Consider the following 50,666-nt stretch of genomic DNA (forward strand, 5'->3'; position numbering starts at 1 on the left):
CGAGTACAGTCACTCGATTTCCTTGACGCTCTGCTTTTAAAACATTTAAATCATTTTCAGAACTTGTTAAATAAGTTGCATCGTCCGAAGGTGAAATTGCTGGATTATCTTTATCAATTTTAGAGTAAAATCCACTTTTTCCTTCCTGAATCAAATTATAAATTGGTTTTTCTATTGCAGGTAGATTTTGGAATTCTCCCTTAAATCCCATAAATGGTAAACCAATAATAGAACCATCATCTGCAGGATTGACAAATCTAACAAATCCTTCTAGAAAATAACCATTTGGCATTATTTTACTAAGTTCTTCAGTAAACTTACTTGTATCTACTCTAACTGTTACCGTCTTCGTACTATGAGCTTTCACAGTTACTTCAGGCCAGACTGTTTCAGTTAGTTTTCGTGGACGGAGAGTGAATTTCCCTTCGTTAACTTCATCCGTATTTGTATTTACAACCATCTTCAAAGTTTGGTCTTTGTCCGAAATATTATGAATTGTAACTTCAAAGGTAAATTTATCACCAACATTGCCAAGAGTAACACTTGGATAGTTATTTGTACCTGTTACAAATAGATCTGTGCTGGTTGCCGCCATCGTGTCAACTACACCGGCACCTTGCTGACGTGGAGAAGTATATGCTCCAGTTTGTTTATTAAAATGTGGTTTTGCAGTAGACATAATTAAAGCTTTTACAATCTCTGAAATTTGACTAGCTGATAATTCAGGATGTTTCTTTGCTAAATATTCTTTGACTAATGCTGCGACACCAGCTATATGAGGAGCCGCCATACTTGTTCCACTGATACTTCCATAACTATTGTCATTAAATGATGAATAGATATTTCCACCAGGTGCAGTAACATCTGGTTTCAATTGTCCATCTGTTGTAACTCCCCAACTTGAAAAATCTGATAATTGGTCTGCAACATCTGATTTACGATTATCCATCTTATGATTAAAGACAATTTTATACTGACCAGATTTAAGAATTTCACCATAATGTTTTGAAATAAAGACAGATGGGATTTTCTTAGCATCACCTGTAACAGACATACTAACATTTGCACCTTCAACGTTGTTATAAATTAAAACTCCAGCTGCACCGTGTTGAAGAGCATTTTTAATCTTATCAGAGAAATGGATTTTACCACGTTGAATCAGTGCTAACTTGCCTCTTACATCAATATTAGCAAAATCTTCTTCACGACCAATACCCGCTGCTACATATTCGTATTCTTTCCCTTTTTCAAAATCTTTTTCTGCTTCAGGTCTATTAAAATCAAACTTACCATAATCAAGTTTAGTATCATTTTCTAAACCTTTTACTTCAAAGACTTCAGTAGTTAGAATTTTATTATTAATCGAAGCAACAGAAATTGAATCTTCTACTGTAGAGGGATTTCCAACCAGTCCGTAATCAGGATTTTCTGCTAATGGTTGTGAAAAACCTCTACCGAAAGTATTGCTATTACCAGCAGCAATAACAACAGATACTCCTTTAGCGCGTGCTCTTTTTACTGCTTCAATAATATCTGAACCTGCATCTACCGTTGAACCCGCACCTGCACCCAAACTCATATTGATCACATCTGCACCTAACGCAACTGCGTCATCAATGGCTTTTACATAAAAGGCAGATGCTGTAGTTTTATCTCTGTCTGAAAAAACTCTCATAAACATTATTTGAGCTTCTGGTGCAACTCCATATACCTTCTCAGAATTCGGAGCTTTATTAACTGGATTTCCAGCTACAATACCAGTAACGTGCATTCCATGAGACTCTTTTTCAGCCTCTTTTATATTATCTGTTCCATCAAAGTAATCATAAGCATATACTACCTTGTCACTGTACCATTTCCCATAGTCAATACCAGCAGCCTTTTTAGCTTTTTCGATATCATTCTGATTTTTAAATTTCGCCTTTGACGGATCAGAAATACGCAGAACTTCATGATTCAAATCAAGGCCTGAATCTATAACAGCGACTACAGTTCCTTGCCCTTTGTGTCCTGCTTCCCATGTTTTAGGGACAGTAATCATTTCATTACTGGAGATACTATTTGGCTTTTCTTTATGCCCACTTTGAGATAAGGACTGTGATTGTGAACTTTCGGAAGAAGAACTGCTTTTTACTGCTGATTCTTCCTTCTTCTCTTCACTTTTTATAGCAGTCTTTTCTTTCTGTGTGATTACATTCTTGTCTGACTTATTATCTCTATATTCTATAGAATCATCTTGTTTTAATGACTCTGTCACTTCTGTTTTTTCCTTTGAAGGAGAATCTAGAGCATTCTTGTCAGCCGTGACTGGCGGTGCGAGCTTATTTGAATCATCTAATTTATTAATTGTTACTGCATGTGTAACTTGATTGGATGTTTCAATTTTTCCCTCATCGGCACTAACCTGTGCGAAAGTAAATCCGAATACAAAGACCGATAGCAGAAAAATCGTTGCTATTTGGTACTTTTGATGACAAAAATCTTTGCAATCTCCCATAAAATCACTCCTTTTTATTTAAATTAAAAGTATTATATACTAAATTATCAGAAAATTCTATCAAAAAAATATTTTGTAACAAAATTGTAATATTAATCATATCATACGATTTAAACATAAAAAATTAGCCTTGAGTGATACAAGACTAAATTTCTTTATTGAAAAATTACTTGCTATTTAATTGGTCATTCAGCAAAAATCTTACTGATCACGATTATAGAATAGTTCATGTGATTTTAATCGTGAATTAAGCATTTCTGGAACTGTGACAAAGTCATAACCTTGCCCTTTCAAGTAGTCAATAACCTTCGGTAGAGCATTTACAGTCTCAGCATGGATATCATGCATGAGAATAATAGAACCATTCTTGACTTCACGCTGAATTTCTGTCAAAATAGATGCTTCATTTTTACTCTTCCAGTCCAGACTATCCACATTCCACATAATAAAGCTCAAATCTAAGCTATTGCGAATATCGTCTGTAATGGCTCCATAAGGAGGACGCATGAGCTTAGAACTAGAACCCAACACTTTAGTTAGTGCAGCCTCAGTATCAGTTATTTGTTTTTTGGCTTCATCAAGCGAAAGTTTTGAAAGAACTGGATGGCTCCAACTATGGTTTCCAATGACATGACCATCCGATTTCATGCGTTTCAAAATCTCTTCATTACCAGCAACATTCTTACCTAAAACAAAGAAAGTAGCCTTAATTCCATACTTAGAAAGAGTATCTAATGCTTGAGTTGTCGTTGTAGGATTTGGTCCATCATCAAAAGTCAAGGCTACTACTTTACGATTTTTCTTCTCCAAATAAGCTTTATAAAGTTCCGCATCCTTATCTAGCAAATATGAGGACTGAATAAGCTCAAAGAAACTAGATACTGGCAAGGCAATCTCATCTAGATTTTCAACTTCCTGACTTGGATAAAGAATAATTTGGCTATCCTTATAATCAAAGTTCCATGCAGACAAGTCTTGATCAGAGAAGTCTTTAACAAGCTGATCGACCTTTTCTTGCTCCAATTTCTTATACTGTAAGAAAGAAGTCAGTTCTTTTGTCAGCTTTTCTTTGGCTTTACTAGCATCTGAAAATAATTGATCAAGTGTAAAAAGTTTGCCATCTTCTGTCAAATGGACTTTTGCCAGACTAGTTTTTTCAGTCTCTTCAACTTTTGACCAAGTTAAATCATAGACTTGTTTCATCACACTTCGGTTAACAATCCCTTTTAAAGTCGAATCCTGTTTCTCTGTATAATAAAAAACCAGATTTTCCTTATCTTCTAAATTTTCCTTAATATCCTGCACTATGATTCCTTTTACAGACGAAATCACTTGCTCCCCTTGGAGAGGATAATAGGTAATCACTTCAGCTTGTCCCTTACGAAAATGATCTTTCTGATTTTCCTCACTCAATTGATCATCTTTCTCTTTTTTGAGCGATTCAATCTTTTGTTCAAAGCTTTGTTTTGAAAATACCTTGTAGCCAATCATCGATCCAAGAACACAAATACTTACTGAAAAGATAGCTACTAGGGCTATTAAACCGATTCTCTTTTTATCGTATTCAACACGATTTGCTCTACTTTTATCCATAAGACCATCATATCAAATTCAGGCTATAATTTCAATGATTTTAGAGAAAACAGTATATTAAAAAGAGAGGAAGTTCCCCTCTTAAAATTTTATTTGACTGCTTCTTTCAAAGCATCTACCTTGTCCAAACGTTCCCATGGAAGATCAATATCTGTACGCCCCATGTGTCCATAAGCCGCTGTTTGACGGTAAATTGGACGCTTGAGATCCAGCATTTGGATAATTCCTGCAGGGCGAAGGTCAAAGATTTGACGAGCCGCTTTTTCAAGTTTGCTTTCAGCTACTGTTCCTGTACCAAAGGTATCGATACGGACAGAAACAGGCTGGGCAACACCAATAGCGTAAGCCAATTGTACTTCCGCCTTCTTAGAAAGACCCGCTGCAACAATATTCTTGGCAATATAACGAGCTGCATATGAGGCAGAACGGTCCACCTTAGTCGCATCTTTACCAGAGAAGGCACCACCACCGTGACGAGAGTAGCCACCATAGGTATCCACGATAATCTTACGACCAGTCAAGCCTGAGTCTCCTTGAGGCCCACCGATTACAAAGCGACCAGTTGGATTGATGAAGAATTTTGTTTGCTCATCCAAGTAAGAGGCTGGAATAACCTCTTTGATAACCTTGTTAATGATATCATTGTGAATTTGTTCGTTGCTGGCTTCTGGATCGTGCTGAGTAGAAATCACGACGGTGTCCACACGTACTGGGCGGTCATTTTCATCATACTCAACTGTAACTTGTGATTTAGCATCTGGGCGAAGATAGCTGATTTCCCCAGACTTACGAAGCTCTGCCAGACGACGAACCAATTTATGACTGAGTGAGATTGGCAATGGCATGAGCTCTTCTGTTTCATCTACTGCAAATCCAAACATGAGCCCTTGGTCTCCAGCTCCAATTAAGTCCAATGGATCTTGATCTGCATTTCCACGAACCTCCAAGGCTTCGTTAACACCTTGGGCGATATCCGGTGACTGCTCAACAAGTGACGGATGGACTCCCACCGTCTCAGCAGAAAAACCATATTCTGTATTGGTGTAGCCAATCTCTGCAATGGTATCACGAACCACACGGTTAATATCCACATAGGCATTTGTAGATATTTCACCAAAAACATGGACGGAACCAGTATATACAGCTGTCTCAGCAGCAACGTGCGCATCTGGATCCTTAGCTAAAATAGCATCCAAAATCGCATCTGAAATTTGGTCTGCAATCTTATCTGGATGCCCCTCAGATACAGATTCAGACGTGAATAATTTACGTTCTGACATAAAAATGTCCCCCCTTAAAAATAGTGTTATAGAGTTACAAAGTACTAGTAGGTATTTCCATTATCTTAGAGTTACAACACGAAAGAAATAAAAACGATACTTTTTTATTTCTGAAGCTAGTCAGGTGCATAGGGTAACCGCATTATTGCGACAACCGTAGAATGACGAACGACTTTGGAGCCGTCAGTATTTGCGAATTGAGACTCAAAAGAAAAAATAGAAATTTCTACCATCTTATCGGGACTATATAACGTTACCATTATATCATTTTTAAGCGCAATTTGCAGTCTTTAATGTAGTGTTTCTGTTTAGATAGTTCGTTCTCATAAATAAAAAGGTTGGAGCTCATCACTCCAACAATTACCTTAAAATGTTTGGCGTTTTGCTTTACGCTCTGCACGACCACGAGCGCGATTTTCAGCACGCTTGGTTTTACGACGTTTTTCATCAACCGCCCATTGAATTTTTTTCTTATAACCTGGTTTAACTTTTTTCTTTTTCTTTTTAACCAAACCAATCATTTCGATATCAAGCTTATCTTGCTTTTTCTCACGGTTGGCACGACGATCACGGTCATAAGTATCTTGAAATTCCCCGTCTTTGATCATCTTAGGAGTAAACTTGATTCCCAATTTCTCCAATTCACGGATATCCGAGTCATCACTTGGCTGATAAAGGGTAATAGCTGTACCTGGTAAGCCATTTCGTCCAGTACGACCAACACGGTGAACAAAGAAGGACAAATCTTGCGGAATGGCATCATTGATAACATGACTGACACCTTCAATGTCAATTCCACGCGCTGCCAAATCTGTTGCGACAATATACTCAAAATCCAGATTTTTTACCTGATTCATGATTCGCTTGCGTTCACGAGGGGCAATATCCCCATGGATTTTTGCCACCTTCAAGCCTTGAGCAGTCAGATATGAATGCAATTCATCAGCACGCGTTTTAGTGTTAACAAAAATCATTGCTAAATAAGGTTGCATCAACTGAGTCAACTGGTAAATTTGAGCATTCTTATCTCGGCCCTTGGTCGAAATCAACCAATTATCAATGGTATCAGAAATGACCGTTTTGGTCTTGATTTTCTCCATAACAGGATTTGACAAGTATTTTTTCAAAAATGGCTGCAACTTTTGTGGAATAGTTGCTGAGAAGACCATGAATTGCAGGTCTTTTGGAAGGCTGCCAGCAATCTTATCAACGGTTTCCAAGAATCCCATATCCAAGGTCATATCTGCCTCATCGACCACAAAGGTCTTGGCCTTGTGAATAGCTAGATCACCAGATTTAACCAAGTCGTAGATACGGCCTGGTGTTCCGATAACAATATGAGGCTGATTACTTGCCAATTTCTCAATTTGGCGAGCCTTATCCGTACCACCCACATAATTAACCACACGAACTTCGACATCTGAGTGGGCAGCAATCTGACGGGCCGCTTGGTAAATTTGAGTAGCCAACTCACGGCTTGGTGCAGTAATGACTGCTTGCACACTATCACTAGCTTCATCTAACTGCTGGAAAATCGGTAACAAGAAAGTATGAGTCTTACCTGAACCTGTTTTTGATTCACCGACTAGATCACGACCTGCCAAAACAATAGGAATCAACTTGTCTTGCACCTCTGTTGGAGTTGTAAATTTCAACTCCTCCAAGGCTTCACTAATATATTTTTTAAATTGAAATTTCGTAAATGACATAATATCCTCGATTCTATCTATCTTATCAATTATACCATATTTTATTCCATTACAGTAGTCTCACTTATTTAGGCTATTTCCAGTAGCTTTTCTAGTCAGAAAAAGGCTGGAATTTTATAATCCCAACCTCTTTTCATGCTCAATGAAAATCAAAGAGCAAACTAGGAAACTAGCCGCAGCTTGCTCAAAACACTGTTTTGAGGTTGCAGATAGAACTGACGAAGTCAGTAACATCTATACGGCAAAGCGACGTTGACGTAGTTTGAAGAGATTTTCGAAGAGTATCAGTCATTATTTCCAGTTTAAAATAGCATTCAAGCCATAGTGATCACTAACTTGTGGACTCTTGTTACCATCAAATACGACATGTAATTTTTCCACCTCTAACTCTTTGGTAGTAAAAACATAGTCGATTCGAAGGGGTTCTGTGTTCCCTTTCCATCCATCAATTTCAGGTGGAACAGTATAGCTACCACTTTTCTCTTGAGCAACTTCAAATGCGTCTTGTAACCCTAATGAACTAGCTAAAATAGCTTGGTAACCTTCCTGACCAGCCGGGTTGTTGAAATCTCCAGCTAGCAAAAGTGGCTTGTCCAATTCTTTCAAGACAGCCTCAAATCGTGCCCATTCTTCTTGGAAACCTTTATCCCACCAAGAAAGGTGGACACTTGCAACTGCTAGCTCCTTACCATCGACTACAGTTTCAGCCAGGGCAACACGGCGAGTATGATAGTCTGTTGGATCATCCACATCTGAAACCAAAATTTCTCTGGCTTCAATAGGTGTTTTAGACAAGATAGCCACACCTTCATGGTAGCGGTCATAACCGATATGATTATAAGCCCAAGTCCAATAGTAATTTTTTCCTTGCTCTGACAACTTTTCAACCAAGAGTCTAACATAGTGGTCTTGATGAATCGGCTCAGCAGCTGGCAAAGCTTGATAAAGGTCATTAACCTCCACCTCTGGCGAAGTAATCTCCTGATTGATTTCTTGGAAACAAATCAAATCATAGTCTTTATCAAGAATATCTTCAAGCAAGAGCTGGAATTTTTCCTCAGCTTCTTTTTCCATCCAGCTATGAGTATTGAGTGTTAAAAATTTCATGCTTTTCTCCTAAAACAAGAGGTTGGAAAACAGCTTCCAACCTCAAGTGTATCACAATTCTACTTTAGCAACTGCTGTTTTAGCTGCAAGAGAACCTGTTTGTTCTAATTTAACTGATTTAATAGCTTCAGCATTTGTGAAGACAACCACTGTAGAAGTTTCACGACCTGCTGCACGGATAGCATCCAAGTCAGCTGTGACAAGAAGATCACCTGCTGCAACTTTTTGTCCTTCAGCTACATGAACTGTAAATGGTTTTCCTTCAAGACTTACTGTGTCCAAACCAATGTGAACAAGTACTTCAAGACCTGCTTCAGTCACAAGACCAAGAGCATGTTTTGTAGGGAAGATGCTTGATACAGTACCTGAAACTGGAGATACAATGTTTCCATTTGCAGGTTCTACAGCAAATCCATCACCCATCATTTTTTGAGCAAATACTGGATCTTTTACTTGTTCCAAAGCAATAACTTGACCATCAGCTACTGAGTATACTTCCTCAGTAAGACCTTTAAAGTGAACAGTGTTTTGTTGCGCTTCTGTCATTTGACTTGGAAGAGTTTCAGGAATGACTTCACCTGAATCAAGGATATCTTGGATATCAGATTTCAATACGTCTGCTTTTGGACCGTAGATAGCTTGAACTCCTTGTCCTTTCATGACAAGACCCATAGCTCCTTCTGCTTTCCATTGTTCTGCATCACCGACTTTGTCAGCGTCTTTAACAGTTACACGAAGACGAGTCATACATGCATCAACATCAACGATGTTTGCACGTCCACCAAGAAGGTTGATAATGTTTACAGCTTGAGAACCTGCTGCAACTTTCACTTCACTGCTAGCTTCTTCTGAACCTTCAGCAGTCTCGTAGTTTCCGTTACGTCCTGGAGTTGCGTAGTTAAATTTTTGAATCATGAAGTTTGCGATAAAGTACATGATTACAGCAAAGAGAACAGTTACCCAAACGAAGTTAACGATATCCATACCGATACCAGCACTAATCGCAATAGGTGTACGAGTCAAGAACTCGATTGAACCGAATGAGTGCATACGTAGGTTCACAACGTCAGCCATAGCGAAGGCAGCACCTTGAACAAGTGAGTAAACAAGATACATAGGTGTTGCGATGAACATGAACATGTATTCGATTGGTTCAGTAACCCCTGTCAAGAATGTTGCAAGAGCTGTAGCGATCATCATACCTTTGTATTTATGTTTCTTATCAGCATCAACATTACGGTAGATAGCCACAATCACACCCATCAAGATACCGAATGAACCGATCATTTGTCCAACTTTGAAACGAGCTGGGTGAACAGTATCTAACAAGTGTTGATATTGAGTAGCATCAGTACCTTTAAGGTTTACAAGGTCTGTTACCCATGCAAGCCAAAGTGGGTCTTGACCAAATACTTGGCTACCTTTTGCTGCACCAGTTAAGACCTCATAAGTACCACCAAGAGCTGTGTAGTTCATTGGGATAGTCAACATGTGGTGAAGACCAAATGGCAAGAGCAAACGTTCCAATGTACCATACAAGAATGGTGCAAGGATTGGAGCAGTTTCTTGTGAGTTAGCAATCCAGATACCAAAGCTATTGATACCTGTTTGCACTACTGGCCAGAAAGCTGAAAGTACAATTGCAGCAATTACTGAACGAAGAATAACTACAAACGGTACAAAACGTTTTCCGTTAAAGAATGAAAGTGCATCAGGAAGCTTACGGAAGTTATAGTATTTATTGTAAGCAGTTGCTCCAATAAAACCTGAGATAATCCCTACGAAGACACCCATGTTAAGTGCTGGTGCTTCCATAACGCTAATAAAGTAATCAGCAACCTTGATTGAGCCACCAAAGAGAGTTGTTACCATAGCTTCAGGATTTTTCAACATATCGCCTGATACGCCAAAGATTGTACCAGTGATACGGTTGATTAGGATAAAGGCAAGACCTGCCGCAAACGCACCACCAGCACGTTCCTTAGCCCAGCTTCCTCCAATAGCGAGGGCGAACAAGATATGAAGGTTAACGATAACTCCCCAACCGATTTGCTCTAGTACACCACCAGTAATAACGAGTGGAGCAAAGTTAGGGTTAATCATCACAAGCGACTTACCGATTGAAATCATCAAACCAGCAGCCGGCATAACAGCGATAACCACCATCAAAGCCTTACCGAATTTTTGCCAAAACTCGAAAGACAAGACATTTTTGAATGTATCTTTCATCATTCAAATCTCCTTTATTTTTATTTAGGCAAACGTTTTACGAAAACGTTTGCACTTAACTATGTATTCATTATACCACTTTAAATTTTTTTGTAAAGGCTTTTATTAAAAAAATTAAGAAAAAAGAAAGTTTTTATACTTCCTTTTTTATATTTGTACTATTATAACACCCTAAAATGTGCTATCAAACCTTTAAGAAACGTCGCATTGAAATTCCTGATCCAATTGAACCAATAAAAATTCCAATAACAAACAATAAGGCAATCATCAGTGGACTGAATACTTCTGGTGAAATCATAGAAAGGTTTTGACCTACTAATGACTTATTAACCGATTGGTAAACCATTTGATAAACAACTAGTACTAAAACTGATGGAAGGGTTGCGCCAAATAATCCGATGAAAGCACCCTCAAGTAGGAATGGTCCTCGGATATAGCTATTCTTAGCACCAACCAAGCGCATAATTTGAATTTCTCGACTGCGGGAAATAATGGTAATACGAATGGTATTAGAAATCAAGAAAACTGCTATGAAAATCAAGAGGCCAGCAATCACTAGTCCCCAGACACGAATAAATGAGGCTAACTTAAACAAGCGTTCTGTATTGGCACCACCATCTTGAACTTCTGATACACCTTCAATTTTCTTAGCCTCTTCCGCTACTGTCTTTACATCACTTGGTGTGTTAGTATCTACTATATATGCATCATAGAGAGGATTAGCATCACCTTCAAAGATTTTCCAGTTGTCCCCCATTGTCTCAGTTAATTTTTCATATTGTTCTTCTTTACTTGAAAAGGTAACACTCTTAACTGTAGACATACCCTTCAAGGAATTATATACCTTGTGGTAGTCATTATTTGTAACAGTTTGACCTTCTTTTTCAATAGTTTCACTATTATCGGCTACGTCCTTACGAATGTATACCATTACTCGGACATTATTTTCAATATCTGTAGCTAGTTTCGCTGTATTGAAAATAACAGAAGCAAATATTGCCACCAAGGTCAAAGTAATCATGACTGAGCTGACAGCAGCTACTGTCATCCAGCCATTTCGTTTCAAACTTTTTAGCGATTCAAATAAATGGCGAAAAAATCTACTAATCATCGTATCCGTACTCTCCTTTTGATTCATCACGAACAACACGGCCATTTTCAATGGCAATGACACGGTGGCGCAAGGTATTTACAATCTGGCTATTATGAGTCGCCATCAAAATAGTTGTCCCTTGTAGGTTAATCCGTTCCAAGAGATTCATGATTTCCCATGAGTTATCAGGATCCAGGTTTCCTGTTGGTTCATCGGCTATCAATACTTTTGGATTATTTACAATAGCACGCGCAATCGCAATACGCTGTTGTTCTCCACCTGAGAGCTCATTTGGGAAAGAACGAACCTTATGCTTCAATCCAACCAAGTCCAAAACTTCCATCACACGTTTTTTGATATTACGGCGATTTTCCCCGATTACTTCCATAGCGTAAGCAATATTTTCATAGACCGTTTTCTTTGGCAAGAGTTTATAATCCTGAAAAACAACCCCAACACTACGACGTAGAAGAGGGACATCTTTCTTCTTAATCTTAACCAGATTAAAACCAGCAACTGATAGACTTCCTTTATCGATTTTTACTTCACGATATAGAGAACGAATAAAGGTTGACTTCCCTGCTCCCGAAGGTCCTACGATGTAAGCAAATTCTCCTGGTTGAACACTGACCGAAACACCGCGTAGGGCAGTCGTTCCGTTGTCGTATTTTTTTACGACATCTCTCATTTCAATGATTGACATGTGACTTCCTTTCTATCTTAGCTAATTCGCCACTTGAGATAGGCATCGATAAAACCATCTAGGTCCCCATCCATGACCTTATCTACCTGAGCAACTTCAAAGCTAGTTCGGTGATCTTTTACCATAGTATATGGCGTGAAAACATAAGAACGAATTTGACTTCCCCATGTGATTTCCTTTTTCTCACCCTTGAGGGAATCAACTTCCGCAGCTTTCTTTTCTTGCTCCATTTGATAGAGCTTAGCCTGCAACATCTTCATGGCACGATCTCTATTTCCATATTGGGTACGATCGACCGTTGATTGTACGACAGTTCCCGTAGGAATGTGTGTCAAACGCACTCCTGTTGAAACCTTATTGACGTTTTGCCCACCAGCACCACCTGAACGGAAGGTATCCATCTTAATATCATCTTCACGGATTTCCACTTCAATGGTATCATCCAGCTCAGGCATCACTTCTACAGATGTGAAAGAGGTGTGGCGACGTTTGGCAGAGTCAAATGGTGAAATACGAACCAAACGGTGAACACCCATTTCTGACTTGAGAAGACCATAGGCATTAGGGCCTTCAAATGATAAGGTTACCGACTTAATACCAGCTTCATCTCCTGCTTGGTAATCCAAGACTTCTACTTTAAATCCTTTAGCATTTCCATAGCGAGTGTACATACGAAGTAGCATATCACCCCAGTCTTGAGCTTCTGTACCACCAGATCCTGGATGGATTTCCAAAATGGCATTATTATGGTCATAAGGTTCTGACAAGAGAAGTGTCATCTCATAGCTGGTCATCATCTTATCCAGTTCGGCTAACTGTGTTACCAGTTCTTCTTGAACCGACTCGTCTTCTGCTAAGAAGTCCAATAAAATTTCGACTTCATCCTGCAACTCTTCCATCTTATGGAAGGTATTGTAGGTGTTTTTTAATTCATTCAATTCTTGCGACGTTTTTTGGGCCGCGATATTATCGTTCCAAAAATCAGGTTCTGTCATCTTGTTTTCCAAGATGGCAATCTCTTCCTCTAGACTCTCGAGGTCAAAGAGACCCCCTGAAAGAAGCTAATTTTTCACGATTTGCGTCAATTTTTTGACGGATTACTGAAATGTCCATAAATACTCCTTTTTTGTATCGTTTTATTATACCATATTCTCTCATTTCTTTCCATCTTTTGCTCTACTCCCCTTTTCATGGAAAAAGAAGCTGGGCAAAAACCCACTTCTAACTATCAAAAAAACGAGCATTTTCGTAGTTAAAGATGCTCGTTTTATTATGTCAGTGTTTATAATTAAAATAACAACAAAACAATTAGAAAGCCATGACAATGTATAAAGATTGTAACACAAATCAGTTAATACTCAATTATATTCAAAAAGCAACCTTGTTCATTGTCTGCTGACAGTGGACTTTAAAACATTTTTTTCCAATCCTTGAATAACTTCTTGAAGCTTATCAATGACAGCTTCCAATGTTGGGAAAGCCTTATTTTTAAAACCTCGTTTTCGAATTTCTTTCCAGACTTATTCAATAGGGTTCATTTCTGGTGTATAAGGTGGGATAAAAGCCAAGTCAATATTACTTGGAATCTCCAAGGTACTTGATTTATGCCATATAGCATTATCCATGACAAGTAAAATATAGTTATCTGGATAAGCTTGTGAGACTTGCCGTAGAAATTCATTCGTCCACTCAGTATTGCATCCTCCGGCAATGAGGAAAAAGGAATCTCCTGTCTGAGCATTTATCGCTCCATAACAATAGCGATATTCTCGCATATAATGACTAGGAATGCTAGGTCGGATTCCTTGAGGAGCCCAACAAGAACTCATCTTACTGATTCTCCCGAAACCAGCTTCATCTTGGTAGATCAAACGTACTTTGTTATAAGTCCCCTTCTCTTTAAAGCGCTTACTTAAGGTCTCGAATGTAGATTTTATTTTTAGACGTCTCAATTGTCTGAGCGTCTGCCTTCTTAGGATGTTCAGGTCGAGGGGTGACTGTTCGCCAACCATGGCGTTTCAAGAGATAATAAAAACCATCACGTGTAGAAGTGCGACCAATTTCTTTTTGATAAGCTTCGAATAACTGATTGACAGTTACAAATTCCCCAGCCTGAGCAGCTTCTATATGACGTTTTAGAAATGCTTGTTCTTCTTCGTAAGTCATATATTCTCGATGACGTCCACCACGAGTCTCTTGAAGAAGAGCTTCTAAACCAAACTCCTTGTATTTTTTCAAATTCCTCCAAACAGTTGTTTTATTGCAATCTAGCAGATTCATGATTTCCTTATAACTCTTTCCTTTTGAGCGAAAATAAATAATCTGTAGACGTTTATGATATTTGGCATACGATGAATCTCTCAGGAGTTTTTCAATTTTCTGTATTTCTTCGTTTGTAAGTTTCATAACTACTATTATAAGATGGTTTTTGATTTTAGTATAGTATGAAATGATACTCACTGAAAATCAAAGAGCAAACTAGGAAGCTAGCCGCAGGCTGTACTTGAGTACGGTAAGACGACGCTGACGTGGTTTGAAGAGATTTTCGAAGAGTATGACAATATAGCGTGATGATTGTAATTCTTTTGTCATTTTCCCTCCAGAAAATAAAAAAAGGAGAACAATATTTAACTGTTCTCCAAAATAAATTTATTAAAAAGAAAAACCCTGCCAAATTAATTTTTGGTAGGGTTTTTGGTAGGAAACTAAATTAATTTATCAGTTTCTAAAATGTGTTCACGATTCTAAAAGGCTGATACTATAGTATTCCGAATTCTAATTGGTATATGCCTCTTATTTAAGAGTAACTGAAGCTCCAGCTTCTTCCAATTTAGCTTTGATTTCTTCAGCTTCTGCAGTTGCAACGCCTTCTTTAACAAGTGCTGGTGCACCGTCAACAAGTTCTTTAGCTTCTTTAAGTCCAAGACCAGTGATTTCACGTACAACTTTGATAACGCCAACTTTTTTGTCGCCTGCAGATGTCAATTCAACGTCGAATGAATCTTTAGCAGCACCAGCGTCAGCAGCACCAGCTGCAGCAACAGCTACAGGAGCAGCTGCAGTTACACCAAATTCTTCTTCGATAGCTTTTACAAGGTCGTTCAATTCAAGGATTGAAGCTTCTTTAATTTCAGCAATAATGTTTTCAATGTTCAATGCCATTGTTATTTCCTCCAAATAAGTTTTAAATTTTATAATAGTTTTTTCGTAGCTAGGCTACGCTGCGTAGCTTAAGATTAAGCTGCGTCTTCTTTGCTTTCTGCAACCGCTTTGACTGCAAGAGCAACGTTGCGCACTGGCGCTTGAAGTACAGAAAGGAGCATAGAAAGAAGTCCTTCGCGGTTTGGAAGAGTTGCAAGTGCAAGAATCTCTTCTTTAGATGCGACAGCGCCTTCGATTGCACCACCTTTGATTTCAAGTGCTTCAGCGTTTTTAGAAAAGTCGTTCAAGATTTTCGCTGGTGCGATAACATCTTCATTAGAAAATGCAATTGCAGATGGTCCAACAAATACAGATGCAAGATCTTCAAGACCAGCTTTTTCAGCTGCACGACGTAAGATTGAGTTTTTAATGACTTTATACTCAACTTCGCTTCCACGAAGCTCACGACGAAGAACTGTATCTTGCTCAACTGTCAAACCACGAGCGTCTACAACGACGATAGCTGCAGCAGCTTTCATTTTCTCAGCTACTACGTCAACTAGTTCCGCTTTTTTAGCAATAATTGCTTCACTCATTAGTGTGTTCACCTCCGTTATTATTTTGCTTGGGGAATTTTTCCAAAAGAAAAACGCGCCCAAACCTAGACACGAAAGTACAATACGCTTCTTTTTACATGATACGTTTTGTCCTCGGTAGGATACTTATGAGTCAAGCTCCCCTACTGTCTTAGGCAGTTTTTTCAAACCGTATATAAGTATAGCATAGTCAAAAAAAGAATGCAAGATTTTTGCAAACTTTTTTTAAACTTTTTTCGTGATTTTTCTTTTAAAGTTCTACTGTCAGTACTTGGCCTTGCTTAACAACCTGTTCTCCGGCGATATAAACATCATCTACATCACTGGATTTGACAGCATAAACTAGGTGGGAAAGCATATTTTCTTGGGGTTGGAGATGGATTTTCCCTTGTGGTTGAATAACGAGAAAATCTGCCTGCTTGCCAACTTCCAGACTTCCTATCTGATTTTCCATTCCTAGAACCTTAGCCCCTTCGATTGTCAGTGCCTTGAGAGCCATTTCGATAGGAAATTGGCTGGCATCTCCACTTTTCATCTTCTGAAGAAGGGCTGCTGTCCGTCCTTCCTCAAACATATCCAGATTGTTATTGGAAGCAACCGAGTCAGTCGCAATTCCCACTGCTACTCCCGCTTTTTGGAGCTGGATAATTGGAGCAATTCCTGATGCCAATTTGAGATTACTGATAGGATTATGCGCAATTGCCACTTGAGAAGTTGACAAGCGTTTAATTTCTCGCTCGTTTAATTCTACTCCATGAGCAAAGACAGACGGATGATCTAAGTAACCCAGTTCTTCTAGAAAAGCGAGGGGGCGTTTGCCGTATCGTTTCAGGATAATGCCTGATTCCTCCTTGGTCTCCGCCACATGGATATGGATGGGAATGTCTAGCTCTTTTGCCATTCCCAAGCTCTCTTCCAGCAAATCTTTACTACAGCTGTAGGGAGAATGTGGGGCTACCATTACCATGAAATTTGGATTTTCATATCCTAAGATTTCCTCGATGATGGCCCGTGTTCTGCTTATAGTCTCAGCAGTCGTTTCTGCCTCTGAAGAAAAGAGAGTCGGTGAGAAATAGCAACGCATCTTAGAGACTTTCACTGCCTGATAAATTTGCTCAATATTCACTCCATTGGGATTATACATATCATTGAATGTTGTTGTTCCTGACTGAAGCATCTCTGTCAGCGCTGCTTTGACCGCCTTGGTAGTCATGTCTGAAGTAAACTCAGCTTCTGCAGGCCAGATATAGTCATTGAGCCATTCATGGAGGTTGCTGTCGTCCCGAATTCCTCGCAAACCTGTCATAGCAGAATGGGTGTGGCAATTGACCAAGCCAGGCATAATCCAGGCTCCCTGATAGTCTATAATCTGCTCAGCTTGCTCTAAAATCTCTGGATTCTCTTGACCAACATAGATGATTTGAGAATCCTTAACGGCTAAGATTCCATTCAGATAAACATGGAAATCTTGGTCACAAGTCACGATATTTACATGCTGATAGACTTTCATTCTAGGCTCCTTTTCTAAAAGACAATTTACAGTGAATAATTTTTCTAGCTATTGTAACAAAAAAGTCACCCGAAGGCAACTTTTTTTGGCCATAAGATTTTAAAATAGAAAGGATTATTCAGAGCTAAAAGCTGCAGCTTGCTGCATTTGGTAATACTTGCCCTTCCTATCCATAAGGTCCTGATGGTTCCCATACTCAACAATATCACCATCCACTAAGACTAGAATCATATCCGCATCCTGAATGGTTGACAAGCGGTGGGCAATGATAAAGCTTGTGCGCCCCTTCATGAGTTTAGCAAAGGCATCCTGTACCAGCACTTCTGTCCGCGTATCGATGGATGAAGTTGCTTCGTCTAAGATAAGAATCTTTGGAATAGCCAGAAAGACTCGGGCGATGGTCAAGAGCTGGGCTTGCCCAACAGAGAGAGAGTCTCCTGCATTTTCCAACTTGGTATCATAGCCCTGTGGCAACTGTTGGATAAAAAAGTCTGCATTGGCTGCTTTGGCAGCAGCAATCACTTGCTCCCGACTGGCATCAGGATTGCCAAAGGCAATATTGTCATGAATGGTTCCTTGCTTGAGCCAGGTTTCTTGGAGCACCATCCCAAACTGCTGTCTCAATGATGCTCGGGTATAGTCATAAATGGATTGGTTGTCTAGCAAGATATCTCCCGAGTTAATAGGATAAAAACGCATGAGGAGATTGATAAGAGTTGATTTTCCAGCTCCTGTCGGACCAACGATGGCCACCTTGCTACCAGCCGGAATATCAATAGACAAATCCTTAATCAAAATCTTTTCAGGATGGTAGCCAAAAGAAACCTGTTTAAAGGAAATGGCTCCCTTAACCTGGTCACTGGTCAAGACTTCCTTACCTGTTTCAGCTACCTCAGGACTTTCTAAGACAGCATAGACACGCTCTGCACAAGCCAGAGCACTTTGCAACTCAGCTAGCACTGAAGAAATATCGTTAAAGGGCTTGGTATACTGCTGAACATAGTTCAAAAAAGTCACTAAGCGTCCAATGGTCAAGGTAGAGCCTATCATGATACGATAAGCTCCCACTCCAGCTAGAAGGGCATAAATGAGCGCATTTACAAAGCGAGTCGAAGGATTAACCGTTGATGAATAAAAGATGGCTGACTGAGAATAACCTGCATAGTTATCATTAGCCTCACGCAGCCTTTGGATAAACTCTTCCTGAGCATTGAAAGATTGAATAATAGTCTGCTGGCTCAACGATTCTTCAATCAACTGAGTCTGAATTCCCCTAGTCTCTGTTTGCTTTTGGAAGAGATGATAAGATCTCTTGGCAATAAAGCGTGAGATTACCATAGACAGTGGCGTCAACAATAAGACTAAGAGAGTCATGAGGAGATGGATTTGGAGCATGGCTAGAATACTAACCAAAATCATCAAGACGCCAATGAAAAATTGGTTAAAAATCATGGCCAAGCCAGCTACCAACTGTTCTATGTCCGTTGTTACACGACTGACCATCTCCCCACTGCCTTGCCGATCCACCAAAGCAATCGGTAACCGATGGAGCTTATGGATGATTCGCTCTCGTAAATCTTTGGTATAAGAGAAGATTAGGCGATTATAGAGGAGAGGATTGATCCATTGAACTAGGGTATTTCCTATGACTACCAAGATCATCTGAATGAAAATCTGCCAAAAAACTAGCGAAGACTCAGCCACTAGAACCTGGTCGATGACCTGCCCAATCAGAATAGGTAGGTAGATTGATAAGCCAACCTGAGCAATAGTTCCTAGAAAGGCTAGAAAAAGGAGGAAGGGATGGCTTGCTAAATCTACGGCTAAACGTTTGAGCGTCTGGTTTGCGGTTTGTCGTCTCATGCTAGTCCTCCTTTCCATGTTGGGATGCATTGATTTCCCGATAGACTTGGCTAGTCTTCATCAAGTCATCGTGCTTGCCAATAGCTAGTAGCTCACCTTTTTCCAAAAGGAGAATCTGGTCAGCCATCTGTAAAGTTGAGGGTCGTTGAGAAATCAAGATTAAGCTCGTGTCTGGCAAATTTTCTCGGATAGCTTTCAAGAACTTGGACTCTGTGATGGTGTCGAGGGCTGAGGTCGCATCATCTAGGATGAGGAACGGAGCTTGGTGCAAGACTGCTCGTGCGATAGACAGCCTTTGTTTTTGTCCGCCTGAGAAATTTCGCCCTCCTGCCTCAACTAGGGCATCCAAAAGTCCTTCCTTTTCACTGACAAAATCCTTGGCTTGCGCAATCTCCAAGGCCTGCCAGAGTTCTCGGTCAGTCACTTCTTGATTTAAGCCTAGAGTTAAGTTGGAACGAATAGTTCCCTTAAAGAGTTCGACCTTTTGTGGCACATAAGAAATCCAAGACCGCCATTGCTCAAGATTACGAGGACTACGTCCATCTCGATAAAGGTCAATGCTTCCCTTGTCTGCTAGATAAAGTCCAAGTAAGACTTGCACCAAGCTTGATTTACCAGAACCCGTCCCTCCGATGATACCGAGGATTTGCCCTTGACTCATATCAAAGGAAATGTCTCTCAGAGAAGGCTGGGCCGCATCAGGATAGGTAAATGTCATTTCTTGGACTTGTAAAACCTGATTACTGGTATCTTGCTTTTGTTCTAACTCTGAATGGATATCTTCTGGAGTTTCGGCAAAGACTTCCTCGATTCGCTTGGCTGAGATGTAGGACTGGTTGAGAGAATTGATCAGCATGGCTAGCTTGACCAATTCTACCAAAATCTGCAAGAGGTAGTTGATGAGGGCAATCAGGGCACCTTGACTGAGTCCCCCTCCTTGAATTGAAATATAACCCTGCCAGATGATGATGAGGAGAGTTCCATTGACAATCAGATAGGTCAGAGGGGTTAATAAACTAGACCAGAAACCTGTTTTTTCTTGTAATTTGGCATAAACTTGATTAAGGGTTTGAAAAATCTGTAACTCTCGTTTTTCTTGTCCAAAAGCACGAATAACCCGCATCCCTTGTAGTTGCTGGCGCGTTTCCTGAACCAGTTGGTCTGTTTTCTTTCTCAGACTACTGTAGAGAGGATTGACCAGTCGAGAGAGCCCTACAATGACAATCGTCAAAATCACAACCATAACCAAGAACCAGAAAGTCAGTTCAGCCGAGATGCGATAGGCCATAAAAATGGCACCAAAAACGATAATAGGGGCTCTCAAAAATAGGCGCAAGAATTGATTAATACCAGTCTGAATCTGATAGGTGTCCGAAGTCAAACGAGTCACCAAGCTTGAAGTTGTCAGACGGTCTCTGCTATCCTTGGGTAGGGAAAGAATATGACGATAGAGGTCGTTTGTCAATTCTTTGGCAAATCCAACCGCAGCCTTAGCTGAGTAAAACTGAGCTACCAAGGCCACTACAACACCAATCACTGCAAAGATAAGGAGTAGGCCAATCTGCATCCATAGATGCCCTTGATCTCTCTGGGGCAAGGATTGGTCAACAATCCCTGCAATCACCATGGGAACCAGGAGCTCAAAAACAGCTTCTAGTAGCTTGAACAAGGGTGCTAAAATCGATTCTTTGATGTAGGGTTTAAAGTAAGATAGTAAGTGTTTCATAAATCCCTTCTATTCTTATTCTGAAAATGAAGAAAGTGGGAAGCTCCCACCCTCTCAATTTTATTTGTTTAAGTAAGGCAATAAATAGCCATATCCTGCTTCGTCCATCTCATACTTGGCCACAAAGCGTAAGGAAGCAGAATTGATACAGTAACGCAGACCACCTAACTCCCGAGGTCCATCTGTAAAAACATGACCCAAGTGAGCATTTCCTGAACGAGAACGAACTTCAATTCGCTCCATTCCATGGCTGAGATCCTTGTAATAATGAATCAATTCCTTGGAAATCGGACGGCTGAAACTTGGCCAACCACAACCTGAAGCAAACTTATCCTTAGCAAAGAAGAGTGGCTCACCCGTCGTAATGTCTACATAAATCCCTTCTTCAAATGTTTGGTCATAGGCATTGGTAAACGGCGCCTCTGTAGCAGCTTCTTGGGTGACACGATAAGACTCTTCAGTTAAGCTTTTCTTCAACACTTCTTGACTAGGCTTTTCATAATTTGATGCATCAATCAATGGCTTCTCAGCATCGGTCACATCGATATGACAGTAACCCGAAGGATTTTTCTTAAGATAGTCTTGGTGGTAATCTTCTGCCAAAATGTAGTGGCGCAGTCTCTCCACTTCTACTGCAATCTTTCGACCCAGCAGGCGCTCCTGCTCCTGTACCACTGTATAGATAGTCGGCAAATCTGCTTCATCTTGGTAATAAATCCCAGTTCGATATTGGCGACCACGATCATTCCCTTGTTGATTAATCGATAAAGGATCGATGACTCGGAAATAATAAAGTAAAATCTCTCTGAGTGACACTGCATTCTCATCATAAATCACTTGAACCGTTTCTGCATGGTCTGTTTCCTTAAGAAGCTGATAATTGGTCGTTTCAACTTGCCCATTAGCATATCCGACACTGGTTACTAACACTCCAGAAATTCGTGAAAAATACTCCTCTAGACCCCAAAAACAACCACCTGCTAGATAAATTTCTGCCATCTTTATTTCTCCTTTATCAAGTTTTTAACTAATACTCTTCGAAAATCTCTTCAAACCACGTCAGCTTACATCTGCAACCTCAAAACACTGTTTTGAGCAGCCTGTGGCTAGCTTCCTAGTTTGCTCTTTGATTTTCATTAAGTATAAACTTCTTTTCAAAAAAAGGATAGGAAGCCCTCTGGTCAAGAGTTTCCCCATCCTATCTTCTATTCTTTATTTTGCTTGGACACGGACACCTTGCGTATCAACTTTCAAGTCATGCAGTTTTCCTTTGAAGGGTTGTTTTTCCAATTCTGCCTTAATCGTTGGCATCTTGTCATGAGAAGCCAAGACCATAACTGTCGGCCCAGCACCAGAGAGGTAGGTTGCATAGGCACCATTTTCTTTGGCCACTTGCTTAATCGTCGCAAATTCTCTCACCAAGTCCTGACGGTAGCGCTCGTGGAAGAGGTCTCCCTCGATTGCTTGACCAGCTGTCACCATATCTCCTGCCAACAAGGCAGCAACCGCCACATTGGCGATAGAACTAGCAGCAACAGCTTCCTTGTAAGACAATTTCTTAGGTAAGACGCCACGGCTGTCTCGAGTACGCAATTCATAGTTTGGAATGTAGGCTAGGAAATCACATTCTGGGAAATCTGCCACAATAGCTGAAACTTGCCCATCAACAGAGCTTGCAATAACGAGATTACCATAAATAGCTGGAGCCACATTGTCTGGATGCCCTTCAATCTTAGTAGCCAATTGCAATTTTTCATGGTCTGACAAGTTGAGCTGACCCAGTTGGTTGGCTAGTTCAATCCCAGCAACAATAACCGAGCTAGAAGAACCCAAACCACGCGCCAAGGGAACATCACTGGTCATTTTCAAGCGTCTAGGTTTCAAATCTGGTACAATTTGCAGGGCGATTTTGAGCAATAGATTACGCTCGTCATGAGGAATCCATTTGCCAATCTGGTGTTCAATCAGCCACTCTTCTCGTTCTTCGCAAACCTCGATTTGAAGATACTTGGTTACAGCTACACCGACCGAGTCAAATCCTGGCCCGATATTGGCACTAGTTGCAGGTACAATAATCTTCATCTTATTCTCCTAGCACCTTGAAGGTATTCAAGAGGTCGAATTCTGAAACCTTCTTCAATTCAGCTGAAACATTTTCAAGTTGGGCTTTATTAATCTTATGTGTAATGATGACCACACGTGCCTTGTCACCTTCTTTTCCGTCTTGAAGGATTTGCTTGAAGGAAATATCTTGAGCATTAAAGATTTCAGCCAACTTCAAGACCTGACCTTTTGAGTCTGGAGCCAAGATTGAGAAGTAGTAATTTGCTTTGACATCCTCTGGATTTGCCAAGACTAAGTCACGGCTGTATTCGTTGAAGTCTTTACCAATGGTACCATCATTCAAGCGACGAACGATACGGACAATATCCGCCACCACACTTGTTGCAGTTGGTTTTTGACCAGCACCTGGTCCATAGTACATAGACTCGCCGATACCGATAGATTCTACAAAGACAGCGTTCATCACTCCATTCACACTGGCAAGTGGGTGTGCTTTAGGAAGGAAGGTTGGAGTTACTTCTGCAGCAATTCCTGAAGGAGTTTCCTCAATAGAACCAACCAATTTCACTACATAGCCAAGTTCTTGGGCTACAGCTACGTCTTCTGGTGTGATGTTGCGGATTCCCTTGTGGGCTACATCGTCAAATGCAACCTCCATACCAAAAGCAAATTGGCTCAAAATAACCATCTTGTAGGCCGCATCAATCCCATCCACGTCATTTGTCGGGTCGCTTTCTGCAAAACCTAGTCTTTGCGCTTCCGCAAGAGCATCATCGTAAGACCAGCCTTCTTCCACCATCTTGGTCATCATGAAGTTGGAAGTTCCGTTAACGACTCCAAGCACGCGCGTGACTTTATCAGAAGCCAAGGAATTTGCTAAAGTACGAAGAATTGGAATCCCACCAGCTACTGCTGCCTCGTAGTAAAGTGCTACCTTGTTAGCTTGAGCGATTTCTAACAATTCTGCACCATGGACAGCCAAAAGGTCCTTATTGGCAGTAACAACGTGTTTCCCAGCTTCCAAGGCACGAGTGATAAAAGTCTTAGCAGGTTCGATACGCCCCATCAATTCCACTACGATGGTAATATCTTGGTCTGATAAAATATCATCCACATTGGTTACAAAGTTAAAGTCATTCCCTGCTGCAAGCAAGCGATTCTTTTCATCTTCATCCTTGACCAATACCTTAGCAACTTCAATCTCTGAATGTGCTGATTGATTGATTTTTTCTCCATTTTCCTTTAGGAGGAAAGGCACGCCACTTGCAACGGTACCAAATCCTAGTAAAGCAATTTTAACTGTCATGTTTGTCTCCTCGAAATTTTCTAATATAGCCATTATAACAGAATTTTGTGAAAATTCCTATTATAGTAAATCACTATTTCAGTCTAGAAAAGAAAAAACGAATCAAACGATTCGCTCTTCTTAAAATCTGAAAATAGCTTTCCAGAAATGATTATCCAATCTTTTGCAGATTGATCACTGCATCGTGATTCATCAAGACTTGGCCATACTCTTGTAAGACTGAACGACTGATATCACTATCGTCTGCAAACTCGCGCATACGAGCCAAGAGCCAAGCTGGATATGGACTTGGATGATTTTCAATATCCACTAAAATGGTCAAATAATAGCGCTCGTTCATTTTGTAGAGTTCAGAAGTTTCCATCTCAAAAGTTACTGTTTTGGCAAAAGCCACCAAATCAGCCAACTTAGCAAAAGAAAGGATGTAGTAGATGTAAGGTTCTTTCTTGCTTTCAGCTTCTTGTTCAGCCCGCTCCTGTTCTTCTTCCCTGGCTTCTACTTGCTCTAGAGATTGAATCGCTTCGATATCATCCTTAGTCTTTTCTGCGATGCTTTTTTCCAAGGTTTTGATAAATTCATCTGGCGACATTTGAGCCAATTCTTCCATATCTGGTAAATCCGATAAGTCTTCAAAATCTAGATTTTGGTCAATCTTTGATTTAGTTACAAAGACATCTACCTTATCAGGTTTTGGAGTCACACGGAAGCTCAACATGCCTGTATCCAGAAAACTATCAGGCATCTCTAACTCATCCAAGATAGCATAAAAGAACTCTTCTGTTTTTTCTTGAGGAACAAGAAAGTCAGCAATCTCCATGCCACGATCCATCAAATCCTCTAAAGACATCGTGATTTTCAAAGTTGTATCACTAATTTGTTTCATTTTCATTGCTAGTAACCTCATACTTTCAGTTCTATCTATTATACTAGATTTTTACGATTTTATCAAAAGAAGGCTCCTCTATCGGGCTAGATTTTCCCTAGGGTAACTTCTGTAGAAAATTCTAAAGGGAAATTTCTGCTAACAAATAGAAAAAGCCTTCAAAACCGGCTCTTAGCCAACTTTGAAGACCTAATACATCAGAAAGCTTATAGTTTAAAGGTTGCTACACCAAGGATAGAACGATTTAAATTTCTAAGAATTTGAAGACTTTGTTCAAATTTCTTATAACGAGTCACTCCATACTCTTCAACAAGAAGGACTGTATCTCTTTCCAAAAGAGATGGCACATCTTGTAAATCGACAAAATGCATTCCTTTTAAAGCCTCTTGATTTTGTTTCAATTTATCTAAGATAGCTTTATTTGAGCTAACGATAGTCAATTCTTGTCCAGCATTTTTGTATGACAAGACATCTGCTAGGTTGGCAATTGTTGTAATCTCTGTTACAAAATCAATTTGATATTGAGAAAAATCACCTGCTCTATTGATTGTTGGATTAAAGAGATAAACCAATACATTTCCCATCACAACCAAAATCACACAGACTACTCCAATAACAGCTAAACGGAGAATCAAGTTTTTCACATTCAATCCAAGCGCTGTCTCACCGTTTGCATTCAATTCTTTAGAGTTGATGGTTTCCAATTTTTCAATTTTTACATTTGCATAAGTATGTTTAAATTTCTCAATCAATCCATCAATTTTTCGCTCTAACAAGTCATTAGCGTCTTTACTTGGTGTCAAAATTTTCACACCAACCCCTGCATCGTCAATCATATAGTAGACAGTCAGTTTTTTCCACCAATAATCATTCGTAGAATTTTTCAAGGTTGTTTCTGTCGTATCTAATTCACTGGCAATTTTTTTCAACTCACTAGACTCTATATCATTGAAAAGATAAGCTCCATTCAAATTCCCATCAATCAATTTCCCGTAGAAATCACTATAACCACCAATTTGATGATTCAAAATCGTTTTAGCTGAATCTTCTGGAGGAGTGATTTTATAACTAAGATAAGTTGAATAACTTGTTGTGTCTTTAACAGTATTTTTATTCCTAACTGCTTTAATTGTAAATGGTACAGCAATGAGAGCAAATAAAGCGATGAGTACTAAAATATTTGCTTTTCGTTTTTTGTAAAGATTTGCAAATAAATCAGCTACTGAATAATGTTCAAACATGATTTTTTTCTCCTTTGTTGAGTAGATACTGGTTCTCTTTTGTAAGCATTTTTGCTACGAATATAATCACAATAACAATTCCCCAGAATTGCATTGTAAATAGATTGAAGAAGCTTTCTGAAAAGCTACTTCTTGGCATAAAGAATAGATTGTTCAAGATGAGTAGGGACAAGGCAAATAGGATTGTTCTAGAGCGATAGGCTACTTGCAACATGGCTATAAATAGCATGCCTAGTAAGAGACTAAGTAGAAAGACTCCTACCATACCATAGTCTGTATACAACTCCATGATATAACTACTTCCGATACCATGTCCTTTCAAATATTCCTTGTTCAAAACAAGATAGGATAGATTGTGGGCATAACTATTACTATCAATAGCTAGTTCCACACTATTAGTTGTATGCTCAAAGGCTTTTCCTCCGAAAATAGCCCCCAAACTTCCTCTTGCAAAATAATCAAGAACAGGGCCAAAAGTAAAATTACGGAAATCTCGATAAGGTAAACTATTGTTAAATAGAAAACCTCGAGCCAGAACACCAAAACTGGTTCCTTGTTTATAGATAAAGTCGAGCAGGATATCCCAGAAACCTGTATGGGAAACCTGGACATTATCCCGTACATAATTGAGCACTCCCATTCCTAACATGAGAATAGGAGAACCTACAAAAATCGCTAACTTTTCTTTAAACCCAATCCATTTTCCTTTTTCAGTTTGCTCTCGCATAAAGTAATAAACAAAAGCAAATAAAATACTTAAAATAAAGGGATTTCGTGTCCCGATTGCCAAATGAATGGTATTAGCTGCAATAAAGGAGACAAGAACTGCTGTTGCCTGCAATTTCTTTGGCTTGGTTGCCAGATACATACACATTGCATAGACCGTAAAGGTCGATAATATGTAGGTAAAATAAGGCAGTTTACTTTCAAAATTTGCATAGTAGGCGTAGTAGGACGTCTGCAAGCGATACAAGAGACGTTCAAATAATCTAATGAAATAGAATGGATAAGTTAGAAGAAAAACTCCTAGTGATACAAAGCGTAACCGCTTGATATAAATCTCTTTTATAGAATTTCCTATCTTTGGTACTTTTATTTTCTTCCTAGCTATGAAGTAACGAGCTAGGACGCCTCCTGTAGTCAAACCCAGAATCGAAACCATGACGACTATAAAAGCAAAGCGATAGGCTATCGGATGATAGGTATCCAAAGCTCCATCCCTAAAATAATCAATGGTCGGTCTTGATACCAGAAATATAAAAATGGTTAAAAAGAAAATAAAATGGATTAAGTAATACTTGATATCATTCCAGCAGGCAATTAAGCTACTAACCAGTAAGAACAATAAAGTAGAAAGTAAGTTAACATTATTATTATTAAACAGATACACAATTCCACTTACTAACGTCAAGGCATAGCTGACTATGGTCAAACTAAATAACAATCGTTTTCCATCAATCACTTGCTCACCCCCATTCTAATGTAATTTTTTAGATTTTTCAATATTTTTCAGTAATAAGAATCGGTATAAGGAAATATTTATAAATAGAGCTAAGGCACTAATTCTTCTTCCCTTACGAAAAATTGGATTCCTAGAAATAGCAAAGGCATGGCCTTTTAAAAAACGATGAATCTGAGAATAGGCTTCAAACCGTTTGTACTGTTCATCTAGCAACATCTTATCCAGAATAAAGAAATGGGCATAGGCCAATCTGAAGAAAGCAACCTCTTTCAAGTCAGGATAGTTTTTCACAACTTCATTGTAAAAGTTTTGGTAGATATCAATATAGGCTAAATCCTTTTCTGCATAAGGTTTGGTCGTAATACTGTCTCCTCTATGGAAATAGTAATAATAGGGTTTGGTATTAACGACGTACTTCTTAGCCAACTTGATTAAATCAAAATGATAATAGGCGTCTTCATAAATCAACCCTTTAGGAAAGGATAGAGCAATTGCGATTTCTCTCTTGATTAGCTTATTGCAAATCGTCCCAGGTATTTTTTCGCCTATGAGGTATTCCTTTAGAAATGTTTGAGAATCACAGACAAAATACTCATCCTGATTGGCTGACTGTGGGTTTTCATCATTAGCATAGACATTCATGACACCACAGCTCGAAACATCCGCATCTTCTTGAATTAATTGCTCATATAAACTCTGAATCATTTCTGGATGGATATAATCATCTGAGTCAATAAAAATCAGATAATCCCCATGTGCCTGCTTCATTCCATCATTTCGTGCTTGTGACAAGCCTTCGTTCTTTTTATGAAGCACTGATACCCTATCATCTTGTTCAGCGATTGAATCACACAAGCGACCACTTTCATCTGTTGCTCCATCATCAACAAGAATGATTTCCAGATTTTGATAGGTCTGCTTCTGAATGGAAGCTATCGATTTTTCTAGGTACTGCGCCACATTATAGACTGGCACAATCACACTAATTAATGCAGTTTCCATGCTACTCCTCTAATAGTTTTTCTACTTGTTCGATTTGTTTGGCAATTGTAAATTGCTGAATGAATTGGCTAGCCTCATTGACATCGAAGTTTGAGGCAGAAGTCATGTAGTTCGTAATTGCCTGAGCTGCCTCTTGATTACTCTCAATGATTTGTCCAAATCGACCTTCTTGGGATAATTCCTCAGCCCCTCCAACCTCTGTAGAGACAAAAGGAAGTCCCAGACTCAAGGCTTCCACATACACTCCAGGAAACCCTTCTTGTTTAGACATAGACAAGAGAACTTTCATATTAAATAAATACTGATAAGGATTTTTTTGATAACCAAGGAAATGTACATAGTCCTCAAGCCCATACTCTTTGACCCGTTTTTTCAGTTCCTCTTCCATATCACCAGCACCGATAAAGTAAAGGTGATAATTTTTTCCTTCTTGGTGTAATAACCGTATCACTTCCACCACACGGTCAGACCCCTTATTTTCCTCAATCCGTCCAATGGTACAGATACTTTGAGACGCAATCTCGATATCAATCTTCTCATGAGATTTTTCTTGAATAGTCTTAAAATCATAACCATTGTAGACCGTCCGTAATTTGGAAGCATAATCTGGATAGATTCCCTTGATAGAATGACTGGTCTTTTTTGAAATTCCTACAATGGTATCCGCAACATCCAACTGGCGTCTATGTGATTCCCTTTTTGAGCTATCCTTAAGAAATTCTTCAATACTTCCATGAATCCAAGATATCTTCTTAACTTCTTTTCTTTTAGAGAACAAAAGCGGTGGATTCATAATTGTAAAGGAAACTTCAACATCATAGTCATCTTTCACAAGCAAGCGCCGAGTCAATCTTGGAAAATAAATTCTTATTCTCCACAAAAGAGCTCGGAGCCATCTGGCTTGACGATAATCCTGAAAGGATTTTAAAATTCGTACATGTTTAGGAACAAATTCATATCCCTTGTCAAAGTGCTCCATTTCAAGAATATCAATATCATACTTTTCTGGATCCAGATTAGAAACAATGGTAGATAGAATCTTCTCTGCTCCGCCTCCGAGAGAAAAAGACCACATAAAAAATAAGATTTTTTTCTTAGCCACCATATTCTCCCTTGTATTCCGTATAAGACTTATCCATATCAGCGATGACAGCATCATGATGTGGTACTTGCTTGTCTGCTGGTGGTGGCGTCATATAATCTCCAAAAGCAGTGCTAAGATAGGCATCATAGCCGATTGGAATAGGCAACTCTGTCCCTTCAAATGGCAAGAAAAGATTATTTTCAAAAGATGCGATTGGGTACTTGTTTCTCATATAGCCAGGACCTGAGCATAATTCTGTAATGCCATCGCTTTCAGCGAGACCATATTTAGTCATTTCTTTCTCAGCTTTTTTCCAAATGCGATAACGGAGAGATTTTGGAGTCAATCCCAGTAAAATACGACTTCCCCATTTCATAAGTGCACCATGCTTTTCTGGAATAGTTTGCGCACAAAAGAGTGAATAGATCAAGGCCCAGCGAACCTGTTTTTTCCGCTCAGCTGGATTCTTCGGATAATAATCCAAAGGCAAGACATCCAAGGCAAGACCATGTGGCAAATTCAAATCCTGCTGATAAGGTTTGATACAGGTCGTTTCCTTGTCACGAATAGTAATAAAAAGATTGCGGTCTACAAAATCCTTGTTACTCTTTGACAAGAAATAACGCTCATCTGCATAACGAGGCCATAATTCTGCTAATCTCTCATAATCTTTACGAGGCATAAAAAAGTCTAGGTCGTCGTCCCAAGGAATAAAGCCCTTGTTTCGAAGGGTACCAATAGCCCCTCCGCCACAGAGATAACAGAGCAAATCATGTTCTTTACAAAAGGCCACAAAATATTCAGCCATCTCCAGACTTCGAGCCTGAATTGCTTTTAAATCAGTCATATTGTTCATTATTCTTTCTATCGTATCGTTTCATTATACCACAAATACGGGGTGAAAATCTATTGCAGACTGTAAAAAATCAAAGCCTGATTGCTAGATAAATAGCCTTCAGACTTTGATTCTCCTATCTTATTTTATCTCAAGCCCATCTGAGATAATTTATTCTGATATTTGTTTTGATCAACCAGCAAACCCAAGCCTCCATAGACATCATAGGCATCGACCCAATCACCTAGTTCTGGAACTGTTAATCTCTCAATGCCATTTTGCGCTCCATCTAGGAAGGATAAGCCATTAGTCAGTAGGAAACTATAAGGAACATTCGTAGAGGTCATGCCAAAGACCTTACCAAGTGCTTCTGATCCAGTAAAGAGTTTAGTTGGATCCTTGAGTTGTTGCAGAACAGCTGTCAACACTTGCTGTTGTCTCTTGGTACGACCGTAATCACCTTCATCATCATCACGGAAGCGAGCATAATTGAGCAAGGTTGATCCGTTCATCTGCTGTTTCCCAACTTTGATGGTTTGGGTTGGAGATTCAGTCTCAGTAGCATGCAAATCATCTCCGACTGTAGCTTCTGTTAATGGACGCCCATTCAATGTTGAAAACTGGGCATCAATTGTCACACCATCAGGGAAAAGCGTGTCAATCGCTGTTGCAAAGGCCTGGAAGTCTACCAAAGCATAGTACTTAATGTCCAAGTCAAAATTATCTTTCAAGACTTGGCGAACCATTTCTGCCCCTCTTTGCCCCTCTTGTTCTCCTAACTCATAGGCTACGTTTAACTTGTTATCCGTCTGTTTTCTACCGTTAATCACTTGGCTGTAACCATCTATATAAACCAAATTATCACGCATGAAGCTGACCAGCTTGATTTTCTTATCTGATCCACCGACGTTTAGGACCATAATCGAGTCCGTTCTCGTTTCAGCACTATTTTGACCAATCCGTCCATCCGTTCCCATAATCAAAATATTAACCCCATCCTTGGTATCTTGACCATTAAAGACTTCTACTTGAGCTGCCTTAGCATTTGCAGGTTTGTTTGAATCAGCATTTGAATAACCTTTGAGGAACATAAAAATCATGCCAAAACCGACACAGGCTAAAAGGGCGAACAGTCCAGCAAAAATACGACCCCAACGAATCTTACGTTTTTTGGATGTAACCTTCGGATGAGGATGACTTTTCTGGTATTTTTTTGCACGACTACGGTTAGCATAGGATGGAAGAGAAGACTGATTGATTGGTTCCATGAAAGACTCTTCCATATCGTGATTTTCATTATGAATTTCTGAAGAATCTTCACTACTACTGGCCATATTTAACTTACCTTTCAGGTAAGCAAACTCTTTCTTCTCTCGCTCATTGAGGTAATGAATGTTCTTAAAAAGATAGTCATAACGTAACTGCTCATGATGGCTTAAAGGATTTTCTTTCCTCATCTTCTCTCCTTTCCATGGTCTGATATTGAATAAATAGGATAAGCTCCCAGAACTTTATACTGAATTCCAATCGCTTCTAATTCTTTTTGGGCAAAGTGGACCAAGGCCTGATCAGTATAATCCACATCGATAATGAAAAAGTATTCGCCCAGTGCTGTCTTGAGTGGACGACTTTCAATTTTTGTCAGGTCAATTCCTCGCCAAGCGAAGGTTGAAAGAGCCTTATAAAGTGCGCCAGGAAGGTTGTCAGGCAAGGTCAAGGCCAAAGTCATTTTCTCAGTTTGTGCTTGCAAGGGGATACTAGGCTTTTCAGCTCCCAGAACCCAAAAACGTGTGAAATTGGCTTCCATTTCCTGAATATCCTCGGCAATCAGTTCTAAGCCATATTCTTCGGCAGAACTTCTTGGTGCAATGGCTGCATAAGGCTGGTCAGGATGTTCGGAAATAAAACGGGCCGCATAAGCTGTACTAGCTGTTACCTCGATTTGGGCTTCTGGATATTGTTCATCGATGAATTTCTTTCCTTGAGCCAATGCCTGTGGATGTGAAAAAATCTTTTCAATCTTAGTGTGACCTGGAACTAGCATCAACTGCTGATGAATAGGTTGAACAATTTCTGCCACTGCTTGGATACGAGCCTGATGAAAAAGGTAGTCCAAGGTTTCATGAACACTACCCTCGATAGAATTTTCAACTGGCACCACAGAATAATTCACCAAGCCTTGTTCATAGGCCTTGATAACATCTGTAATGTTGGCAAAGGCCTGCAATTCCTCATGAGGAAAAGCTGTCTGCACAACGTGGTGTGAAAATGATCCCTTGGGACCTAGATAAGCAATTTTCATCTTAGTTCCTCTATAATTTCCTCTGGGCTTAGCTTGGTCACATCCAAAACCCTACTGGCTGCTTCCTCATACCAGTACTGTCTTTCTTGAAAAATAGCTGCTAGTTTCTCCTTACTATTATTTAGAAAAAGCGGTCGCAAATTGTCCTTATCAGCTGATATGCGTTGGTAGAGGGTTTCAAAGTCTGCTTTCAGGTAGATATTATCAGGATTGGTCTTGAGTAAGTCACGATTTCGCTGAGAAATGACTACACCTCCACCAGTTGACACAACCTGGTCTTTTTGTAGTAAATCAGCTAGGACTTCTGACTCCACCTGACGAAAGGCCTCTTCGCCCTTTTCAGCGAAAAAATCCGCAATAGACATACCTAAGCGCTTCTCAATCAGAGCATCCATATCAAGGTAATTAGGGTCCAAGCCTCTTGCAATAGTCGATTTGCCAGCCCCCATAAATCCGAGTAGTACCTTAGCCATGAATCAAGCTCTCCAAATCATCAAAGAAGCTAGGATAGCTGGTATTGATGGCTTCTGCACGGTCAAGCTCCACTTCTCCATCTGCAACCAAGAGAGCCGCGATAGCTGTCATCATGCCAATGCGGTGGTCACCAAAAGTATTGACTCTAGCACCGTGAAGGACTGATTTCCCTTTGATAATCATCCCATCTGCTGTAGGGGTGATTTCTGCTCCCATACTATTGAGGGCGTCTGCTACCACCTGAATGCGGTCTGTTTCCTTAACCTTTAGCTCCTCAGCATCCTTGATAACTGTTACACCTTGAGCTTGGGTCGCCAGTAGGGCGATAATTGGCAATTCATCAATCAAGCGTGGAATCAAGGCACCACCAATCTCTGTTCCTTTCAAGTCAGAAGACTCAACAGTCAAGGTTGCAGATTTAGCGACTGGATCAATTTCAGTAACTTCTAATTTTCCACCCATGGCGCGAATGACATCAATGATACCTGTACGCGTTTCGTTGATGCCCACATTCTTAAGCACCACACGAGAATTTGGAACAATCAATCCTGCGACCAACCAAAAGGCTGCACTGGAAATATCTCCTGGTACGACCACCTTTTGTCCTGTCAATTTTTGTGGTCCTTGGACTGTGATTTTCTTGCCATCCACACTTAAATGACCACCAAATTGTAGCAACATATCTTCAGTATGATTACGGGTGCACTCTTTTTCGATAATAACAGACTCCCCCTTAGCCTGCAAGGCCGCAAACATCAAGGCTGACTTGACTTGGGCAGAGGCAATCGGCAACTCATAATGAATAGGTGCTAGGTTTTTCGTCCCTTTTAAATGAAGAGGAGGCAGGTCTCGCTCAGTTTGCCCTGAAATGCTGACACCCATTTTTTTCAGTGGAATCGTCACACGGTCCATAGGACGTTTGGAAAGACTGTCATCTCCGAACATTTCTACTTCGAAGTCTGAACCCGCAAGGACACCTGAAATCAGGCGAATCGAGGTTCCAGAATTTCCCATATCAAGGGCATTTTGTGGCGCTTTTAAGCCATTCATACCTACACCTTGAATGGTAATAACCCCATCTTTGTCCTCAATCTCAACACCAAGGGCACGAAAAACCTGCATGGTAGAAAGTACGTCTTCACCCCTCAGAATATCATACACCTTGGTTTCACCCTCAGCCAAACTTCCAAAGATAATGGAACGGTGGCTAATAGACTTGTCACCTGGAACTCGGATACTGCCGTGTAAGTGGCTAATGTTTGTTTTTAGTTTCATACTGGACCTCATACTTGCAATACTTTTACCTATTTTATCATAAAAAGCCAGAAATTCCTTAAAAATTCCTGACTTTAGGATTGTTATTTTCTTATTTTAGCAATTCTGAAACTGGTTCAAAAACAATTTTTTCAATGTCAGAAAGGTAAATTGCCAATTGTTGTTGCTTGGTAAAGAATTCTGACAAAAGACTATTTCCTTGAATCTGCTTGCCAAAGCCTTCCATTTTCGCTTGGAAGGATGCGTCTGGCATTTGACCTGTCTGTGCTAGTTTTTGAATTTCCTCTTGGAAGGCAACATATTCTGTAAAGATTTTACTTGCCTCAGCATCTGCTGAAATAGCATCTTTAGCTGCTTTAACAGCCTTGTATTCTGGTAATTCGCGAAGACCGCGACTAAGTTCGTTTGCACTATCGTAAATATTTGACATGATTTTCTCCTTTTTCATTTCTTTTAAAATTACTAGTCACTCTGTGGTCTTTATTATTGTGCAATCACTTTTATATGACCTCTTGAATGTCCATTGCTTAATTCCTTATCTGGTATATACTCTATCTTCAAAGTTCCTAAATTAGAGCCTGTTTTTATTTCATTTGACATAAGATTATCAAAATAGTTATTTATCTCATCATCAGATAAGGATGATTCAATCGATTTAACAATATCATGAAATACTTCTTTCATTCCTGTAACACCAGATTCACTATTTTCATTTGTCTGATTTATTGTTACATTGATTTTATCAGTATCATTTGCATGTAAAAGTTCCAAGTAGTATCCGTAGCTTGATGCGAAGTATTTTATTTTTATATTTCCTTTTTTGATATTTTCTAATGGACTATTAGAATTTTGATTATAGCTATTAATAAAATCATTAATAATTCTATCGTCTACATACTTTGAATTGGTTTTCTCTGAACTTGTTTCTTTCTTAGATGGTTCATTTTTTGTCTCGACACTTGCTTCTGAATTAGTTTTCACATCTTTTTTAACAGCACAAGCACTAAGCAGGATAAAAGAAATAAAGATAATACCAAATATTAATTTAAATTTTATTTTTGACATGATTTTCTCCTTATTTGATGACTACTGTATAGTCTGTATTTTCTGTTATGAGATGCTCGGCTCGTTCCAAGTCTTGAGCATTTTTAAATGAAATTTGTAGGATCCCGTGAATATCTTCACGGTTTTCCTCGTTAATGTGAATATTGACCAAGGAAGTTCCACGTAGTAATTCCAAGATTCGTAAAATGACATCTTCTTCATCGGGAACGTCAACATAGAGGTCATAAGAGCTATCCACACCACCACGCTTATGGATTTCCATGGCCTGACGTTGCTCACGCGCTTGGTTGAAAAAGTTCCAGATTTGCCCCTCATCTCCCTTGCTGATGGCTTGACCAACCTCATCTAAACGTTCCTTAAAATCCTCAATTCTCTCCAGAATAGTCTCACGATTAGACAAGAGAATGGAAGTCCACATACCTGGCTCGCTTTCCGCAATTCGAGTCATATCTCGAAAACCACCGGCCGCAAAGCGCCTTGCCATCTCATGTTCTTGAGCATAGACCGCGGTCTGTTCCATGAGACTGGAAGCCAGAATATGAGGAAAATGGCTAATCTGAGAAGTGACTCGATCATGCTCCTTGGCATCAATTTCGATAAAACGAGCATGAAGACCTGAAAGCAGATCCTTCATTTCCTTAAGCGTGTCCTGACCTGTCAGGCTTGAAGGTGTAAAGATATAATAGGCATTTTCAAAAAGATTGACATCCGCAGAAGCAGCCCCTGTCTTGTGACTACCAGCCATGGGATGAGCCCCGACAAAGCGAACAGGTTTGCCAGCCAAATATTGCTCCGCCGCATCCACAATGGCTGACTTGGTCGAACCAGCATCTGAGATAATCACGCCTTCTTTCAAGTCCAAGTTGGCCAATTCCTTAATGAAAGAAATAGTTTGTTTGATTGGCAAGCTGAGAATGATGATATCTGCCAAAGGAGCAAAACTGGCAAAATCATCCGTTGCACGGTCAATCATGCCTTCTTTCAAGGAGATATCTCTCGAAGCTTGACTGCGATTATAACCTAAAATTTCATAATCTGGATGATCGCGTTTGATGCCTAGGGCCATAGAGGCACCAATTAACCCAAGACCTGCGATATAGATTGTTTTTGCCATAGGAACTCCTTAATAGTTCTTTGTATAGTCTCGGTGTTTGGCCACTGCTTCTTTTAATTCCTCAAGATTGTCTGATGAGAATTTTTCGAGGATTTCTTGTGCTAGAACCGTAGCCACAACGGCTTCCATGACCACTCCTGCAGCTGGGAGAGCAGTCGGATCACTTCTCTCCACGGTTGCCTTGTAGGGTTCATGGGTTTCGATATCCACACTCATGAGTGGTTTGTATAGAGTAGGAATGGGTTTCATGACTCCACGAACAACAATGGGTTGCCCATTAGTCATACCACCTTCAAAACCGCCCAGATTGTTAGTACGGCGAGTATAGCCGTCTTCTTTGGACCAGAGAATTTCGTCCATAACTTGGCTACCCTTACGGTAACCAGCTTCAAATCCAAGACCAAATTCCACTCCTTTAAAGGCATTGATAGAGACAACTGCTTGGGCCAATCGCGCATCCAATTTTCTGTCCCATTGTACATAGGAACCTAGGCCGACTGGAACACCTCCGACGACTGTCTCGACAACCCCACCGATGGTATCACCGTCACGCTTGATTTGGTCAATATAGTCCTTGATCTCCTGTTCTCGTTCTTGGTTGACAATAGAAACTTCAGACTGGGCAGCTCTTTCCTTAATCTCAGCAACTGTGAGATTCTCAGGAACATCGATTTCCTTGCCACCAAATACTACGACATGGTTGGCAATCTCCATATCCAGCTCAGCCAAGAGGCGTTTGGCTACAGCCCCGACTGCCACTCGCATAGTTGTTTCACGAGCTGATGAACGTTCCAAGGAATTTCGCAAATCGTCAAAACGGTACTTGATTCCCCCAACCAAGTCGGCGTGACCGGGACGAGGATGGGTGATTTTTCGTTTGCTTTTAAGGCGTTCTTCAATGTCCTCCGCAGACATAATATCCAGCCATTTTTGGTGGTCCTTATTGATAACATCCATAGTAATGGGGGCCCCAGTCGTCTTCCCGTGGCGAACGCCCGAAGTAAAGACAACCTGGTCACTCTCAATCTTCATACGACCACCACGACCGTAGCCACCCTGACGGCGTTTAAGGTCCCCATTGATATCCTCAGTTGTCAAAGGAAGCCCAGCTGGAATTCCCTCAATGATAGCTGTCAGACGAGGGCCGTGTGATTCTCCTGCAGTTAAATATCTCATACACTCTCCTTATTTTACCAAGTAGCCTTTCATCTCTTCCAGAGAAACTAAGTGAATGGTCGCTGAGCCGAGCTCTGGCACCAAGACCAATTTCAAGGTATTGCCACGCGCCTTCTTATCATGAGTCAAAGCCTGATAAAGCTTGTCAACATCCCAGTTTTCATAGTCAACAGGCAAGCCAAATTTCTGACACATCTCTGTGATAGATTGGGTAATGCCAGCTGGCATGAGTCCCTTTTCCTCAGCAACCTTGGAAATCTGCACCATGCCCATGGCCACAGCCTCGCCATGCATGACTTTTCCATAACCAGCCGTCGCTTCAATGGCATGACCAATGGTGTGGCCAAAGTTGAGGTAAAGGCGAACACCGTTGTCCAACTCATCCTCAACTACCATCTTGCGCTTGACCTGACAAGAATGTTCAATCAAAATCTCTGCATATTCCAGAATGCTCTCTACAGAACCATCTAGCTCCGTCAAGAGAGCCCAAAGTGCTGGATCCTCAATCAAGCCATACTTGATGACCTCACCCATCCCTTCAATCAGTTCTCTTTGTCCGAGGGTTTCAAGGACAAGCGGATCGATCAGAACTCCATCTGGTTGGGCAAAGGTACCCACCATATTCTTAGCGAATGGAGTGTTAACACCCGTCTTTCCGCCGATAGAAGAATCCACCTGAGCTGTCAAGCTGGTCGGAATCTGAACAAAGTGAATGCCCCGCATATAGGTAGAGGCTACAAAACCAGCCAGATCCCCAACGACACCGCCACCAAGAGCCACGATTCCATCGCTACGAGTCAGACCTTGCTTGACTAAAAATTCATAGACTTTCTGGACAGTGGTTAAATTCTTTCTTTCTTCCCCTTCCAAAAAGTCAAATACTGCTACCTGAAAACCAGCATCTTCTAGGCTGAGTTTGACCTTCTCTGCATAGAGAGAGGCTACATGGTTATCTGTCACAATGACCACTTTTTGCGGTTGCCAGAGTTCTCGCAACCATTGACCAGCCTGAGCCAGACAACCTTTTTCAATCTGAATATCATAAGGATGATGAGGAATATCGATTCTGATTTTCATAGGAGAGTCTCCCTTTCTTTATTGGTATTTTTCTGTTAAGGACTGCCAAATCTCTTCTGTCGGCATTTCCTTGCCTGTCCATAGTTGAAAAGCTTCTGCAGCTTGATAAAGCAACATTCCCAGACCATTGACCGCTGGATTGCCCTGACTTCTGGCCCATTTCAAAAATGGCGTCTCAAAAGGCTTGTAAATGATATCTGCTACTAAGAGAGGTTCTGGTAAGACTATGTTTTCAGGAACTGGAGATGACTGTCCATCCATGCCCACACTAGTGGCATTGACTAATAAGTCCGACTCAGCAATCCTTGCTTGCAGTTCAGAAACATCTTCTAAAGCATACAAGTCCACTTTAAAGCCTGTCTGCTCCTGTAACTTGTCTAGGTAAGGTCTTGTTTTTTCCATAGAAACTGAACGAACAAAGAGCGAAATCTGACTGACTCCGTCCAAAATGGCTTGCGCCAAGATAGACTTGGCCGCACCCCCTGCACCCAGCAGGGTCATCTTCTTACCTGTAATTGTAAAAGAAGGCAAGCTCTTAAAAAATCCCTTGCCATCTGTATTATATCCAATTAAATTGCCATTCTCATTGACAACCGTATTGACCGCACCGATCAAGCGCGCTTCGTCACTCAGTTCATCCAAATATGGAATCACTTGCTCCTTATAGGGCATGGACAGGTTAATGCCAAACATCTGGTAGCGACGAATATTGGCCACTGTTTCTGCCAAGTCAGCTGCATCAATCTCCCAAGCCACATAAGCACCATTGGTAGCTGTCGCCTCGAAGGCCCTATTGTGAATAAAGGGAGAGATAGAATGCTTAATAGGGTTGGCAACAACTGCAGCTAAACGTGTATAGCCATCAAGCTTCATCCAAAATCTCCCTGATTTTTTTCATGTTAGCTAGAGAAATCTGACCAGGAGCACTTGCCTCATCTAGACTAGCAAAGGACCAGCTAGAACCAGTCACATCCGCAGTGATACGAGAGACCTTGCCCACCTTACCCATAGAAATGGTTACATATTCCTGTTCAGGATTGAGAGTTTTAAAGCCTCGTGTATAGTTCATCAAGTCTAGCACATCCTGCTCCGTGTGAGCCATCACCGCAACCTTGACAAGTTTTGGATTTAAGCTCGTCAACTCTGACAAGATTTCCATCATATTTTCAGGCGTTTCTTGGAAATTGTGGTAACTCAAAACGAGATTTGGGAAGTCCAGCATTTCCTCAAAAACATCCTTGTAGCTATAGTACTCAAAATCAATATAGTCTGGTTGATAGAGTTGCGCCACTTCCTTTATTAGATGGATATATTCTTCTGGAGAAAGGTCAATTTCTCCCCCTTCAGCGCGAGTTCGCAGAGTGAAAACCAACTCACGGCCTGCGAATTTTTCAAAAATAGCTGGAGCTACCTGCAAAATCGCTTCCTTAGGCAGATAGTCGGCACGCCATTCAATGATGTCGGCATCCAGATACCTCGTGGCATCCAGAGCCTGAGCCTCCTCTAAACTTCTTGGCATTACTGAAACGATTAATTTCATTTACTAACCTTCATACTAATCACCTTGAGGTAATTACTACTTTCATCTTTTTTATTATAGGCGAAATCTGCTGGAAGACCGTATTTGTTTAAAATCTGGTAACTTCTTCCTGCAAAGCCTTTATCAATTTGTTCTGTAAATTTCTGACGGGAAACATTGGCAGCATTGGTACTAGCAATGATAATCCCTCCCGGATTTAAAATCTCAAGACTCTGGGAAATCAACTTGTGATAATCCTTGGCTACAGAGAACGTTTGTTTTTTGTTCCGAGCAAAGCTAGGCGGATCTAGGACAATCACATCGTAGGTCAAGCCTTTTCGTTTGGTATATTTGAAATATTCAAAGACATCCATGACTATAAAACGATGCTCGTCGGTGCTGATTCCATTAGCCTGAAAATGCGCTTGAGACAATTCTCGTGAACGTTTAGCTAGGTCAACCGAAGTAGTCTGGCTAGCTCCTCCCATGGCTGCAGCTACTGAAAAGGCTGCTGTGTAGGAAAACATGTTGAGCAAGGATTTACCCATAGCCAGGCCATCCACTAAACTACCGCGAACTTCATGCTGGTCTAGGAAAATCCCTGTCATCAAGCCATCGTTCATAAAGACTTGATACAGAACACCATTTTCCAAAACAGTGAAAAAGTCAGGTGCTTTTTGACCATAAACATGGGCTGATTCATAGTCCAAACCCTTAAAACGGATCTTCTCATAAGCCCCTAAAACCTCAGGAAAAACCTGTCTAAAGGCTTCAGAAATAACCTTACGAATCTGATAAACATAAGAGTTATACCAAGAAAAGACAGCATAGTCCCCATAAAGATCCACTGTCAGACCACCAAAATCATCTCCCTCTTGGTTAAAGAGACGAAAGGCAGTTGTCAATTCGTCTTGATAGTAGGCACTTCTCTTTTCTTTAGCTTGTCTAAACAGTGTTTCAAAGAAATCTTGATTAAAGGTCACCTTGTCTGTGCTAACAAACCAGCCCAAGCCCTTATTTTGCTGGGAAAGGTAGGCAGTCCCAAGAAAGGTGCCTTCTTGACGATAGACTTCTACCTCCTGATCCTTAAGATTGACATTCTCAAGATCGCTGGCTTCTAGTAAAACCAGACCTTTGGCAAGCTTTTTTTCAATCCTTTTGCTGACTCTTATTCTATTCATAACTACCATTATAGCAAATTTTGTGACAATTCTCAAAAAAGAAACAGCCCTTGCTTTTTTTACTCTCGTTTTAAAAAATAGTATACTGATACTAATTAAAAATTAGGAAGTAAATGTGTAAGAATCACAATAAAAAATGCTCTTCCATCGTGGAGGAGCATTTCTTTTATCAACAAAAATCAAATAGCAAACTAGCCTCAGTTTAACTGTGAGATTATAGGTAGATAGGCTGTATCAGCAATATCTGTCTGTCAAATTTAGTGACAAAGACAGTAGAAGAAAGATGAAGAAATAAATCAGCTTCAGTAGGTATCTGGAAAATTTGATTTTATAGAGAAGCCTTTTGTTACAAACTCAATATACTATCAATAAATAATATTATAGAAGCAACAATAATTATAATTTCACCTATCTGCATAATCCTATTTCGAACTCTAAATATATGTTCTATCAAAAATACTTGGATCACACACATTATAGGAATTAACGTTTTTGAAATTGAAAAATATCCAAATAAATAAACTATAAACAACAAAAATAGAACTATAGTATATTTCTTATTCAAAACATTCCTCCCTATATTTTTTGATTGCCAATCGTAATCATTTACAACTACATTATGACAAACTATGAAAGCGATTTGTCAAATGAAATTTATCAAGCAAGCGACCAACTAGCTCATCTTTTTTCTATTTCTGCCAATATGCGTGACAGGTAGTAATGATAGCCAAAAATAGCAAGAGCAAGCAAGAGGATAAGAACTCCTACTCCCAAGCTGATGGCAAGGATAGGGGAGAGAGACCGAACCAAGAATAAGCTCCCTATTACAAGGGCCATTAAGATAACACTATAAACCAAAATCAAAACAATTGCTACTATACGATTTGAACGGTTCACCAAGTCCGTAATGCTACTCCAATTGGTTGACAGATTTTTCACGTCCTTAAGGTAATGGTGGCAAGAAAGGATGACACTGGCAAGGATCCAGACTACAAGAAGGTAAATCATCGAAAGGATGGGCAAGCCTAGATATAGAGAAAGTCCAAGTAAAGTCAGAACTGGTAAAAAGGACTGGACAGCAAATATAATCCAAAATTTCACTTTCACATAACGATCAAAGTCAAAGGGTAAACTCTTCAGAAAATCAACATTTTCCCTCTCCAAGGACAAGGCAATTGAATGCAGGCTGGTGATATTGTTATTGACAACTGCTATAAAGATAGCTATAAAAAACAAGGGTAACCAGTATGAAGGATGAATGTCTGGAACTATCTGAGAATCTCGAATTTTGGAAATCAGACCGATCATCATGAGATAGGGAAGGAAAGCACTTGTAAAAAGCACTGTAATCACGCCAGTTCCCTGTCCCAAGAGGGTGAGGTGGTAGCGTAAAACCATACGGAAAAAGCCCTTTTTATTAGTAGTTGAAATTCTCTCCTTATTGCGACGTTCTTTCTTGACCTTCTCCTCACTATTAAGCAGGATAACGTCATAAAAATGAGGAAAAACCTTCTTTTTGGTCAGGTAAAGCAAGAAAACAGTTAAAGCTATCCAAGCGAGTAGACCCAGTATGGCTTCTGTCGAAAAAGGCTCCACTGCTATTTTGTAAAAGATATGAAGAGGATAAAGTAGAAATGGAATGTCTCTAACTTTGTCAACAATACTTCCAAAAGTCGACTGTAGAAAGAGGACAAATATTAAAGGTATGAGAACTCCTATTCCAATCATCACATTCGAAAAAATAGACTGATACTTTCTGAAAACCGTAGTCTGAGCCAAGAAATGTACTGCCACTACCATCACTAAAGTAACAGAGACAAATAACAAGGCCAAGGACAGCAGCATCAAAGGCAAGCCCAGCCAAAGAGAAGGAGCTAGCCTAATATAGAGGACTAGAAAATAAGCTAGGATTGGTACAATTCCAGCTAGAGCTGGCAAGAGAACAGACAGTCCTTTAGCAATTATAATCTCTGATTCTTTAAAGGCATAGGGCCTATACGATGCCAAGTCCTTACTCTCATAAAAGACATTGTAAAATGCAGTGAAAGAAGTTGAAAAGGCAAGCACCAGTAAAATAGCAACCATGGTACTAAAAAAACTTGGCCTTTCCTCAAAAGGAAAACGAAAGGCTATATTTATAAACATGATGAGCATCAAGAGACTGGAAAAAATGTAAGAACTTAGGACTCTAGCGGAAACATTTACTTTTTTCCCAGGATTCTTAGCTTGCTTCTTTCTTAGGTTAGCCAGATTAGCTTCTTGAGATGAATAGAGGATATTGATATCAACTAATTTTTTAATGACCTTGAGACGCATCTGAAACCTCCTCTTTTCTACCAGCAAGGCTAAGGTAGATACTTTCCAAAGACTGGTCTGGGTGGTCTTTTCTCAAGTCCTCTACCTTACCACAATAAATCAAATGCCCCTTTTTCAAAATGGCAATCCGATCACAGACTTGCTCTGCCACCTCTAGGACATGGGTTGAAAACAAGACCGTCTTACCTTTTTGTGCATGTTCCTTCATCATTTGCTTCAAATCAAAGGCAGCCTGGGGATCCAAACCAGTCAAGGGTTCGTCCAAGACCCAAATATAGGGATCGGACAAGAGTGCTCCGATGACAAAGACTTTCTGACGCATTCCGTGAGAAAGGGTTTCAATAACTTGATAGCGGTTTTCAGCAAAATCAAAAACACTCAATAGCCTAGCTAAACTAGCTTCCAAGTCAGAGCTAGTCAGATCATAGGATGAGGCAATCAATTCCCAAAATTCATTGGCTGTTAAGCGTAAAAATAAGTCAGGCGAGTCTGCTACGTAGCCAATCTTTCGTTTAATAGCCAAGCGATTTTCCGATAACTCCTGACCATCTACTAAAATACGACCACTGCTGGGTGAAATGATACTGACTAGGGATTTTATAGTGGTCGATTTTCCAGCCCCATTATGGCCAATCAAGCCCATAATCTCCCCATTTTCAATCTGCAAATTGAGATTGCTCAAAGCCTCTTTATCACCATACAACTTACTAACATTTTGAAATTCAATCATGGGATGACTCCTATCTTTATCTATATTACATACCATTATACTAGCACTTTGATACAAAAAAATCAACACTTTATTTTAAGTAGTTAAAATAGATTTCTTCTATCTTACGCAAACGTTTGAGCTAACCAATACTTTATGATAGAATAAAGAACAAGATTGACAAGTAAGAGGAAACATCATGCAAAATCAAACACTTATGCAATACTTTGAATGGTATCTGCCCCACGACGGTCAGCACTGGACGCGTCTGGCTGAAGATGCTCAACACCTAGCTGATCTGGGAATCAGCCACGTCTGGATGCCACCAGCTTTTAAGGCGACCAATGAAAAAGATGTAGGTTATGGGGTCTATGACTTATTTGACTTAGGAGAGTTCAACCAAAAAGGGACTGTCCGCACCAAGTATGGTTTCAAAGAAGACTATCTTCAAGCCATTCAAGCCCTAAAAGCTCAGGGAATTCAACCTATGGCCGATGTGGTTCTCAATCACAAGGCTGCAGCCGATCACATGGAAGCCTTTCAGGTTATCGAAGTTGATCCAGTAGACCGTACAGTTGAACTTGGAGAACCCTTCACCATCAATGGCTGGACTAACTTTACCTTCGATGGACGCCAAGATACCTACAATGACTTCCACTGGCACTGGTACCACTTCACAGGTACAGACTACGATGCCAAACGCCGTAAGTCTGGGATTTATCTCATCCAAGGGGACAACAAGGGATGGGCTAACGAGGAATTGGTCGATAATGAAAACGGTAACTATGACTACCTCATGTATGCCGACCTAGACTTTAAACATCCTGAAGTCATCCAAAATATCTATGACTGGGCTGACTGGTTCATGGAAACTACTGGTGTAGCTGGTTTCCGCTTGGATGCCGTTAAACACATTGACTCTTTCTTCATGCGCAATTTTATCCGAGATATGAAGGAAAAATACGGTGAGGATTTCTATGTTTTTGGTGAATTCTGGAATCCTGACAAGGAAGCCAATCTAGACTACCTTGAAAAAACGGAAGAACGCTTCGACCTTGTTGATGTTCGTCTCCACCAGAATCTCTTTGAAGCTAGCCGAGCAGGTTCCAACTATGACCTTCGTGGCATTTTCACAGATAGCTTGGTTGAACTCAAGCCTAACAAGGCTGTGACTTTTGTCGACAACCACGATACACAACGAGGTCAGGCTCTTGAGTCTACCGTTGAAGAATGGTTCAAACCAGCAGCCTATGCCCTCATTCTGTTACGCCAAAATGGCCTTCCATGTGTCTTTTACGGAGACTACTATGGGATTTCAGGACAATATTCTCAACAAGATTTCAAAGAAGTCCTTGACCGCCTCTTAGCCATCCGAAAAGATTTGGCCTATGGAGAACAAAATGACTACTTTGATGACCCTAACTGTATCGGTTGGGTACGTTCAGGTGCTGAACATCAATCCCCAATCGCAGTCCTTATCTCAAATGACCAAGAAAACAGCAAGTCAATGTTTGTCGGCCAAGAATGGGCTAACCAAACCTTCGTTGACTTACTTGGAAACCACCAAAGTCAAGTTACAATCGATGAGGAAGGTTATGGACAATTCCCAGTCTCAGCTAGATCCGTAAGTGTCTGGGCAGCCAATACAATCTAATAGTTCATAATATTCAAGCCAGATCCAATCAGATTTGGCTTTTTTGTATTCACAAAAAGACCTACCCAAATGGATAGATCTTTGTTTGTTTACAATTTACCTGCTACTGCATCCAACAATTCTTGAATTTTAGCTTGGTTGCTTCCTCCTGCCATGGCCATGTCTGGTTTACCACCACCACGTCCATCGACGATTGGTGCTAATTCTTTGACAAGGTTTCCTGCATGAAGGTCTTTTGTCTTGCTTGCTACAAGGACATTGACTTTGTCACCGATAGCGGCAACTAGGACAAGAAGATCAGAGTAGTCTTTTTGTTTCCAGTTATCTGCAAAGGTACGAAGGGCACCAGCATCTGATACAGACACTTGACTCGCAATGTAACGGTGACCGTTGACTTCCTTCACATCCTTGAAGATGTCACCTGCAGCTGCAGCTGCGGCTTTTTCTTTCAACTCAGCATTTTCTTTTTGAAGTTGACGAAGTTGTTCTTGAAGTCCTTCTACCTTGTGAGGTACTTCTTTAAGTTGAGGTGCTTTAAGAGTTGCTGCGACAGCTTTAAGAGCATCTTCTTGTTCGCGGTAGGCTTCAAAGGCTTCCTTACCAGTCACTGCCAAGATACGGCGAGTTCCTGATCCGATCCCTTCTTCTTTGACAATCTTGAAGAGGCCAATTTCAGAAGTGTTGCTAACGTGGGTACCACCACAAAGCTCGATAGAGTAGTCACCGATAGTAACAACACGGACTTCCTTACCGTATTTCTCACCAAAGAGGGCCATAGCTCCCATTTCTTTAGCAGTGTCAATATCCGTTTCAACTGTCTTCACTTCAAGAGCTTCCCAGATTTTCTCGTTAACTTGCTGTTCAATGGCACGCAATTCTTCTGCAGTTACTGCTTGGAAGTGAGTGAAGTCAAAGCGAAGGAATTCAACTTCGTTAAGAGATCCTGCTTGTGTTGCGTGATTTCCAAGGATATTGTGAAGGGCAGCGTGAAGCAAGTGAGTCGCAGTGTGGTTTTTCATAACACGGTGACGACGATTTGTATCGATTGCCAGCGTATATTCTTGGTTCAAGGCAAGCGGTGCAAGAACTTCAACTGTATGAAGGGCTTGACCATTTGGTGCTTTTTGAACATTTGTCACAGTAGCCACAACCTTACCTGACTCATCCAAGATTTGTCCATGGTCAGCGACCTGTCCACCCATTTCAGCGTAGAATGGCGTTTCCGCAAAGATAAGTGAGGCAGTTCCTTCTGACACAGCTTCTACTTCTTCATTGTCAGCCACGATAGCCACCAATTTAGAAGACAATTGGCTAGCATTGTAGTTGAAGACACTTTCTACAGTGATGTTTTGAAGGGTTTCATTTTGCATGCCCATCGAGCCACCCTTTACAGCTGACGCACGCGCACGTTCTTGCTGTTCTTTCATGGCTGCTTCAAAACCTTCACGGTCTACAGTCATACCAGCTTCTTCAGCTATTTCTTCAGTCAATTCAACTGGGAATCCATAAGTGTCATAAAGTTTGAATACATCTGATCCAGCAATGACAGATTGACCTTTTTCTTTCAAGTCTGCTACGATACCTTGGGCAAAGTGTTGACCCGAGTGAAGAGTACGCGCAAATGATTCTTCTTCGCTCTTAACGATTTTCTCAATAAAGTCACGTTTTTCAAGCACTTCTGGGTAGTAGCTTTCCATGATCTTACCAACAGTTGGAACGAGTTTGTAAAGGAAAGGCTCGTTGATACCCAATTTTTGACCATGCATAGAAGCACGACGAAGGAGACGACGAAGGACATAACCACGACCTTCATTTCCTGGAAGGGCACCATCACCGATGGCAAATGACAAAGAACGAATGTGGTCAGCGATAACCTTAAAGCTCATGTTGTCGCCATCTTGGTCATAAACCTTACCAGACAATTTCTCCACTTCACGAATGATAGGCATGAAGAGGTCTGTTTCAAAGTTTGTCTTAGCCCCTTGGATAACCGCCACCAAACGCTCCAAACCAGCGCCCGTATCAATGTTCTTGTGTGGCAATTCCTTGTACTCGCTACGAGGGACAGCAGGGTCTGCGTTAAATTGTGACAAAACGATGTTCCAGATTTCGATATAACGGTCGTTTTCGATATCTTCTGCAAGGAGACGAAGACCGATATTTTCTGGGTCAAAAGCTTCTCCACGGTCAAAGAAAATCTCTGTATCTGGTCCAGAAGGTCCCGCACCGATTTCCCAGAAGTTATCTTCAATAGGAATCAAGTGACTTGGGTCTACTCCTACTTCAATCCAGCGGTTATAAGAATCTTTATCATCTGGATAGTAGGTCATGTAAAGTTTTTCAGCTGGGAAGTCAAACCATTCAGGGCTGGTCAAAAGCTCATAAGCCCAAGTGATGGCTTCATCACGGAAGTAATCCCCGATAGAGAAGTTCCCCAACATTTCAAACATGGTATGGTGACGTGCAGTCTTCCCTACGTTTTCAATATCGTTGGTACGGATAGCCTTTTGCGCATTGGTAATACGTGGATTTTCAGGAATGATGGTCCCGTCAAAGTATTTCTTAAGGGTTGCTACCCCAGAGTTGATCCACAATAGAGTTGGGTCATTTACAGGAACCAAGCTCACTGATGGTTCTACTGAGTGACCTTTAGTCGCCCAGAAATCAAGCCACATTTGGCGTACTTGTGCACTAGATAGTTGTTTCATATTGTCTCCTTATTTACTTGTTTAATGTGATTGGCTTTCCAGCATTTCCACATAGTCAATCGCGACACAGAGGGAAATGACTAGATCTGCATAAGCGTCCTCCATAACCGTTACGGTATAAGTAGAGGTCAGATGGAAGAGTTCCTTCTTAATTTCCGCAATCAGCTGATCGCGATCATCCAGCAATTTGAAATTCAAATCCCAGATATTGCCCTCGATACGAAGACCCAAATTATCAAACTCATACTTATCTCGCCAAAAGGTCAACTTCTTACGAATGACAAAACTCGAGCCATCCCGAAGCTGAATCTCAAAACGAGGAAGCAAGGTCAAGATTTCTTTACTAATCTGACTGACCTGTTCACCATTAGCATCATAGATGGTAAAGGTTTTAGGAATCTTAAAAAATGATCCCTCCACCTGATAGGTGATTTCTCCTCTGTCATCCTTGATAGCGAAGCGTTCGCCTCCAAGACGAAACTTTTGTTTGACAAGAAATGTTTTCATCAACACCTCCAAAAATCAAAAGACAAGCTCATATCACGAAGGGCGAAAAACCGCGGTACCACCTTCATTCAATGAACTTGTCATTCTCTTATTCTTATGCAATTGTATGATTGAGTAGCATGACTTTCTAGCTTAGATGGCTCGCAGCACCGCCATTTCTCTGGACTAAGACAAGTGAAAATCAATTCTCAACTTTCTTATTATAACGTTTTTTAAAGTTTGCGTCAACTGGAAATCATCTTATGAGATAGACACTCGGGACTTTGACAGTTATGAAGTAAAAAAATCCTCATAAAGGTTGATATAAGAGCATTTTCTTGTCAAATTTTACCACTTTTTATTTGCGTACCTTGTTATAATAGAGTGAGGTATGAAAAGATGAGAGTTAAACAATCAAAGTCAAAAAACACTATCAACTACGCTATTATTAAAGATATCAAGGTTGGAAATAAACGGACTTCTACTATCGTAGAAAACCTAGGCAATCATAACACAATCTTAAAAGAACATCCTGATATGGAACCTCTTGAGTGGGCTCGTTTACGTGCTAAGGAATTAACCGAGAAAGAAAAAGAAGAAAATAAAGATTTCCTCATTACCTTTAGTCAAAACAAACAGTTAAAACAAAATCAATTGAACGAATATCATGGAGGCTATCTCTTCCT

Annotated in this window: 40 protein-coding genes, 2 pseudogenes and 1 other annotated feature (1 of these 43 cut by a window edge); of the genes and pseudogenes, 2 read left to right on the plus strand and 40 right to left on the minus strand. The window is 40.3% G+C overall.

Features of this window, described 5'->3' with window-relative positions; translation table 11 throughout:
* From SK629_RS05125 to SK629_RS05315, 38 genes and pseudogenes are all read right to left on the minus strand, one after another.
* Nucleotides 1-2,497, minus strand: partial view of a S8 family serine peptidase gene (locus SK629_RS05125; protein ID WP_050492353.1) — the beginning only. 2,819 nt of this gene lie to the left of the window's left edge; only the first 2,497 of its 5,316 coding nucleotides appear in the window; the start codon lies at nt 2,495-2,497; the stop codon falls past the left edge of the window.
* A 201-nt stretch (nt 2,498-2,698) separates the two neighbouring features.
* Nucleotides 2,699-4,090: a peptidoglycan-N-acetylglucosamine deacetylase PgdA gene (pgdA, locus tag SK629_RS05130; RefSeq protein ID WP_050492354.1), complete on the minus strand. Its 1,392-nt coding sequence runs from the start codon at nt 4,088-4,090 to the stop codon at nt 2,699-2,701.
* A gap of 89 nt (nt 4,091-4,179) precedes the next feature.
* The gene (gene metK / locus SK629_RS05135; protein WP_042900874.1) at nt 4,180-5,370 is read right to left on the minus strand and encodes a methionine adenosyltransferase; all 1,191 of its coding nucleotides are present in this window, start codon (nt 5,368-5,370) and stop codon (nt 4,180-4,182) included.
* Nucleotides 5,371-5,735: 365 nt separating this feature from the next.
* Complete coding sequence (locus SK629_RS05140) at nt 5,736-7,079, minus strand: DEAD/DEAH box helicase (protein ID WP_042900875.1); 1,344 nt, start codon at nt 7,077-7,079, stop codon at nt 5,736-5,738.
* A gap of 291 nt (nt 7,080-7,370) precedes the next feature.
* The gene (locus tag SK629_RS05145; protein ID WP_042900876.1) at nt 7,371-8,186 is read right to left on the minus strand and encodes an endonuclease/exonuclease/phosphatase family protein; all 816 of its coding nucleotides are present in this window, start codon (nt 8,184-8,186) and stop codon (nt 7,371-7,373) included.
* Between the two features lie 51 nt (nt 8,187-8,237).
* Entirely contained in the window at nt 8,238-10,418 is a 2,181-nt protein-coding gene (locus tag SK629_RS05150) for a PTS transporter subunit IIBC (RefSeq protein WP_080710213.1), read from the minus strand.
* Between the two features lie 181 nt (nt 10,419-10,599).
* Nucleotides 10,600-11,526: a permease-like cell division protein FtsX gene (ftsX, locus tag SK629_RS05155; RefSeq protein ID WP_042900877.1), complete on the minus strand. Its 927-nt coding sequence runs from the start codon at nt 11,524-11,526 to the stop codon at nt 10,600-10,602.
* Nucleotides 11,519-12,211 carry a cell division ATP-binding protein FtsE gene (gene ftsE, locus SK629_RS05160; protein ID WP_000022265.1) on the minus strand — a complete coding sequence of 231 codons (693 nt, stop codon included), beginning with the start codon at nt 12,209-12,211 and terminating at the stop codon, nt 11,519-11,521. Before ftsE ends, ftsX begins: the two co-directional genes overlap by 8 nt.
* Before the next feature lie 17 nt (nt 12,212-12,228).
* A protein-coding gene (gene prfB, locus SK629_RS05165) for a peptide chain release factor 2 (protein ID WP_152639369.1) occupies nt 12,229-13,324 on the minus strand; the annotation gives its coding sequence in 2 pieces (ribosomal slippage) (nt 12,229-13,251 and nt 13,253-13,324; 1,095 coding nt in all).
* Between the two features lie 272 nt (nt 13,325-13,596).
* Nucleotides 13,597-14,617 (minus strand): annotated as a pseudogene (locus SK629_RS11485) (IS630 family transposase).
* Nucleotides 14,618-15,004: 387 nt separating this feature from the next.
* Nucleotides 15,005-15,373 (minus strand): 50S ribosomal protein L7/L12, encoded by a 369-nt coding sequence (gene rplL / locus SK629_RS05180; protein ID WP_001196965.1) that lies wholly within the window; start codon nt 15,371-15,373, stop codon nt 15,005-15,007.
* Between the two features lie 74 nt (nt 15,374-15,447).
* Nucleotides 15,448-15,948, minus strand: a complete 501-nt coding sequence (gene rplJ, locus SK629_RS05185; RefSeq protein ID WP_042900879.1) for a 50S ribosomal protein L10 — start codon at nt 15,946-15,948, stop codon at nt 15,448-15,450.
* Nucleotides 15,949-15,986: 38 nt separating this feature from the next.
* Nucleotides 15,987-16,122: a sequence feature (ribosomal protein L10 leader region), on the minus strand.
* A 76-nt stretch (nt 16,123-16,198) separates the two neighbouring features.
* Entirely contained in the window at nt 16,199-17,458 is a 1,260-nt protein-coding gene (locus SK629_RS05190; RefSeq protein ID WP_042900880.1) for a TRZ/ATZ family protein, read from the minus strand.
* 114 nt (nt 17,459-17,572) lie between these two features.
* Nucleotides 17,573-19,321, minus strand: coding sequence for an ABC transporter ATP-binding protein (locus tag SK629_RS05195; RefSeq protein ID WP_042900881.1), 1,749 nt, complete (start codon nt 19,319-19,321; stop codon nt 17,573-17,575).
* 1 nt (nt 19,322) lies between these two features.
* Nucleotides 19,323-21,047 carry an ABC transporter ATP-binding protein gene (locus tag SK629_RS05200; RefSeq protein ID WP_042900882.1) on the minus strand — a complete coding sequence of 575 codons (1,725 nt, stop codon included), beginning with the start codon at nt 21,045-21,047 and terminating at the stop codon, nt 19,323-19,325.
* Nucleotides 21,048-21,107: 60 nt separating this feature from the next.
* A complete protein-coding gene (msrB, locus tag SK629_RS05205) occupies nt 21,108-22,046 on the minus strand; it encodes a peptide-methionine (R)-S-oxide reductase MsrB (protein ID WP_042900883.1) in 939 nt (312 codons plus the stop codon).
* Between the two features lie 213 nt (nt 22,047-22,259).
* Nucleotides 22,260-23,129: a homoserine kinase gene (gene thrB, locus SK629_RS05210; RefSeq protein ID WP_042900884.1), complete on the minus strand. Its 870-nt coding sequence runs from the start codon at nt 23,127-23,129 to the stop codon at nt 22,260-22,262.
* 1 nt (nt 23,130) lies between these two features.
* Entirely contained in the window at nt 23,131-24,417 is a 1,287-nt protein-coding gene (locus SK629_RS05215; RefSeq protein WP_042900885.1) for a homoserine dehydrogenase, read from the minus strand.
* Between the two features lie 151 nt (nt 24,418-24,568).
* Nucleotides 24,569-25,306, minus strand: a complete 738-nt coding sequence (gene mecA / locus SK629_RS05220; protein WP_042900886.1) for an adaptor protein MecA — start codon at nt 25,304-25,306, stop codon at nt 24,569-24,571.
* A 200-nt stretch (nt 25,307-25,506) separates the two neighbouring features.
* Nucleotides 25,507-26,541 carry a hypothetical protein gene (locus SK629_RS05225; protein ID WP_042900887.1) on the minus strand — a complete coding sequence of 345 codons (1,035 nt, stop codon included), beginning with the start codon at nt 26,539-26,541 and terminating at the stop codon, nt 25,507-25,509.
* A complete protein-coding gene (locus tag SK629_RS05230) occupies nt 26,534-28,003 on the minus strand; it encodes an O-antigen polysaccharide polymerase Wzy family protein (RefSeq protein WP_042900888.1) in 1,470 nt (489 codons plus the stop codon). The genes SK629_RS05225 and SK629_RS05230 overlap by 8 nt, the downstream gene beginning before the upstream one ends.
* Nucleotides 28,004-28,018: 15 nt before the next feature.
* Entirely contained in the window at nt 28,019-29,005 is a 987-nt protein-coding gene (locus SK629_RS05235; RefSeq protein ID WP_042900889.1) for a glycosyltransferase family 2 protein, read from the minus strand.
* Between the two features lies 1 nt (nt 29,006).
* On the minus strand, nt 29,007-30,110 hold the full coding sequence (locus SK629_RS05240) for a glycosyltransferase (RefSeq protein ID WP_080710216.1): 1,104 nt from the start codon (nt 30,108-30,110) through the stop codon (nt 29,007-29,009).
* The gene (locus SK629_RS05245) at nt 30,100-30,945 is read right to left on the minus strand and encodes a LicD family protein (protein WP_080710217.1); all 846 of its coding nucleotides are present in this window, start codon (nt 30,943-30,945) and stop codon (nt 30,100-30,102) included. The genes SK629_RS05240 and SK629_RS05245 overlap by 11 nt, the downstream gene beginning before the upstream one ends.
* Before the next feature lie 125 nt (nt 30,946-31,070).
* On the minus strand, nt 31,071-32,381 hold the full coding sequence (locus tag SK629_RS05250; protein ID WP_042900890.1) for an LCP family protein: 1,311 nt from the start codon (nt 32,379-32,381) through the stop codon (nt 31,071-31,073).
* Nucleotides 32,378-33,226 carry a prephenate dehydratase gene (pheA, locus tag SK629_RS05255; RefSeq protein ID WP_042900891.1) on the minus strand — a complete coding sequence of 283 codons (849 nt, stop codon included), beginning with the start codon at nt 33,224-33,226 and terminating at the stop codon, nt 32,378-32,380. Before pheA ends, SK629_RS05250 begins: the two co-directional genes overlap by 4 nt.
* Entirely contained in the window at nt 33,223-33,699 is a 477-nt protein-coding gene (locus SK629_RS05260; RefSeq protein WP_042900892.1) for a shikimate kinase, read from the minus strand. The genes pheA and SK629_RS05260 overlap by 4 nt, the downstream gene beginning before the upstream one ends.
* A complete protein-coding gene (gene aroA / locus SK629_RS05265; RefSeq protein WP_042900893.1) occupies nt 33,692-34,975 on the minus strand; it encodes a 3-phosphoshikimate 1-carboxyvinyltransferase in 1,284 nt (427 codons plus the stop codon). The genes SK629_RS05260 and aroA overlap by 8 nt, the downstream gene beginning before the upstream one ends.
* Before the next feature lie 91 nt (nt 34,976-35,066).
* Nucleotides 35,067-35,405, minus strand: coding sequence for a YlbF/YmcA family competence regulator (locus SK629_RS05270; protein ID WP_000065978.1), 339 nt, complete (start codon nt 35,403-35,405; stop codon nt 35,067-35,069).
* A gap of 53 nt (nt 35,406-35,458) precedes the next feature.
* Nucleotides 35,459-36,040: a hypothetical protein gene (locus SK629_RS05275; RefSeq protein ID WP_042900894.1), complete on the minus strand. Its 582-nt coding sequence runs from the start codon at nt 36,038-36,040 to the stop codon at nt 35,459-35,461.
* 10 nt (nt 36,041-36,050) lie between these two features.
* A complete protein-coding gene (locus tag SK629_RS05280; RefSeq protein ID WP_042900895.1) occupies nt 36,051-37,154 on the minus strand; it encodes a prephenate dehydrogenase in 1,104 nt (367 codons plus the stop codon).
* A gap of 9 nt (nt 37,155-37,163) precedes the next feature.
* The gene (aroC, locus tag SK629_RS05285) at nt 37,164-38,330 is read right to left on the minus strand and encodes a chorismate synthase (RefSeq protein WP_042900896.1); all 1,167 of its coding nucleotides are present in this window, start codon (nt 38,328-38,330) and stop codon (nt 37,164-37,166) included.
* Between the two features lie 9 nt (nt 38,331-38,339).
* A complete protein-coding gene (gene aroB, locus SK629_RS05290) occupies nt 38,340-39,407 on the minus strand; it encodes a 3-dehydroquinate synthase (RefSeq protein WP_042900897.1) in 1,068 nt (355 codons plus the stop codon).
* Between the two features lie 18 nt (nt 39,408-39,425).
* Complete coding sequence (locus tag SK629_RS05295; RefSeq protein WP_042900898.1) at nt 39,426-40,280, minus strand: shikimate dehydrogenase; 855 nt, start codon at nt 40,278-40,280, stop codon at nt 39,426-39,428.
* Nucleotides 40,270-40,947 (minus strand): type I 3-dehydroquinate dehydratase, encoded by a 678-nt coding sequence (gene aroD / locus SK629_RS05300; protein WP_042900899.1) that lies wholly within the window; start codon nt 40,945-40,947, stop codon nt 40,270-40,272. The genes SK629_RS05295 and aroD overlap by 11 nt, the downstream gene beginning before the upstream one ends.
* Complete coding sequence (locus tag SK629_RS05305; RefSeq protein ID WP_042900900.1) at nt 40,944-42,107, minus strand: class I SAM-dependent rRNA methyltransferase; 1,164 nt, start codon at nt 42,105-42,107, stop codon at nt 40,944-40,946. The genes aroD and SK629_RS05305 overlap by 4 nt, the downstream gene beginning before the upstream one ends.
* A 678-nt stretch (nt 42,108-42,785) precedes the next feature.
* Nucleotides 42,786-44,423 carry a hypothetical protein gene (locus tag SK629_RS05310; protein ID WP_042900901.1) on the minus strand — a complete coding sequence of 546 codons (1,638 nt, stop codon included), beginning with the start codon at nt 44,421-44,423 and terminating at the stop codon, nt 42,786-42,788.
* Complete coding sequence (locus SK629_RS05315) at nt 44,404-45,153, minus strand: ABC transporter ATP-binding protein (protein ID WP_042900902.1); 750 nt, start codon at nt 45,151-45,153, stop codon at nt 44,404-44,406. Before SK629_RS05315 ends, SK629_RS05310 begins: the two co-directional genes overlap by 20 nt.
* 178 nt (nt 45,154-45,331) lie before the next feature.
* Between SK629_RS05315 and SK629_RS05320 the strand changes: the two genes are divergently transcribed.
* Nucleotides 45,332-46,786 carry an alpha-amylase gene (locus SK629_RS05320; RefSeq protein ID WP_042900903.1) on the plus strand — a complete coding sequence of 485 codons (1,455 nt, stop codon included), beginning with the start codon at nt 45,332-45,334 and terminating at the stop codon, nt 46,784-46,786.
* Between the two features lie 89 nt (nt 46,787-46,875).
* On the opposite strand, the gene alaS is transcribed toward SK629_RS05320, so the two are convergent.
* Both alaS and SK629_RS05330 read right to left on the minus strand, forming a co-directional pair.
* Nucleotides 46,876-49,494, minus strand: a complete 2,619-nt coding sequence (gene alaS, locus SK629_RS05325) for an alanine--tRNA ligase (RefSeq protein WP_042900904.1) — start codon at nt 49,492-49,494, stop codon at nt 46,876-46,878.
* Between the two features lie 21 nt (nt 49,495-49,515).
* Entirely contained in the window at nt 49,516-50,001 is a 486-nt protein-coding gene (locus SK629_RS05330) for an LURP-one-related/scramblase family protein (protein ID WP_042900905.1), read from the minus strand.
* 378 nt (nt 50,002-50,379) lie between these two features.
* Here SK629_RS05330 and SK629_RS05335 point away from each other — a divergent pair.
* Nucleotides 50,380-50,666 (plus strand): annotated as a pseudogene (locus SK629_RS05335) (transposase); the annotation flags it as partial.

It is taken from the genome of Streptococcus mitis (genome assembly GCF_000722695.1).
Lineage (GTDB): Bacteria > Bacillota > Bacilli > Lactobacillales > Streptococcaceae > Streptococcus > Streptococcus mitis_O.

What these genes read in the sequence shown, in the direction of transcription:
- rplJ (WP_042900879.1), bottom strand. Translation starts at nt 15,948, where the DNA reads ATGAGTGAAGCAATTATTGCTAAAAAAGCGGAACTAGTTGACGTAGTA.
- SK629_RS05305 (WP_042900900.1), bottom strand. Translation starts at nt 42,107, where the DNA reads ATGAATAGAATAAGAGTCAGCAAAAGGATTGAAAAAAAGCTTGCCAAA.
- aroD (WP_042900899.1), bottom strand. Translation starts at nt 40,947, where the DNA reads ATGAAATTAATCGTTTCAGTAATGCCAAGAAGTTTAGAGGAGGCTCAG.
- SK629_RS05140 (WP_042900875.1), bottom strand. Translation starts at nt 7,079, where the DNA reads ATGTCATTTACGAAATTTCAATTTAAAAAATATATTAGTGAAGCCTTG.
- SK629_RS05270 (WP_000065978.1), bottom strand. Translation starts at nt 35,405, where the DNA reads ATGTCAAATATTTACGATAGTGCAAACGAACTTAGTCGCGGTCTTCGC.
- thrB (WP_042900884.1), bottom strand. Translation starts at nt 23,129, where the DNA reads ATGAAGATTATTGTACCTGCAACTAGTGCCAATATCGGGCCAGGATTT.
- SK629_RS05245 (WP_080710217.1), bottom strand. Translation starts at nt 30,945, where the DNA reads ATGAACAATATGACTGATTTAAAAGCAATTCAGGCTCGAAGTCTGGAG.
- SK629_RS05310 (WP_042900901.1), bottom strand. Translation starts at nt 44,423, where the DNA reads ATGCGTCTCAAGGTCATTAAAAAATTAGTTGATATCAATATCCTCTAT.
- SK629_RS05225 (WP_042900887.1), bottom strand. Translation starts at nt 26,541, where the DNA reads ATGTTTGAACATTATTCAGTAGCTGATTTATTTGCAAATCTTTACAAA.
- rplL (WP_001196965.1), bottom strand. Translation starts at nt 15,373, where the DNA reads ATGGCATTGAACATTGAAAACATTATTGCTGAAATTAAAGAAGCTTCA.
- SK629_RS05200 (WP_042900882.1), bottom strand. Translation starts at nt 21,047, where the DNA reads ATGAAACACTTACTATCTTACTTTAAACCCTACATCAAAGAATCGATT.
- aroA (WP_042900893.1), bottom strand. Translation starts at nt 34,975, where the DNA reads ATGAAACTAAAAACAAACATTAGCCACTTACACGGCAGTATCCGAGTT.
- ftsX (WP_042900877.1), bottom strand. Translation starts at nt 11,526, where the DNA reads ATGATTAGTAGATTTTTTCGCCATTTATTTGAATCGCTAAAAAGTTTG.
- SK629_RS05275 (WP_042900894.1), bottom strand. Translation starts at nt 36,040, where the DNA reads ATGTCAAAAATAAAATTTAAATTAATATTTGGTATTATCTTTATTTCT.
- SK629_RS05145 (WP_042900876.1), bottom strand. Translation starts at nt 8,186, where the DNA reads ATGAAATTTTTAACACTCAATACTCATAGCTGGATGGAAAAAGAAGCT.
- SK629_RS05250 (WP_042900890.1), bottom strand. Translation starts at nt 32,381, where the DNA reads ATGAGGAAAGAAAATCCTTTAAGCCATCATGAGCAGTTACGTTATGAC.
- SK629_RS05295 (WP_042900898.1), bottom strand. Translation starts at nt 40,280, where the DNA reads ATGAAGCTTGATGGCTATACACGTTTAGCTGCAGTTGTTGCCAACCCT.
- alaS (WP_042900904.1), bottom strand. Translation starts at nt 49,494, where the DNA reads ATGAAACAACTATCTAGTGCACAAGTACGCCAAATGTGGCTTGATTTC.
- aroC (WP_042900896.1), bottom strand. Translation starts at nt 38,330, where the DNA reads ATGAGATATTTAACTGCAGGAGAATCACACGGCCCTCGTCTGACAGCT.
- SK629_RS05235 (WP_042900889.1), bottom strand. Translation starts at nt 29,005, where the DNA reads ATGGAAACTGCATTAATTAGTGTGATTGTGCCAGTCTATAATGTGGCG.
- metK (WP_042900874.1), bottom strand. Translation starts at nt 5,370, where the DNA reads ATGTCAGAACGTAAATTATTCACGTCTGAATCTGTATCTGAGGGGCAT.
- pheA (WP_042900891.1), bottom strand. Translation starts at nt 33,226, where the DNA reads ATGAAAATTGCTTATCTAGGTCCCAAGGGATCATTTTCACACCACGTT.
- SK629_RS05195 (WP_042900881.1), bottom strand. Translation starts at nt 19,321, where the DNA reads ATGAGACGACAAACCGCAAACCAGACGCTCAAACGTTTAGCCGTAGAT.
- pgdA (WP_050492354.1), bottom strand. Translation starts at nt 4,090, where the DNA reads ATGGATAAAAGTAGAGCAAATCGTGTTGAATACGATAAAAAGAGAATC.
- SK629_RS05190 (WP_042900880.1), bottom strand. Translation starts at nt 17,458, where the DNA reads ATGAAAGTCTATCAGCATGTAAATATCGTGACTTGTGACCAAGATTTC.
- aroB (WP_042900897.1), bottom strand. Translation starts at nt 39,407, where the DNA reads ATGAAAATCAGAATCGATATTCCTCATCATCCTTATGATATTCAGATT.
- SK629_RS05150 (WP_080710213.1), bottom strand. Translation starts at nt 10,418, where the DNA reads ATGATGAAAGATACATTCAAAAATGTCTTGTCTTTCGAGTTTTGGCAA.
- SK629_RS05280 (WP_042900895.1), bottom strand. Translation starts at nt 37,154, where the DNA reads ATGGCAAAAACAATCTATATCGCAGGTCTTGGGTTAATTGGTGCCTCT.
- mecA (WP_042900886.1), bottom strand. Translation starts at nt 25,306, where the DNA reads ATGAAAATGAAACAAATTAGTGATACAACTTTGAAAATCACGATGTCT.
- SK629_RS05315 (WP_042900902.1), bottom strand. Translation starts at nt 45,153, where the DNA reads ATGATTGAATTTCAAAATGTTAGTAAGTTGTATGGTGATAAAGAGGCT.
- ftsE (WP_000022265.1), bottom strand. Translation starts at nt 12,211, where the DNA reads ATGTCAATCATTGAAATGAGAGATGTCGTAAAAAAATACGACAACGGA.
- SK629_RS05240 (WP_080710216.1), bottom strand. Translation starts at nt 30,110, where the DNA reads ATGGTGGCTAAGAAAAAAATCTTATTTTTTATGTGGTCTTTTTCTCTC.
- SK629_RS05320 (WP_042900903.1), top strand. Translation starts at nt 45,332, where the DNA reads ATGCAAAATCAAACACTTATGCAATACTTTGAATGGTATCTGCCCCAC.
- SK629_RS05215 (WP_042900885.1), bottom strand. Translation starts at nt 24,417, where the DNA reads ATGACAGTTAAAATTGCTTTACTAGGATTTGGTACCGTTGCAAGTGGC.
- SK629_RS05330 (WP_042900905.1), bottom strand. Translation starts at nt 50,001, where the DNA reads ATGAAAACATTTCTTGTCAAACAAAAGTTTCGTCTTGGAGGCGAACGC.
- SK629_RS05260 (WP_042900892.1), bottom strand. Translation starts at nt 33,699, where the DNA reads ATGGCTAAGGTACTACTCGGATTTATGGGGGCTGGCAAATCGACTATT.
- msrB (WP_042900883.1), bottom strand. Translation starts at nt 22,046, where the DNA reads ATGGCAGAAATTTATCTAGCAGGTGGTTGTTTTTGGGGTCTAGAGGAG.